Origin of the sequence: Advenella mandrilli, assembly GCF_016595155.1 — a bacterium.
GTDB classification, from domain to species: domain Bacteria; phylum Pseudomonadota; class Gammaproteobacteria; order Burkholderiales; family Burkholderiaceae_B; genus Advenella; species Advenella mandrilli.
This window is the reverse complement of record NZ_JAENGP010000017.1, coordinates 1-56139: the sequence shown is the minus strand read 5'-3', so window position 1 is coordinate 56139 and position 56139 is coordinate 1. Positions and strand designations below refer to the sequence as shown.

Genomic DNA, 56139 nt, shown 5'->3' with positions numbered 1-56139 from the left:
CCAATGGTCCACTGGCACCCGTAGGTGGTTTGGTAAATGGCCTGGTAGGCGATCAGGGCGCACTAACCCCTGTTGTAGGTACTGTTAATAATTTATTAAGTGGCCTGACTGGCGGTTTAGCCGGTGGTGCCCAGGGTGGCCCGCTTGATCCTGTTTTGGGTCTGCTTGGTGGATTAACTGGTGGTCAATCCGGAAATGGGGTCGGTGGTTTGCTTGATCCCGTCCTTGGTCTGGTGGGTGGTTTGACGGGCGGCAATGGCGGTTTGCTGGGGGGTGGCAGTGCTGGTGACGGTGTGGTTACCGATGTGCAGGGAACCGTTGGCCGACTGGTGAATAATACCGCCCTGGCACCAGTAGGTGGCCTGGTAAATGGTCTGGTCGATCCACAAACTGGCGCTTTGGCACCGGTAACCGGTCTGGTTAATGGTTTGACATCTGCCAATGGTCCACTGGCACCCGTAGGTGGTTTGGTAAATGGCCTGGTAGGCGATCAGGGCGCACTAACCCCTGTTGTAGGTACTGTTAATAATTTATTAAGTGGCCTGACTGGCGGTTTAACCGGTGGTGCCCAGGGTGGCCCGCTTGATCCTGTATTGGGTCTGCTTGGTGGATTAACCGGCAATACCGGAACGGGTGGTGCTGGTTCAGGCGGCCTCTTGGGTGGCTTGCTGGGTGGTGGCCAGGGTGGTGGCCTGCTTGGCGGTTTACTGGGTGGCGGTGCCCAAGGTGGCTCAGGCAACGTACTGGACTTGGCTACTGGCATTACCTTGCCCCAAAACCAGCTTGGCAACACACTTGACGGCGTGCTGACACCTCTTCTGAAACCGGTTGAAGGCCTGGTTAACTCCCTGTTAGGTGCCTTGGCGCCAGTTGTTAATCCGGTTGTAGGCGTGGTTAATGGTGTTACCAGTAACCTGGGTATCGAGCTGCCACAAAATCTGCATCTGGATCTGGTTAATGACCTGTCACTGGCATTGCAGGGAAAACAGCCTTTAGACCTGGCATTGCTGCAATCTGACGGTAATATTTTGGGTTTAGTGCAGCCTGCCGCTGCACCTACTCCCGGTAACCCAATCCCTGCCCCTGTTGTTGGTGAAATTGCAATTGGTGGTGGAGAAATAAATGGTTTGGGCACTGGTGCTGTAGCGACAGCGAACGGAGCAGGCGCAATGGCGATTGGTGATGGTGCCAAGGCCAGTGGTGCATTAACGACTGCTTTGGGTACAGCCGCAGCGGCTACGGCTGAAGCTACTGTTGCCTTGGGTGGTGCCGCTTCAGCGGCACAGGCTGGCGCCACTGCTGTGGGGTCAGGGGCTTCTGCGGCCGGAGAAGGTTCTACCGCTATAGGTTTAGGTGCTCTCGCAACTGTAAATAGCTCTGTTGCAGTTGGTGCACTTGCCCAGGCAACGGCGACAAACGCAGTCGCCTTGGGTGCAGGTTCTGTTGCTGACGAAGCCAATACCGTTTCAGTCGGTTCGGTGGGTAATGAGCGTCGTATCACTAATGTTGCAAATGGTACCAAGCTTAGTGATGCTGCTACCGTTGGGCAATTGACACCAGTTATTGCAGCATTGGGTGGTAATGCTAGCATCGCGCTAAACGGTACAGTAACCGGCCCCACTTACAATGGTTTTTCTGATGCCAGTCAGTCATTTACTGATGTGGGAAGTGCCTTGTATTACCTGGATACCCGTGTGACAGACTTGGAAAATAGCGGTGTAGGTGGCAATAACCTGGTTCAGCAAGATGCTGTTTCAAGAGACATTACAGTTGGTAAAGATACTGATGGTGGTGTGGTGAACTTCCAGAATAAGGATAGTGATGCCCGTAAGCTGACTGGTGTGGCAGCCGGTACAGTTAATGCAACAAGTACCGATGCTATCAACGGTGCTCAATTGCATGCAACTAACAAATCCATTGCCGATGCGCTGGGTGGAAATACGGTAGTTAATATTGATGGTTCCATTACAGGCACCACCTACAATATCAATGAAGTTACTCAGGGTGGTATTGTTAATAATAACTACACTAATGTCGGAGATGCTTTTAACAGTGTCAGTAATTCAGTAACCAACTTGTACAATCAGGTTAATGACGGCAAGATTGGTCTGGTTCAACAGGCATCCCCCAATGCAGCCATCACAGTGGGTAAATCAACAGGTGGTAACGAGGTTAATTTCAGAAATGAAAGTGGTGAAACCCGTCGCCTGACCGGTGTGTCCGAAGCTGTTGAAGGAACCGATGCCGTTAACCTGGATCAGGTTACCCGCATGGTTCAGGGTGCAACACCCGCCGATCTGACCGAAGTACGTAATGATATTTCTTCCTTGCGTGGTGATGTTCGTCGTGTTGAAAAACGGGCTGATGCCGGCGCGGCAACAGCCATGGCGGTGGCCGGTTTGCCACAAGCATATCTGCCAGGCAAGAGCATGGTTTCCATGGCCGGTGGTGTTTATGCCTCCGAGTCTGGTTACGCCTTGGGTGCATCCACTGTTACCGAAAATGGCAAGTGGGTGCTTAAAGGCAGCGTGGCTGGTTCTTCACGCGGTCAAATGGGTGCAACCATTGGTGCTGGCTACCAGTGGTAATACCCGCTTAAGGTTTCGGCCTTAAGTCTTGTTGCCAAAGAGCAAAAACCGCTATCCATTAAACGGGATAGCGGTTTTTTTATAAAAACAGTTTCATGTAAATACTCATACCTTTTTGGTATGGATGGTAATAAAATCCGTATTAGACCCGTCGGGATTGTCCTTATATACTCTATGGATATTAATGAAAAGAATTATTTCATCAGAGGATAAGATGGACGCAAAGATTGTTGAAGTTAATACCCAAATTTTGGATATCCCTACCATCAGGCCACACAAAATGTCTGTGGCGACCATGCATTGCCAAAGCATTGTGCTGGTTCGTATTAAAACGTCAGATGGCATCGAAGGAATTGGAGAGGCCACTACCATTGGCGGCTTGAATTATGGTGGAGAAAGCCCTGAAAGCATCAAGACAAATATCGACAGTTATTTTGCGCCCCTGATTATTGGCCAATCAGCCACTAAACTGGCGGCCTTGCGCAAACTGATCAATAAAACTATTAAAGATAACCGTTTTGCCAAGTGCGCGATAGAAACCGCTCTATATGATGCCTATGCAAAACGCCTGGGCGTTCCGCTAAATGCTTTATTTGGGGGCGTAGTCTCCAATGAAGTTAATGTAGCCTGGACGCTGGCCAGTGGCGACACCCAGAAAGATATTGCCGAAGCTGAACAGATGTTGGCCACACGCAGGCATAATATATTCAAGCTTAAAATAGGAATGCGTTCACCCAAAGACGATATCAAGCATATCGCAGCCATCAGGAAGGCGGTGGGGGATGAGATCAGCATTCGCGTTGATATTAACCAGGGTTGGTCTGAAACGCAGACCGTACAAAACCTTAGGGCCTTGGCTGATGTTGGGGTTGAGCTGGTAGAGCAACCCATTCATGAGAAAAACCTGGCAGGCATGCAGCGTTTGACGGCATTGGGTATTGTGCCGATTATGGCTGATGAATCCCTGAAAGGCCCGGAAGACGGCTTCACGCTTGCATCCCAGCACAGTGCCAATGTGTTTGCCATCAAGATTGAGCAGGCGGGTGGCTTGCAGCACGCCCGTGATTTGATTGGCATTGCCCAGGCTGCCGATATCGCCCTGTATGGTGGCACCATGCTTGAAGGTTCTATTGCCACTATCGCTGCGGCTCATTTGTTTTCTACACTCAATAACCTGGAATGGGGTACCGAGTTGTTTGGCCCGCTTTTGCTGAAAGATGAGATTTTGGCAACGCCGCTGGATTACAGCAATTTCACCCTGAAAATTCCAACCGGTCCGGGGCTGGGCGTTAGTCTGGACGATGATAAAGTGAATTTTTACACACGAAAATAACGACTTGATAAGCGTTAAATGTTAATTTGAATTTTTAATCACTTCGCAAAAGGAAGAGACATTATGAGTAAAGAGTCTGTTGCCGCCTTGCTGGCACAAATGCAAAAAACAGAATCCGCTGTTGAGGATGAGCGTATTAAAGCAATTATCAATCGTATTATTAGCGATTTGTTTAATACGATTGAAGATTTTGATATTACGCCCAGTGAGTTCTGGGTAGCATTGAATTTCCTGGGCAATAGTGGACAGGAATATGGCCTGATTGCGGCTGGTTTGGGTTTTGAGCGTTTGCTGGATATTCGCCTGGATGAGGAAGAGGCCGCAGCGGGAATTACCGGTGGTACACCACGTACCATTGAAGGTCCCCTGTATGTTGCCGGTGCGCCAGAATCTGTTGGTTTTGCCCGCCTGGACAAGGATGGTGAGATTGGTGAGGCACTGGTGATGGAAGGTGTGGTAAGTGATGAAGCGGGTAATCCGCTGAAGAATGCTTTGGTTGAAGTATGGCACGCCAACCATTTGGGTAATTATTCTCATTTTGATCCTTCGCAAGAGCCGTTTAATCTGCGTCGCAGCATTCGCACTGATGAAAATGGCCGTTACTGTTTCCGCAGTGTGCTGCCGGTCGGATATAGTGTTCCTCCGGGTGGTGCAACCGATGTTATCCTGCAAAAATTGGGTCGTCATGGTAATCGTCCTGCACACATTCACTTCTTTGTGACCGCTGAAGGCCAGCGCAAGCTGACAACCCAGATCAATATTGATGGTGATCCATACCTGTGGGATGACTTTGCTTTCGCAACCCGTGAGGGACTGGTTCCTGAAATCAAGAAAGAATCTGATCCTGAGTTGATCAAACAATACGGCATGAACGGCCCGTTTTCACATATCAAATTTAATTTTGATCTGCACGCAGAGCGTCCGGCACCGCTGAAAACGACAGAAGTAGAGCGCGCCCGCGCACAAGCCTGATGAACGCACCTTTTCAGCCTGGCTGGGAAGGTTAGGCCATCAAAAGCAAATAACGCCTTATCAGGCAGGGGAATGACCTGCCTGATAAGGCGTTAGCACATAAAAGCCTTAAGAAACTGGATGAGCTTGTAATTTAAAAACAGGCAACTAATAGAATAAATAATAATAATTCTTCATGAAACAGTCGGCCTGCCGTGTTTTTATATTTGATCAAGTGTACGGTAAACCTCGCCCTTCAGAGAATGTCAATGCTGACTTTTACAGCGCAGCATGGCCGTACCTGTATCATGCATGGATTAAGTTTAACTTTTTTGACATCTGATTTTACCGCCTGAAATATTCCATCCTGGAATGTAAATTACAACAAATATAACCAAATAAGAATATAAGCTTGACACGACATGTGACGCCATCTATTATTTAACAACAGTGATATATCACTGTTGTTAAACTAACTTATCATCAAAGGAAAAAACATGTCACAATCTCATCGTGTTCGTATTACTAGCCCCAGTGTTGCCGAAGCAGCTCCTGGTTTGTGGTCAAATTGTTTGCAAGTGGAAGACACATTGTATTTATCCGGTTTCACATCCCGTTCTAACGATGGTGAAACCATTATTGGTAAAGATGGTTACGAGCAGGCCAAAGTTATTTTTCAGAAAATGAAAGATTTGTGTGAAGCTGCGGGTGGCACGATTGATGACGTCGTGACAATGACCATTTTTGTTACCGATATGAAAGAGAATCAAGGCGTATGGAAAGCCCGCCGCGAATTTTTCACGGGTGATTTTCCTGCTTGCGCTTTAATTGAAGTGAAAGGGTTGGCAAAACCTGAAATTCTGGTGGAAATACAAGGTCAGGCAAGATTGGCTAAAAAATAAGAATAAATAATAAAAAAGGCTGCACCTGGTGACAGCCTTTTTTATTCTATTAACAGGAGGATGTCATGAAAAAAATATTATTAGGATTAAGTCTGTCGCTAGGTATCTATGCTTCGGTATCCCAGGCTGAAACGGTCAGGCCTTTAAGTATTGTAGTACCTTATGCCGCTGGCGGACCGTCCGACTCAATTATCCGCTCAATAGGTAAAGTGATTGACGAGGGTACGGGCCAAAGCGCTATTGTAGAAAACCGTCCGGGAGGCAATACGGTTATTGGTGCACAGGCCTTATTAAATAAAGCGGATGATGACAATTCGGTTTTGCTGATCGCTGCCAGTTTTGTGATTACGCCCAGTTTAATGCAGAAGTTGCCATACGATATTAATAAAGATTTTCGCCAGATTAGCGGTCTTGCTTCAAGCCCGCATGTTTTGGTTGTTGCTAATGATGTACCGGTCTCCAATTTGGCAGAATTTATTGATTGGGCTAAAAAAGAAGAAAATAAAGGCACGTATTCATCATTCGGGACTGGTTCTTCAGGCCATTTAGGGTATGAATTGTTTAATCATCAGGTTGGTCTTGATCTGCTTCATGTTCCCTATAAAGGAGCTGCTCCGGCAACGCTGGCGGTATTAAGCTCAGAAGTCCATTCCACTTTGGGTGATGTGGGGGCCATTGTGCCCCATCTTGAGGCGGGTAAACTGAAAGCATTGGCGGTATCGGGTACGGAACGTCATCTCAAGCTGCCAGATGTCCCCACCTTTTCTGAACAGGGGTATCCGGATTTCATCTCGGAAACATGGTTGGGTTTACTGGCCAAATCCAGTGTCAGTGATGAAAGAATTGATCAATTAAACCAGTTATTTATCACCGCTCTGGCTCACCCAGATGTACAGCTAATACTTGAGCAGCAAGGTATGCAGGCAAAACCTAGCGATGCCGCCGGTTTTGCAGATTTTATGACTAAAGAAGCTTTAAAATACAAGAAGGTCATTAATGACGCAAATATCAAAATTGAATAAGCATTTGGTGTTTTGTGTTTTCCCTTTTCTTTGTGCATAGGGTTATCGTGGCGGGCAGATTTTCTGCCTGCTTTTTTGTATGGTGATTACAAAATAATTGTCATTAGATATTGATGCATTGATGACATCCTGTCATGCATAATTAATTTATCCTCTCTACCTGTAAACTCATGATTCAACCTCAGAAGGGTGATAGCCCTGAAAGTTTATTGCTGCCACTTGCTGAAAAAGCGTATATTGCCATTAAGAAAATGATCCTGGAAAACGACTTAAAGCCGGGAGATCAGGTTAACGTTGCACAATTGTGCCATCTTCTTTCAATAGGCCGCAGTCCCATTCACCAGGCCATTCATCGTTTGGACAGAGAAGGGCTGGTGGCTATTTTACCGCGCAAAGGCATATTGATTAAGGCCGAAACCATCGACAGTTTTTTGAACTTGATTGATGCTCGTTTGCTGGTAGAACCATACCTAACGGGAGAGGCCATGCAAAGAATGACCCCTGAATTTTTGGATAAGCTGAAAAAAATTGTACAGATCGGGCGCCAGTGTGCGCAAAACAATGATCACCAAGGCAGCAGTATGGAGGTGGATCGTCTTTTTCACCAGACACTTTATGAAGCAGCCAATAATGAGCTGTTAGCTAATTTTGCCAGTCAGTTACTGGACCGCTCCATGAGACTGTGGTTCAGGACATATACGCCCGGCGCTGAAAACCCGAATATTCATGAGTTGGAGGCTTTGTATGAAACCATCGCTTCAGCAGACCGGGAGGCGGCTGTTGAAATGATGGAACAGCATATTACCTCTATCCGTACAAAGGTATTTCCGTGATTGATATATTGTCAGGATCCTTTTTATATTCAGCGTAAGCTTCGCGAAAGATTTTTATAACTATTTCATGTTCCGGCGTTTTTTCGTGATTGATATGCCAGATTAAGCCTACTTTCCTGACAATATCGGTGATGGTGAGTGGCAAAATTTCCAGTACGCCAATTTTTTTGAAAAAATTAGCCATTTCCAGCGGGATGGTTCCAAAGCAATCGGATTCTTTCAGCATGCCTACATTGGTCAGTGTTGATAATGACTCGACAGTTTGCTTGGGAATGGGGATGTTGTAGCTTAACAGCGTATCCACAATAATTTCCCGGGTGATTGCATCACGGGTGGGTAGAATCATGGGGAAGTTGCTAAGGTCTTTCCATTCCAAATCCGGTTTGTTGGCTAATGGATGCTCTTTCCTGACGGCGATAACAAAGGAGTCCTCATAAAAAACTTCAGAGCAAATATCCGCTGGGAGCGGTTTGTTAGGGATAACGCCTGCAATATATTTCAGTTGTTCTGTTTTCAATTGTGGTAGCAGTGTGCCAAGGTTGCTTTCCCGCACGTTTACAGAGAAATCGATAGAGCTTTTGTCCAGTGCCGTAAGTAGGGTGGGAGCAAAGGTAAGGGCCGCAATAGGCATGACGCCCATTGATATTTGTATCATTGGACCCTCAGTGATTTCCCTAAGTTGCAAGCGGGTGGCTTCCAGTTTGTACAGAATGTCCTTGGCATTTTGAATCATGCACAGGCCATGTTGAGTAGGCTCAAGCCCAGAGGAAGTACGTTTGAAAATTTTAATTCCCAAGCCGGTTTCCATTGACGACAACATCTTGGAAATCGCCGGCTGAGTCAATGCCAGCGCGGATGCCACTCTACTCACGCTCCTCATTTCGTCTAGATAGATTAAAAGTTGCAGGTGCTTGAAACGTAGATTTGCACGTAAATACCAGTCGGCACGAGACATGAAACTCCCCTGTTTATTATCAATACTTTGAAACAGTATAACCAAAATGGAATACTGGTAGTGATTTATTTTCATTTGATCTTATATCGTCATAAACCTATCATTATTTTTAATAAAGCTCAACAGAACACAAATCAGTGAATGTAAGTAAAAAATCAAGCGATAAATTTAAAGGAGCAAGAGGATGACATCTAATTTGTTTTTAAAGTGCGTAGTAACCGCATCTATTACATTAAGCAGTTCAATCGTCAGTGCAGCTGATTGGTTCCCTCTCAAGGTGAATCAGGTAGGTGTTGATGGTGAGGTGGTTCAGATAGATTATGAGGGCCAGAAGAAGGCTAGTCAGAATTGGCCCATCTGTGTATCTTTCCCTCATATGAAAGATCCATTCTGGTTGGCAGCCAATTATGGCGTTGTTGAAGAGGCTAAAAGACTGGGTGTTAGCGTACAGGTACTGGATGCCGGTGGATATACCCAACTTAACAATCAGATTTCCCAAATTGAAAACTGTGTGGCCGGTGGCGCTAAAGCAGTTGTGATGGTTTCCATTGATGCAGAGGGGGTTGGCAATCTGTTAAAACAGCTCAAGGAAAAAAACATTGTCGTGATTGATGCTTTCAATGGTTCCAAATCAACCGATGTGGCAGCACGGGTTCTGACTAATCCGCGTGATGAAGGTTTCCGGGCGGGTGAATATTTGGCTAAAAAACATCCAAAAGGAACGCCTGAGGTTCGTGTGGGTTGGTTGCCAGGCCCTGCTGGCGCAGGTTTTGTGGAAGGGTTTAATGCTGGCTTTAATGATGGCATCAAAGATAGTGCGGTGGTTATTGCTGAAACCAAATATGGTGATGTAGGTAAAGAAATTCAGGCACGTCTTGTTGAAGACATGTTGCAAACACACAAAAATCTGGACTATATCGTGGGTACGGCTGTGATGGTGGAAGGAGCTTTGCCATTATTAAAAGCACGTAAGTTGCTGGATAAAGTCAAACTGGTATCAGTTTACATGACGCCTGGCGTACATCAAGGTCTGAAAAAGGCCGAAATTGAAGCAGCAGGTGTTGCGCCTATCGTTACGACTGCAAAAATGACCATTGACTCCGCTGTTCGAATTCTTGAGCAAGGCGACAAACCTGAAGCGTTAACGAGAGTAGATACCATTGGGACGGTTTATACACCTGCCGATGTCAGCGAATTTGATCCTGCGATCACCTTTGCGCCAGCCGGCTTCAGGCCTGTTTTCAGTTTTGGAAAGTGAGGCAATAGTGCAAAGCGCAGTTCTTGAAAATATCCAGGATATCGCGCCCGAGCAACATGAAGGCAAGTCTCGGGTCGTCCTTGCGATCCGGGGGCTTACCAAAGTATATGGAAACCATGTGGCTCTGGATAATATTCATATGGATATCGAATCTGGAAAGGTCCATGTTCTGTTTGGGGAAAATGGAGCCGGTAAATCAACATTTATCTCAATGCTGGCAGGTGCCAATCTACCAAGCAACGGAGAGATTGAGGTTGGAGGGCATAAAGGCGTATTTCATAGTGTTGCGCAATCGCGTGCTGAAGGGATTCGTGCTGTTTTCCAGGAATTTTCCCTAATACCCCAACTGACGGTTGCGGAAAATATTGTATTAGGTGAGGAGCCGCTTGATTCACTCGGTTTGCTGGCCAGAAGTGAAGCACTTAAATCAGCTGAAGAACTTATCAATACCTTGGGTTTTGATCTTGATGCCAAATCTTATGTAGCCACCTTGCCGCGAGGCAAGCAGCAAATGGTTGAGATTTGCAAGGCCTTAAGAAAAAAACCGAAGATTCTTATTCTGGATGAGCCTACTGCCTCTTTGTCCGAGCATGATGCGCGTTCCTTGTTTGATTTGGTTTTAGAACTAAAAAAACAGGGAACAGCAATTATTTATATCACGCACAGAATGCATGAAATCCCGCTTCTGGGTGATGTGGTGACCGTTTTAAGAGATGGCAAACAGATAGCAACCGTGCCAGCCGCAACCCCAGAGGCTGAATTGATCAAATTGATGACGGGCAGGACACTGGATGCCATTTATCCGGAATTGAATACGGAAATTGGCAAGGCCCGTTTGAAAATATCCAGTTTGTCTTTGGCACATGAATTGGGTGTACCAAATATCGAGAATGTAAACCTTGAAGTAAAGGCAGGTGAGATCGTAGGAATTGCCGGTTTGGTTGGCTGCGGCAAAAGCGAACTGGGGCAAGCCTGTTTTGGGCTTAAGAAAATAACAGGAGGTGAAGTTTCTCTTGATGGTAATAAAACAAACTTCCGGCATCCTGCCGATGCGATTGAGGCTGGTTTATGGTATAGCCCGGCAGACCGCAAGCAGGAAGGTCTGGTGATGTGTCGGCCAGCCAGAGAAAACATGTCCTTGTCGGGACTAATCTGGGGAAGAATTGCCGGCAAAGTATTGAAGCCACAACAGGAAATTAATCTGTTAAGGAATCTGTCGGATAAAGTGGAATTTGCAAAAGAAAGATTGGGTGAGCCAATTAGCAATTTCTCAGGAGGTAATCAGCAAAAAGTAATGCTTGCCAAAGGGTTGGCCCAGGAAATTTCAGTGTTTGTTTTTGATGAGCCGACGGTTGGTGTCGATATGGGAGCACGACCATCAATTTATCGCTATTTGGCAGATTTAAGTAAGGAAGGAGCGGCAATTTTGCTGATTTCTTCAGATTTGCCAGAGTTGTTTGGCCTGTGTCATCGAATTCTGGTGATGAATAATGGCGAAATTACTGCCGAATTCCAGCGTGATGAATTTGATGAGCATCGCATTCTAGAAAACTTTTTTTGAGTAAGAATTCAAATGAACACAACAACAATGACTAATACGTTACCTGTTTCAGATAAGAAACCAGTATCAGGACTGAGTACAAATTTTATTTATAAATACCGTCAAATGATGGTGTTACCAGTTTTGTTTATTGTTTCTTCCATCGTTTTTTATGTTCTGGCTCCTGGGTTTGCAACAGTCGATAACCTGGTTAATGTTGCCAGGCAATCAGTCTACCTGTTGATTGTTTCTTTGGGACAATTGATTGTGCTGGTTGTGGGGGGGCTTGATTTGTCAGTGGGTGCAATTGCCGCGCTTTCATCAGTAGCCGCTTCATTGGTGATGGCAGCCATGCTGGTTGCCATGCCGGAAAGTCCGTGGCTGGCCATTGCGGCTGGCAGTGCTGTCGGTTTTGCGATTGGTGCTGTTTTTGGCTTGATCAATGGTGTTGGTATGGCAGTGATGAAAATTCCTCCTTTTATGATGACATTGGGCATGTCTTCAGTCCTGTTTGGCATTACTTTGTTTATCAGTGGTGGTGTCCCCGTATATGGTTTGCCAGATGTCCTGGGTGAAGTATTTGGATTTGGTGAAGTGATGGGTATACCGATTCCTTCATTGGTTGCCTTGTTATTGATTCTGATTACTTATGCTCTTTTGGAGTGGTCACGTTTTGGACGCCATGTGTATGCCACTGGTGGAAACCAGCGAGCTGCTGATCTTTCAGGTATTCGTACAAAAAAGGTGATTATTAATGCCTTTGTAATTTGTGGTGTATTCGCGTCTTTGACAGGTTTGTTGTTGACTGCGCGCTTGGGAACTGGTGAGGCTAATGTAGGCGTTACCTTGCCGCTTGAATCAATTGCAGCTTGTGTTATTGCAGGCGTGAGTTTGGCGGGTGGAGTAGGACGGGTATTTGCGGTTGTAGTTGGTACGCTTTTAATTATGTTGGTTCAAAACGGTTTAAATCTGATGCAAGTTGGTGCTTATGCATCAACAATGACCATTGGATTGATACTGATATTGGCGATGGCCTTGTCAAGAAAATAACTGATGTTAATTTAAATTTTAAATATATGGAGATATGAGATGAAAGTTGAAACAAACTTGAAAGAGAAAGAAAGCAAAATGAATGAAAAAAACGTACCGTTTACCGGAGAAGAATACCTGAAAAGTCTTGATGACGGTCGTGAGGTCTGGATTTATGGTGAGCGGGTTAAAAATATTGCAGAGCACCCGGCTTTCAGAAACTCGGCCCGCATGATTGCGCGCATGTATGATGCGATGCATGATGAGTCACGTCGTGAGCTGCTGACAGCTCCCAATGACTCGGGTGGTTTTACCCATCGTTATTTTTTGGCTCCCAAAACCGTAGAAGAACAGGTTGCCGCGCGTGATGCGGTTGCTGAAATTCAGCGTGTTGCCTATGGCTGGATGGGACGTTCTCCAGATTACAAGGGGTCTTTCCTGGGTACCTTGGGCGCCAACTCGGCCTTTTATAAAGGCTTCGAAGAAAACGCCTTGCGCTGGTATTCGAAAGCACAGCAGCGCACTTTGTATATCAACCATGCGATCATGAATCCCCCTGTTGACCGTAACAAGCCGACGGCAGATACTTCTGATGTTTTCATCCACGTTGAAAAAGAAACCGATGCGGGTATTTATGTCAGTGGTGCCAAAGTGGTGGCGACCGGTTCAGCCCTGACTCACTACACCTTTGTGGCACATGCTGGCCAGCTTCCGATTAAAGATCCTAAATATACACCTATTTTCATGGTGCCTACCGGTGCGCCTGGCATGAAAATGATTTCCCGTATTTCAAACGAATATCGTGCAGCTGTTGTAGGCAGCCCGTTTGATTATCCGCTGTCAAGCCGTCTGGATGAAAACGATGCGATTCTGGTCATGGATAATGTATTTATTCCATGGGAAGACGTGTTTATGTACGGTAATGCCGATCTGGCAAACGATTTTGCACCCGGCTCCGGCTTTAATAGTCGTGCTGCTATGCATGGTTGTACTCGTCTTGCTGTCAAACTTGATTTTATTTGCGGTTTATTGGCAAAGGCATTGGAAATTACCGGCAGCTCCAGTTTCCATGGCGTGCAGTCGCGTTTTGGCGAAGTTATTGCTTGGCGTAATGCAATGTGGGGCTTGTCTGATGCGATGGCAAAAAGTAATGTGCCATGGAATGGCATGGTTCAGCCTGATGCACGTTTTGCAACGTCTTATCGTGTATTGTCGCAAATTGCCTACCCTGCCATCAAAAATATTATTGAATCCAGCGTGGCAAGTGGCCTGATCTACTTGAATTCACACGCAAATGACTTCAAAGCGCCTGAAATTCGTGGCTACCTGGACAAATATGTCCGTGGTACGGGTGATGTGGATGCCGAGGGACGTGTCAAGACTATGAAGCTGCTGTGGGACACCATTGGTACTGAATTTGGTGCCCGTCATGAATTGTATGAAATCAATTATCTTGGCTCCAACGATGTGACCCGCCTGGCCAACTTGTGGGATGCGCAAGGAACAGGTGATCTGGATAAGATGAAATCATTCGTTGATACATGTATGAGTGAATATGATCTTGACGGATGGACCGTACCTGATTTGATCAATCCTGATGATGTAAGTGTTATCAAACGCAGATAATTAAATCAATATTTTTATTTTAAGGAGAGAGATATGCCATTAGGAAATGAAATTGCCTATGTTGTTTACCAAGTTAATGATTTGGATCTGATGGAGTCTTTTATGCAGGACTTCGGGTTATTAACAGCACATAAAGACGACAAAAGTCTGTTTATGCGCGGGGCAGGTACATCACCCTTTTTGCATGTCACTCTGCTTGGAGAAGAAAATAAATTCATTGGTGCAGCTATTCGGGTAAGCGGCATGGAGGATCTGAATGAGCTGGCGGCTCTGCCAGGTTCCTCACCCGTTACCAAGGTTGAGGATTATCCAGGAGGTGGGTGGCGTGTTCGTATGATGACGCCAGATAACGTACAAATAGATGCTATCTGGGGTCAGGAGCCCGCAGAGGAAATCACCCATCGACTGCCAAATCCATTTAATGCGGGGCAGGCTAAATCCCGGTTCAATGCGTCTTTGCGTCCCAAGCGGGAGCCTGGTCTGGCCTTGCGTATCGGACATTTTGTGTTGCGAGTTAGCGGTCACTCTGAATCCGTCAAATGGTTCCAGGACCGTTTTGGTCTGCTGGCTTCCGATTACATGTGCGTGCCGGGCGACAAGAGTCAGGTAATTGGTACATTCCTGCGCATGGACAAAGCTGAGGAGTTTGTTGATCACCATTCCATGCTTATCGTCCAGGCAGAAGTGACCGGTGTTCATCATTGCTCTTTTGAATTCCAGGATATTGATTCCGTCATGGGTTCTCATGACTACCTGGTGGCTAAAGGACATAGGCTGGATTGTGGTGTTGGCCGCCATTTAATAGGTAGCCAAATTTTTGATTATTGGCGCGATCCATTCGGTTTCCGCGTTGAGCACTATACCGATGGTGATATCGTTAATGAGGATTACGAGCCTTTGTATTACGATGTTTTTGCTGATGATACGACCCAGTGGGGCATGGACCCTACGCGGGACTTTTTTGAGTAAAAACGGTTAAGACAAGACTTTAATCCAATCAACATGAGGCAGATTCAAATGACAGAATTAATCCTTGAAGAACAGCGCACTGAGCGAGCTGTTAATTTTAATCCGCGTGAATTTCGCAATGCCATGGGTGAGTTTGCCACCGGTGTTGTTGTTATTTCCACTGATATGGATGGGGAACCCCATGGCATGACCGCGAATGCTTTCATGTCGGGTTCTCTTGAACCACCGCTGATTATTGTTTCTGTTGCATGTACGGCAAGAATGCATGAGCGCATTCAACGTTCGGGTTATTTTGGTGTGAGCATTTTAAGTGAACATCAGGAGTGGTGCAGTAACCATTTTGCAGGTAAGCCTATAGAAGGAAAATGTCCTCAATTTGAACGTATTGGTAATGTGCCGGTTTTGTCTGGTGCCAATTTACAGATTGCAGCGGATCTGGAACACGCTTATCCCTGTGGTGACCATACCTTGTTTGTTGGACGGGTTCATACTCTGGAGCGCCCAAGGCATCCGGACAGAGGTCTGCTTTTTTATGCAGGTCGTTATGGAAAGATTATTAGTAAGGGTGCCCCGCTGACATTCTCATTGGATGAGAATGTATACGATGCTAGCTCATGCTGGTAGTCGTTGGTTAAGTTTTCGGCATGGGTATTTGTGGAGAAAAGTAAATGAAAGTAGAGTCAATGGTCAAGGTATCCCAAGGAATAGGGGCACCGCTTCCCAGGGTGGAAGATGTACGTCTGTTAACCGGACAGGGAACCTTTGCGGATGATGTCAATTTACCAAGACAGGCCAGAGGTTATGTTTTACGCTCCACAGTCGCCCATGCAAATATTGTCAGTATTGATGTTTCAGGTGCATTGGCAATTCCGGGAATATTAGCGGTTTTGACAGCGGAAGATTATGAGCAGGATGGGCTTGGCAATATTCCATGCGTTAGCATACCACCAACTATTACGGGTAAAAAATATCACCATACCCCGTTTCCGCCGCTGTCTTCAGATCGTGTCCTGGCTATTGGCAGTCCAGTTGCCTTTATTGTGGCAGAAACGCTTCCTGCAGCGATGGATGCCGCTGAACGTATACAGATGGTTTATGACAGTAAACCTGCTGCGCCTACCGTAGAGTCGGCGATGGCAGAAAATGCACCGCTTGTTTGGCCAGAGGCAACGGGTAATATTTGCTTCCGACATGAAATGGGTGATGAGCAGGCAACAAATGCCGCTTTTGAAAAAGCGGACCGTGTCGTCAAGAGCCGTATTCGTAGCCAGCGCCTTGCTGGCAATCCATTGGAACCACGTACTTGTATTGGTGCCTATCAAGAGGCGGACAAACGTTATCACCTGACTTCGTCTACGGCTAATCCAAGTCGTATACGGTTGTTGCTGGCAGAACATATTTTCCGTGTTCCCGCTCATCAAGTTCATGTTGTTGCTGGCGATGTCGGTGGCGGGTTTGGTACCAAAGGCGGTCTTTATCCCGAGGAAGTGCTGGTTTTATGGGCCGCCAAACGCGTGGGTCGGCCGGTTAAGTGGGTGGCCGATCGCAGTGAGTCTTTCCTGTCTGATTTCAACGGGCGTGATCAGGTTGCCGATGCTGAAATCGCACTAAAGAATGATGGTACGGTACTTGGTTTTCGGGTGGATATCCACCACAACCTGGGATGTCAGTTAGGTCCCTCAACCGCGCATCCTCCCTTGGTGGGGTCACGTATGTTGTCGGGAGTTTACGCCTTTCCGGCCATGCATGTCAAAGTAAACGGGGTGTTTACGCACAGCCGTACATTAACCACTTATCGGGGTGCGGGGCGTCCTGAGTCAACCTTGATTGTTGAACGCATGATGGATCTGGCTGCTGCAGAATTGGGCATGGACAAGGTTGAAATCCGTCGCCGTAACCTGATTAGTCCGTCCCTGATGCCTTATCGTACGGGTATTAATGAGACCTATGATTGTGGTGAGTTTGAAGCCCTTATGGATGATGCGCTGAAACTGGCCGATTGGGATGGTTTTGAGGCGCGTCGTAAAGAAAGTGCTTCTCGTGGCTTGTTGCGCGGACGTGGCTTATCCATGTATATCGAAGTGGCCGCCACGATTAACGACCGCATGGAGGTACGGTTTGATGCAACAGGTGGACTGACGATCATTGCCGGTACTTTTTCATATGGCCAGGGCCATGAAACCAGTTATGCACAAATGGTCCATGAATGGCTGGGTGTGCCAATTGAAAAAATCAGGCTCATTCAGGGTGACACCGATAAGGTCGCCAATGGTCGGGGCAGTTTTGGATCACGCAGCATGACGGTAGGCGGTTCTGCCTTGCTGGGTGCATGTAACCAGATTATCGAGCGGGGAAAACGGGTTGCCGCCATCCTGCTGGGATGTGATGAGGATGGCCTTGAGTTTGGTAACGGTGTTTATCGCCATCCCGGCCTGAATAAGGAGATCACCCTGGACACTGTGGCAAAGGCAACGTATGCATGGGGCTCACCCAAGCCATTGCCGCCTGAACTGTGGTCAGGCCTTGAGGGGCGGGGTTATTTTACCGCCCAGCCACAAAACTATCCGAACGGTTGCTATACCTGTGAAGTAGAGGTTGATCCTGAAATAGGCGAGATCAAGCTGGTATCTATTTCAGGCATAGACGATGTTGGTAATGTCATCAATCCCCTGATTCTTGAGGGACAGATAATTGGGGGTATTGCCCAGGCAGTAGGCCAGGCACTATTAGAAGAAATCGTACACGATAAGGACGGTCAGTTGCTGACGGGGTCGTTTACTGATTACGCCATGCCTAAAGCAAAGGATTTTCCACGTATGCATATAGGCTTAAGGCCAGTGCCAACAAAAACCAACCCGCTTGGTGTCAAAGGTGGGGCGGAAACCGGAACGATCGGACTTCCTCCAGCAGTTGTTTCGGCCGTTATGGATGCGTTGGGCACGTATGGCATCAGGCATATTGATATGCCATTGACGGCATTGAAAGTCTGGAATGCCATTCAACAAAGTAAAGCATCAGGAGAAGCATTGCAAGTTGTTGAGTAATAAGCATTGAATTTGAGATGAACGAGTTAAATCAGGAGGGCGAAGGGAAATGAGGATGTTGAAGCAGTTTATTGTATACAGGACTGATCGTACCGATGGAAAAGCGGAAGAAATAAGAAAGACGACGCGTCCCTTGCATGCAGAATACATGAAGCAGTTTCATGAAAAGGTTCATTTTGGTGGACCCATGCAGAATAAGGATGGGGTGTCTATTGGCGGGATGATGGTGATTGATGCTCATGATGAAGCGGAAGTATGGGAGATGATCAATAACGATCCATTTGAGAAGGCGGAGCTGTCATCAAAAATAGAGGTTTATCAATTCAGATGGCAAACCAAGCGTCCGGCAACTTTGCCGCCACTATAATTTTTTTGTGAGACAAAAGTATGATTTTAAATGGTGAGCAACAGCTTCCCGTATCCAGAGAACAGGTGTGGGCTGCCCTGATGAATCCGGAAGTGCTTCGATTGTCAATTCCTGGATGTGAATCAGTGACTGAAGTGGAACCAGGTATTTATGCGGTCAAAGTTGTGATTGAAATTGGTCCGGTCAAGGCTCGTTTTAATGGAAAGCTTAGGCAACTTGACATGAAAGCACCCGAAACCTACACCTTGGCATTTGAAGGAGATGGGGGCGTCGCCGGATTTGCCAAAGGCAGTGCGGTTGTCACACTGGAAGAGGGGGCCAATAAGGGAACGGTGCTGAAATATGAAGCCAAGGCTGAAATAGGCGGGCGTTTGGCGCAGATTGGTTCACGCCTGATTGATGCCACTTCAGCCAAATTGACCAAACAGTTTTTTGAGCGTTTCAGCCAACAATTGCTGGGTCCAGCGCCTGCGGTGGCAGAACCTGCCAAGGTGGCAGCACCGGCAATGGGAACTGCTGTTGCAGCGGCTGGTTCGGCGGTTGCTGCGACACCGGCTTTTGTACCTGCTCCGGTGTATGCGCAAGCGACACCATCCAAATCGGGTGTATCCATTCAAATGCCGGCATGGACCTGGGCTTTCACCGTTTTAGTAATTGCTTTACTGGCTGCTTATCTGGGCTCCAGATAAGGGTGTTTCAGGTCAGGATTTTTACCGAGGTATTCAAAATATGTCAAAAACTACAGTCGCCATTATGGTTAATGGTATTGAGCAGAAACACGAGGTTGAACCCCGTACGCTTTTGGTTCATTTTCTGCGTGAAAATTGTGGCCTGAAAGGGTCTCATGTGGGTTGCGACACGACACAGTGCGGTTGTTGCACTGTGCATTTGGATGGCCGAAGTGTCAAGTCCTGTACCACGCTTGCCGTTATGGCAGATGGAAAAGAAGTGATCACGATTGAAGGGGTGGGAACTCCGGAAAACCTGCATCCGCTGCAGGCCGCCTTTCAGGAACACCATGCCTTACAGTGTGGTTACTGTACACCGGGAATGGTCATGCAGGGGCTGGATATCCTGAATCGTGGCTGTGCTGACAACGAGGCGGTCATTCGTCATGAGCTGGAGGGTAATCTGTGCCGTTGCACCGGTTACCAGGGGATTGTGGATGCCATTCATTCTTGTGCCAGGAAGTGTCAGGGTAGCGTATCGGCAGGGAACGTATAACTATGTATAACTTTGATTATGTGCGTGCGAAAAGTGTTCAGGAAGTCAATGAGCTTTTCAGTAAAAATCCTGAAGCCCGCTTCATTTCCGGGGGTATGACGCTGTTGCCAACCCTGAAACAAAGACTGGCCAATCCGGCATTGCTGATTGACTTACAGGATCTGCCTGAAATGCGTGGCATTACCGTTGATGAAAAGATGGTGTCGGTGGGGGCCATGACCCGGCATACTGACGTGGCGGCTCACAAGGAAATTGCACAGGCCATTCCGGCCCTGGCATTTTTGGCCAGCGGCATTGCAGATCCTCAGGTTAGAAATATGGGCACCATTGGCGGGTCTATTTCCAATAGCGACCCCTCAGCCGATTATCCAGGTGCTGTACTTGGGTTGGGAGCGCAAATCGTGACTAGCAAACGCACCATTAACGCAGATGAGTTTTTTACTGGGTTGTTCAGTACGGCCCTTGAAAAGGGCGAGTTTGTGATGCGTGTGAATTTTCCGCGAGTACTGAAAGCAGGTTATTGCAAGATGCCCAATCCGGCATCCGGGTATGTCATGGCTGGATGTTTTGTTTCGCAAAGTCAGGATAAAAAGGTTCGTGTTGCGGTTAATGGGGCGGGTCCTTGTGTATTCCGTCAACATGAGTTTGAGAAATTGCTTGAGTCCGAGTTTAGTGTGAATGCAGTTAAAACGTGTGTTCAATCGGCAGAAGGTCTGAATGCTGATATGCATGCTTCGGCTGCTTATCGTGCACAACTGGTTATTTATGCGTTGAAGCGGGCTATTGAATTTGCCGAGTCGCATTGATAGGGTTGTAGAAAAAACTTAGTTAATTTTTTATGAAATAAATAAGGATAAATGGGGTTGTAATGAAATTAATGTCATTTGTAAGTCAGAATCGCTCAAGTTTTGGATTGGTTGAAGGCGATTATATATATGATTTGGGCCGACGTTTGGGCGCCTCTTGTCCAGACCTTTTGTCTGTCCTCAAAGGCGGCTGGCTGGATCGACTGGAAAAATTAATTGAAAATTCACAACCTGATTTTCATATTGATGATGTGGTATTCCTGCCGGTTATTCCCAATGCCCCACGAATTTTCTGTGCTGGCCTGAATTATCTGGCACACCGCGTTGAAGGCAATCGTCCGGATACAACTGTACCTGTTATTTTTCTGCGTTTGAATGAATCCCAGGTAGGTCATAATCGTCCTTTGATTTGTCCTGCTGAATCAGATCAATTTGACTTTGAAGGTGAAATTGCGATCGTGATCGGTAAAGGCGGCCGTCGGATTCCTGAAGATCAGGCAATGCAGCATGTCGCCGGCTATTCTTGTTATAACGATGGCAGTGTTCGGGACTGGCAACTGGCGACTAATCAATGGACACCTGGTAAGAACTTCAATGCAACAGGTGGTTTTGGTCCCTGGCTGGTTACTACCGATGAGCTGTCAACTGATCGCGTGTTAAGTCTGGTTACCCGGTTGAACGGCGAAGAAATGCAAAGAACAACCACCGATATGCTGACATTTTCTATCCCCACGCTAATTAATTTTATTTCTACTTTCACTTCTTTAGAGCCTGGTGATGTCATTGTGACGGGTACGCCAGGTGGGGTTGGACTGCGTCGTGATCCCCAGGTCTGGATGAAAGAGGGAGATGTGGTTGAAGTAGAGGTTGAAGGTGTGGGTATTTTGAAAAATACGATAATTAAAGAAACTTTGGCTAAATAGAATAGGTGAGGCTTAACAATGAGTCCAGGAGTAAATATTATGTCTAATAATATAACAGATAATCTGATGAGAAAAAAAAGCGAGTCTACATCATTGTCTGAGGAAACAAGAGCTGCTTTGATGATAAGCAGTACAGCGAATCTGGCTAATGCCTTATTGAAACGCGGCTTTCGTAATACCTTAATGTTAGGGATTAATCCTCTCTCACCAGGACAACCGAAAATGATCGGACCTGCGTTTACATTACGGTTCATTCCATCACGTGAAGATATCGATACGATGGACTCCTATTGCCGTGATGACAACAAGCATCGGGGGGTGATGGAGATCTGTCCGAAAGGATCGGTTTTAGTTATTGATGCTTTCGGTAATACACGAGCTTCCTCAATGGGAGACATGATGGCACTGCGTCTGAAAATGCGTGGTGTTGAAGGAGTGGTGACCGATGGCGGTTTTCGTGACATCCCTGCATTCCTGAAAATAGGGTTACCTGCCTTTCAGCAGAGAAGTGCTGCACCCGCAACGCCGTTGAGCATGCATCCTCTGGAGTGGGATGTACCAATTGGTTGTGCTGGCGTATCCATATACCCGGGCGACATTATTGTAGGTGACGGAGATGGCGTGGTTGTTATTCCCGCTTATCTCGTTGATGAAGTGGCCCAGGAAGCAGCTGAAGCGGAGAAGTATGAGGAATTTGTCGCTTGGCATTTGGAACGTGGGCGCTCATTGATTGGTTTGTTTCCTGCCAATGTTTCAAGCAGGGAAGAATATAACCGTTGGGTTAAAGAAGGACGTCCTGAACTGGAGTTTTACTATGCATGAGCAAAACAAAGCACTTTGTCAGACATTGGAAGTCTTGTTAAATACCAAGGATCTGGATCCTGAACAATGGATTGACTATCCTGAATACGGGTTTCGTCAGTATTTTCTATGGAAAAATGCTGAAACGGGAGCGAGCATTGCCTTGCTTGAATTCCAGAAGGATGGACAGATTCCTGTAAAGCATACGCATGCATCCAATCAGTTCATGTATTGCCTTGAGGGAGACTATGAGTATGTTGATGTTGGTCTGAGACTGCAACCCGGTTCATTTTATATGAATCCCGTTGGGCATCCGCATGGTCCGACGATTGCACATGAGCGTAGTGTGCTGATCGAAATTTATGATGGTCCTCACTATCATGAAAAACCTGTCTTTCATACAGATGAAACGATAGGTGATTTTCTAGCCAAGTCTTAATCAAAGACCTTTAAATAAACGAAGTAAAAAAACACCGTGTAAAACGGAGGGTCTCTTATTGCTTTCTGTTTTGCATAAAACAATCGAAATAAATAAAAAGTTTAATTAAATCAACATAGTATTAATAATCCAAAAAGGAAGACGGTATGGAGAAGAAGTTAGTTGTGGTGGGTCTGGCATGTTGTTTGGCAGGAGGAATAGCCCATGCTGAAACAGAAAAAAAAGATAGTGTACAAATATACGGTTTGTTGGATATAGGGGTATCCTATATTTCAAACCAGGGAGATGACCGTCGTTTCAGAACGGATTCGGGAATTTACACGCCATCTTTTATTGGTTTCAAAGGAACTGAGCATTTAGGTAACGGGACAAAAGTCATCTTCGACTTGCAAAGCCAGTTCAATATTCATAACGGTGAAACCATTCCGGGGCAAGGTATTTTTGGCCGTACCGCACTGGTGGGCCTTGAAAATGATAAATTTGGTCGTTTGACCTTGGGTAACCAATTTGATTTCATGTGGGATTCCCTGACCATTTCAGGGAACTCGGCCAGCCCCGGAGCAGGAGGACTGTATACGTTCAGGCAAGGCCCTTTTTCGGGTTTGGGCATTCCTTTTAATGCGACGGGAAGCTCTGACTGGGATAGGACTTCGGGGCAACAAGTACACAATTCTGTCAAGTATACAACGCCTAACTTGAGCGGATTTTCGGCGGGTGCGCAGTATGGCTTCGGTTCAGGGCCGAATCGCTCAACCAAAGACAGGACCTTGAGTTTTGGCATGAACTATAAGTCAGGAAACTTTGGAGCGGGAGCCGCCTATACCGATGTTAAATACGGGGTAAACGCAGCCATGGAGCCGGTGCAAACTCCTATCAGGACATGGGGGGTTGGCATGCACTATGCGTTTGAGAAAGTGACGGCTATGGCTCTGTTTACCAAAACCACCAACCGCTCCAACAAGGCCTCTGTTTATGGCGCTGAAATTGGCGGCAAGTGGCAAATAGACCCGAAATGGGCACTGGGTGCCAGTTATAATTATTCAAAAGGCAATGCACAATTAAACAAAAATTACGCACATCAAGTTAACTCGACGCTGTCATATTCTTTGTCCAAACGGACACTGGTTTATGCGCAGCAAATTTACCAAAGAACCAATAAAGACGCAAAAGCCAGCATTAATGGTTTATTTGGCCCCAACGATGCTTCCTCCAGCAGGAACCAGTCTATTACCCGTATTGGTATCCAGACGGTGTTTTAAAGAACCGAAACCGGTTTTCACATTGCGGGGACCGGTTTGAATTACTATGTCTTGACAACAAATTAATGTAAGGAGGAGTCATGGAAAATCTGGACGTTATGGTTTTACGTACCTTGCTTGAGTGGCGTCAACAAGGCCTGAAAGCGGTTTTGGTGACTGTCGTCAGGACATGGGGTTCTTCACCCCGCCCAATCGGTTCCATTATGGCCTTGTCTGAAAATGGTTCTACCGTCGGTTCTGTTTCGGGGGGCTGTCTGGAAGATGACCTTATTCTCCGTTTTGGATCATCTTCAGACATTCAGGATGGCCCTCCCGAGCTGATTAAGTATGGTGTAACAGCTGATGAAGCACATCAGTTCGGGCTACCTTGTGGTGGAACCGTTGAGCTTTTTCTGGAGTTCAATCCGGAAATCAGTGCCCTGGCCGAACTGGTGGCTGAATTGGATGCCGGTCATCTGATGCAAAGGAAGGTCAGGCTTGCTGATGGAAAGGTGATGCTGAGGCGCGCAACCGCGCCCACACCGTTGCTGCTTGATAATGATCTTCTTATCAGTTGTTTCGGTCCGGAATATCGCATGCTGATTATAGGTGGAGGTCAGCTATCCGAGTATCTGGCCACAATGGCTTTATTTTGCGGATTTGAAGTCACTGTGTGTGATCCGCGTATCAATGCGGATAAGCGATGGTCGATACCGCAAGCCAAGCTGACAACATTAATGCCCGATGATGCCGTTGATCAATTCAGGCCAGATGCCCGCACCAGCATTGTCGCGCTTACCCATGACCCTAAACTGGATGACCTGGCATTGTTGCAGGCACTGGAAAGCAATGCTTTTTATGTTGGCGGTATTGGTTCGCGCAGAAATAATAAGGCCAGAAAAGAGCGGATGATAGCGCATTTTGATCAAACGGAAGCCTCTCTTGCCCGCTTGCGCGGTCCGATTGGTGTCTATATTGGCAGCAAGACACCCGCTGAAATAGCGGTCAGTGTTATGGCTGAAATTCTTGCGGTTAAAAATAGCGTATTTTTACATCAAACTGCTGATGTTGCTTATGCCAAAAACATTGAAGCGGAAAAAGTGTTTTAACCCAGGATAACGATATGGAAATACCCAAAAAAACAGGGGCTATTATTCTGGCCGCGGGGAAATCGGTACGCTTTGGTTCAGATAAGCGTTTGGTTGATTTGAATGGCGTACCCATGTTTCTTCATACAGCAAAAGTAATCCAGCGAGTCCTTAATGAAGATGTCTGGGTCGTGCTAAGCAATCACTCTGAGCAACATATCGATTGTTTAAAACGTGAAGGCATTAATTTCCTTGAAATGCCATTTTCCTCACCGGGCATGGGAGATTCGATTGCCTACGCCGTCTCCTGTTTGAAACAATATGAGGGCTGGCTTATTTGTCCGGCAGATTTGCCGTTTATTCAGGAATCCACGATCCGGGCCATGATTGCCTCAACGGCATATTCAAGATTGGCGGCTCCTTTTTATGATGGTCAACAGGGCCATCCGGTCTGGTTTTCCAATATTTTTTTTACACAACTTGTGAACCTGGGCGGAGATAAAGGAGCAAAAAAAATCCTGCAGGAAAATGCGGGTTTTTTGATGAAAATCCCGGTCAATGACCGGGGATGCATCATGGATTTCGATACCCCTGAAATACTTGAGCAAGAAAGAAGCTTAGCCCTTTAAAAAGGCTTCCAGGGCACTATTGAATGCGTCACTGGCTTCAATATTGGACAGGTGTGAGGCGTTAAGATCCACACGGCTTGAACCTGTAATTTTTTCTGCCATGGCATCGGCATCGGCCACGGTAGTTACCGGATCATGGCTTCCGGCCACAATCAGGGTGGTGGTTTTGATCAGGGCAATGTTGTCGCGCAAATCGGCGTGGGCCAGTGCTTCACAACAGCCGGCATAGCCTTCGGCATCCGTCTGGCGCAAGCCATTAATCAGTTCGTCAACAATCGCCGGGTTGGCCTGAACAAAGCCTTCGGTAAACCAGCGGCCGGCAGAGCTGTCGGCCACCGGATTCATGCCTTGAGAACGCACCAGGGCGGCGCGCTCATTCCAGCCGGCTTCCTGGCCGATTTTGGCGGCGGTGTTACATACAATCAGTTTTTCCAGTTTTTCAGTTGCGTGAATACCCAGCCATTGGCCAATCAGGCCGCCCATGGAAATACCGCAAAAACTGAATTTTTCAATCTCCAGGGCCTGGGTAATTTGCAACACATCATTGCCCAGTTGTTCAAGCGTGTAGGGACCTTTGTTTTTAACGGATTCGCCATGTCCGCGCGTGTCGTAGCTTAAGACACGATAGTTTTTGCTGAAATAATCCACCTGTTTGGCCCACATGCTGTAAGTGGTGCCCAGGGAGTTTGAAAAAAACAGCACGGGTGCGTTTTCGGGGCCGTTTAACTGGTAGTTAAAGGTTTCATTATTAATCTGGATGGTGCTCATAGTAGGTATCCTGTTGCTGAAAAAGAAAACAGCAAACCAGGTTTGCTGTTACAAGATTGCTTAGACGGCAAGTCTGCGTGTTAGATAGCGGAAGGGTGCCTGCATAGGGCCGTTACCTTGATATCCATGTACGGGAACAGGGGAAGTCCGGACAAAAGGGTATGCAGTTCTTCATTGCTTTCTACATCAAAAATGCTGACGTTTTTATATTCGCCTACCACGCGCCAGATATAAGCCCATTTGCCCGAACGTTGCAGTTCTTGTGAATAGGCTTTTTCTGTTTTCTTGATTTCATTAGCAACTTCCTCGGGCATATCGTGAGGAATATTAACGTCCATTTCAACCATGTAAAGCATATGAGTTCCTTTAAAAAGATGATCCATGAGTATTCTATTTTACTCAGTTTGCGGAAATTCCGGTTTCCTTGATAATTTTTTGCCATTTGGTGGTTTCGTCCTGCAGATAGGACTGCAGTTCTTCGGGCGTACTGCCGATTTTTTCTGCACCAATAGTGGCAAAGGTTGTTTTGACCTTTTCTGAATCCATGGCGTTGAGCATGGCTTTATTCAGGGTCTGGATAATGTCATCGGGCGTGCCGGCCGGTGCAAAGGTGGCAAACCAGGGTGTCAGCTCATAGCCGTCCAGCCCGCTTTCTGCAACGGTGGGCAAGTCTGGCAGGGTGGAAGAGCGTTTGGCGGTTGTAATGGCCAGGGCCTTAAGTTTGCCGGCATCAATATGTGGTTTGGCCGAGGTAATGCTGTCAAACATGTAATCTACTTGTCCGCCCAGTAAATCGGTCACGGCCGGGCCACTGCCACGGTAAGGCACGTGCAGCATGTCCAGATTGCCCAGGTAAGTAAACAGGGCACCTGCCAGATGAATAGAGGTGCCTACTCCGGCCGATGCGTAGGTATATTTGCCCGGATTTTCCCTGGTTTGGTCAATCACGTCTTTGACCGAGTTGATGTCATCGCGGGTAACCTGGGTGACCAGGATGTTGGGCACCGCCGCCAACAGGGAAATGGGCGTAAAGTCTTTAATGGGGTCGTAAGTAAGTTGCTTGTATAAAGACGGGTTGACCGCCATGCCATTGGCAACAATCATGATGGTGTAACCATCGGGTTTGGCGTTGGCAACCTGGGCAGCGCCAATATTGCCACCGGCACCGGGTTTGTTTTCAACCACAATAGATTGGCCCAGCTCTTTGCTCATGGTTTCACCCAGTGTTCGTGCTATCACGTCCATGGCGCCACCAGGCGGAAAGGGAACAATCCAGGAGATCGGGCGTTCCGGGTAGGCTGCCAGTGCAGTATTGGAAAGGGCAAGCAAACTGCCGGCTGTGGCAAGCGTTATTATTTTTTTAACCACAAATGAAGGGGTGAGGTTTGGGATCAAGGAAATCTCCTGTTTTTCGGCATGGAATATATCAATGCAGTTTGAATGCGGGTTTTGGATATAGCCATATGTTTTAATATAGGTAAATTAATTATCCTTGTAGTTTTTTCTGCTGTCTAAGACTATATTTGTAGGTGTCGATACTTTAAAGGTATGGGTTATGGAATTAAGGCAAATTCGCTATTTTCACTGTGTTGCGCGCGAGCTTAGTTTTACGCGTGCAGCCAGGTTGTTGCATATCGCCCAGCCTCCGCTAAGCAGGCAGATCAAGCTGCTTGAAGAAGAGTTAGGGGTTAAGGTGTTTGAACGCCAGGGGCGCGGAATTCACCTTACTGATGCGGGTAAGTATTTCATGGATCATACCCAGAAAATGACGCAGCAGCTCGAAGAGACCATTAAGGCCACACAACGGATTGGTAAAAAAGACCGGGTGTGGTTTGGCGTGGGGTTTGTGCCCTCTACACTTTATGGCTACATGCCCGATTTTATCCGCGAGTTAAGGGAGTTGAATGAGAAGGTGGAAATCGGTCTGGTTGAAATGACCACCTTGCAGCAGTTTGAGGCCTTGAAAATGGGGCGGATAGATATTGGCATGGGACGTATCAAGTTAAGTGATCCTGAAATTGCGCGTCTGGTTCTGCTTGATGAACCCTTAGTGGTTGCCATGCCTCGGGATCATCCACTGGCCAGCGTGTCGGGGATTGGCGTTAATGAAATTTTGCAGGAACCCTTAATTGTGTATCCGGCTGCCCCACGCCCCAGTTATGCTGATCATGTGCTGGATCTGTTCAGTCAACATGGATATGTGCCCAATGTCGTGCAGGAAGTTAATGAATTGCAAACCGCGATTGGTTTGGTGGCCGCTGGTATTGGTGTGTCGCTGGTGCCCGAGTCGGTGAAGCGATTATTGCGTGATGACGTGGTCTATATTGATTTCAATGCCGCGGGATTTACCTCTCCAGTCATGATGAGTTGGCGAAAAACGGATGAATCCGAGTTCCTGAAGGAAGTGTTGGGGCTGGCAAAAAAAATGGCAATGGGATATAAGTGAAAAGTGAAGCGGTCATCAACAGGAAATGCCAACGGTATTTTCAAAGGAGGTTGATATGCAGCACGATCAAAGTTCAGATAACCAGGTAGTGGGGTTGCAAAATTATAATGTTTTTGACAGTGACCCCGCCCTGAAAGAGGCCCTTAAATCTCTGGGTGCTTCGTGGGCGATTGATGATTGCCATGAATATGGCTCCCTCATGGGGTCCGCCTCTTTATTGCAGCATGCCGTCAATGCGAACAAGTATCCTCCCCGGTTTAACGAGTCTCATCGCACCAACGCGCAAACCGCCCCGGTCTCTTTTCATGACAGCTGGCATGTGCTGTTGCGCAGCCTGTTCCAGCAAGGAGTCCATTCTGATGCCTGGCAAAGCAATGCCCATGTCAGGCGGGCAGCCCTGTTTTATTTGCATGGGCAAACCGAAGCGGGCAGCCTGTGTCCGGTTACCATGACCTTTGCTTCCATTCCTGCCCTGAAATATGAACCCTGGTTTGATGAATTGGCGCCTCATTTATATAGTCGGGAATATGATTCGTCCGATCAGCCCCTGGAGGGTAAGAAAGGCATCATGATTGGCATGGGCATGACCGAAAAACAGGGGGGGTCTGACGTACGTGCCAATACTACGATGGCAGAGCCATCCGGCCAGTACCAACAAACCAAAACCTATTGCCTGAACGGGCATAAATGGTTCTTTTCCTCGCCACTGTCTGATGCCCATTTGGTATTGGCACAATTGAAGGGTGAGTTAAGTTGTTTTTTTGTGCCGCGTTGGTGTCTTGATGGCAGCCTGAACGGAGTGCAAATACAGCATCTTAAAGACAAAATGGGGAACCGTTCCAATGCTAGTGCCGAAGTCTTGTTACATAATGCCTGGGCCTTACCGGTGGGTGAGCCTGGGCAGGGCATACAGGCCATTATCAAAATGGTGGCACAAACCCGGCTTGATTGTGTGCTGGGTAGTGCTGCCTTGTTGCGCCAGGCGGTTGTGCAGGCCGTGCATCATGCCAGCCACAGGAAGGTATTTGGCAAGAGGCTGATTGAGCAGCCCTTAATGCAAATGGTGCTGTGTGACCTTGTGCTGGAAAGTGAGGCGGCCATGTGGTTGTCCATGTGTCTTGCGCATGCGGTGGAAAACCGGCATTCAAGCTTGTCCCGGGCCTATGCCCGAATTGTGACGCCTGCCGCCAAGTTTTGGGTGTGCAAGCGGGCGGTTGAAACAGTTGCCGAATGCATGGAGGTGTGGGGGGGTAACGGTTATGTCGAAGAAGGTCCCATGCCGCGTCTGCTACGTGAAGCACCGGTCAATTCAATTTGGGAAGGTTCGGGTAATGTAATGTGCCTGGATGTATTGCGGGCCTTGCGGAATGAACCCGAGCTGGGAGAAGTGTTGCTGGGAAACCTTTCAACCGAGGCAGGTATGCATTCATTGTTAAGCGGGGCGGTAAATACGCTTAAGATGCGCTTGCGTAATAATGCGACTGAACTGGAATACAGCGCGCGGCAGGTGGCGCAAGAGCTGGTTTTGCTGGTGCAGGCCACTTTGATGTGTCATTATGCGCCTTCTTACATTGCTGAAGCGTTTATTCAGAGTCGTTTTTCGCATGGTGGGCGTATTGTTGGGTCTTATGTTTATGCCGATCCACAGGAAATCCTGAATAGGGCAGTGGTTTTTTGAAGGATGTGTTTCATGAAGTACCAACTGGAGGATAAGCCCCGTGCTTTTCCCATGCTGATGTATGGGGTGCAGTGGTTTAGTATTGCGGTACCTTCTTTACTTATTATTGGCAGTGTGGTGGCGGTTTTGCAGGGGCGGGATATTCCCGCCCAGATCATGTATATGCAAAAACTGTTTGCCGTTTGCGGTCTTGTTATGTTTGTGCAGGTATTGTGGGGGCATAAATTACCCCTGATTATTGGTCCTGCATCCGTATTATTGTTAGGCATTGTCGCGGGTACCGGCTCTGATGCGGCCATTTATTCTTCTATTGGAATAGGTGGGGCCTGCGTCGCTCTCTTGGCGTTTAGCGGTGGGCTGGGCAAAATACAGAAGATTTTTACCACCCGGGTAGTGGTGGTCATTCTGGTTCTGGTGGCCGTTACCCTGTCACCGCTTATTTTGCGCTTATCCATGGGGGAAACCGGTAATTCTGCGGGCAATTTGGTATTTTCCCTGTTGCTGGCGCTCATGATGTTGCTGGGTAACAAGTGGCTGCCCGGGGTCTGGAAATCCATGGTGGTATTGCTGGGCCTGGTATTGGGCTCTTTGGCTTATTTTAGCTTTGCTGGCTGGCCCGGCAGCTTGCCTGCGCTTCTACCCTGGCTACAAACGGGGCCCCTTTTTCTTTCTTCACTGCTATGGCACCCAGAATTTGACCTGCCAACGTTGTTGGCATTTTTCTTCAGTTTTATTGCTCTCATGATTAATGAGCTGGGTTCTATACAGGGGGTGGGTGCCATGCTGGGCGCCAGTAACATGCCCGAACGTAGTAAAAAGGGAATGGGCATTACCGGGCTGGGTAATGTAATGGCCGGTTTTTTTGGTGTGATTGGCCCGATTGATTACTCTATGAGTCCTGGCGTCATTGCCGCTACCCAGTGTGCCTCCCGTTACCCGCTGGTATTGACCGGATTGCTGCTGGTGCTGTGTTCCTGGGTGCCGGGTATTATTGGTTTTATGTCGTTGATACCGGCGGTTGTCATGGGGGCGGCCCTGTTATATGTCATGACGGCTCAACTGGCGGCATCATTGCAAATGCTGGTCAGGGATAAGGGCATCATTGATTTTTACAGTGGTGTAACCGTTGCTTTTCCGGTCATGCTTTCTATTCTGATTGCTTTTTTGCCACCCGGGGTGGTAGCGCAGATTCCGGCTATGGCAAGGCCAATAGTGGGTAATGGTTTTATCATGGGCTGCATGGCGGTGCTGTTCCTTGAGCATACCCTGAACCGTCGGCATTAGTTTTTGCCGGTAGTTTGCTGTGGCAGATACCGGTGCTTTGTCATGACCGCTGTTGCGGCAATGACAAAGCATGTTGGCATTAAATTTTCTTCAGGAATTCAGATTTCAGCATCATGTTGCTGCCATCAATTTTGCAGGCAATATCATGATCGCCGTCGACAATACGGATGCTTTTTACCTTGGTTCCCTGTTTGATGACCTGCGAGGAACCTTTGATTTTCAGGTCTTTGATCAGGGTAACGCTATCACCATCTTGTAAAACGGTGCCATTGCTGTCTTTGACAACACGGCCTTCTTCGGACTGGGCCTCTTCGCCCTCAAGCCATTCGTGCCCGCATTCGGGGCACACAAATTGAATGCCATCGTTATAGGCAAGTTCAGAGGCACATTGTGGACAGGGGGGAAAACTCATCAATTGTTTCCTTTGTTTTGCTAAGCGTTAAAATCGTTTAAGTGTAGCAATTTAACCGGGATAAGTCCTCTAAGTGCATTAACTGCCAGAATAATCCGGGCGTTTGCCAGCATCTGACGGGTGATTTTTGTTTCTGTGATTTTCCATTCTCCGTTGCCTGGGTGTTCATTTTTTGGTGTATGGGTGGCCAGCCAATAGGCCGGGTTTTGTATTATTTGCGCCCGCATCACGCTGCGTAAAATATCCAGTTCCAGCGCAGGCGTCAGCCATTGGCCCTGGTGGTAAATGAAAATGCTGCTGCGTGCACCTTCCAGTAAAAAACCATCCTGGTTAAAACACAGGCTGTCAAAGGCACGACGTTGTAAGGCCCGGTGCATTTGTTCATCGTATTGCTGGCGATGGCTGGTTTTGTAACGACGCAAAATGTCATGATTGGGAAGTAGGGCTGGGGAAATAATCACGCTTTGCTTTTCTTGTGCCAGGGATTCTAGTGCGGCATGCTGAATCGCCAGGGTGCCATTGCCGTGCAGGCTGGCCTTGACCCGGTATGCCTGATGGTGCCCGGCTTTTTTATCCTGTTCAAGCAGTTGGTTGAAGTGACTTGTCAGCGCTTGACGGATATTATCTTCATTAAAGGTAAATCCCAGTTCCAACGCCGAACGCTTCAGGCGCGACACATGCGCTTCAAGCAGGCGGCATGTCCCCTGGCTATACAGCATGGTTTCAAACAGGGTGAAATCAATGGGCAGGTTTTGTAAAAAGCGGTATTTCCAGTGGCACTCTTCATATTCACTGTCGGCTGTGCTGTCATAGACAATACCCGAGCCAACCCCCATGATGCCGCTAAATTGAAGGGGTGAATGGTTGACGTTTGCCGCGTTCGGCCAATCAGGTGTTGTCTCAGTCAGCACTAAGGTCCTGATGACAACATTCAGTTTGCCACAGAAACCCAGGCCGCCCTGGCAGGGCTCCAGATAGCCGATGCTGCCGGTATACAGGCCACGGTCACGTTGTTCATATTTTTCAATCAGCTGCATGCTTCTTTTTTTAGGGGCACCGGTAATGGAGCCGCAGGGGAAAAGCGCCTGAAAAATCTCGCCTGCACGGGTATTGGGTTTTGACTGGGCATAAATAGGGGTGGTCATTTGCAGTACCGTGCCAAAGGGTGTAACGGTAAAAAGCTCGGGTACTTTCACGCCATTTGGTACGGCAATTTTACTCAGGTCATTGCGCAGCAAATCAACAATCATGACGTTTTCGGCCCGATTCTTGGTGTCGGCCCGCAGCGCCTTTGCCCGGGCTTCGTTTTGGCCGTCATCATGGGCGGGCACCGTGCCTTTCATGGGCTCGGTATGAATGCAGCCATCGTGGCGGATGTCCAGAAACAGCTCTGGCGAGAAGCACAGGGTCCAGTGTGCATTACTTGCCATTTCTTGGTCTGGACTAGCCGCAGAAACAGGAAGACAGGCCAGGGCACCGTAGGGTACGGGTTGTTTTTTCCGTAATTTCTGATAAAGCCTGAAGGGGGAGCCATAAGCCTGAAAGTGTAGCTCGGTGGTGTAGTTGATCTGGTAAACCTCGCCAGCGGCAATGTCTTGCCGGATCTGTTCAATGCTTTTAATGTAATCAGTCCGGTTTTGTCCAAGGGCAGGCTGCAATAAGCCAGCAGGCTCTTCGGGCTTGAACTGTGCCTTGAGCCAGTTTTGGATAGTTTTTTTATTGTTTAAGACAGTTTTTTGTGCAAACCAATAAATGAGCAAGGTATCTTGCGTGGGGGGCAAAGTACCGGTGTTGGGCAGGCCTGCTTTTTCAAGCCCCATCATATTCCGCCCCAAACCATAGGGCGCCCACACAATGGCATGCCAGTTATTTTGCCAGCCTCGTTGCAACAAGGGTTGCAAACGGTCAAGGGCAGCGGTATTTATACTGTCAGTGTGTACCAGCTGTTCGTGTAGCATGCCCGTTTGGGCGACAGCATCATCAAGAAGAACGAAAAAAGGGGCTTGCATAAGAAAATCACTGCCACAAAAAAAGTCATTATATATTGTGGCAGTGTATGCGCTTAAGTTTGTGATCGTAAATGCAAATGGCTTACCTTACTGGTAACCCATATAACAGGCCACCCTGGTTCCATTGGGCATTCAGGCCGCGATCAATTTTCAGCGGGCTGTCCTGGCCTACGTTACGTTCGAAGCTTTCGCCATAGTTGCCCACCTGTTTAATAATGTTATAAGCCCATTTCTCATCCAGTCCCAGGTTTTTACCAGACCCTGGTGTGGTGCCTAGTAAACGCTGTACATTGGGGTTGGTGCTTTCCAGCTGTTCATCAACATTGGCAGAAGTCAGGCCAAGCTCTTCGGCATTGATCTGAGCTTGCAGGGTCCATTTGACGATATTCAGCCACTGGTCATCGCCTTGGCGTACAAAGGGGCCCAAGGGCTCTTTGGAGATGATTTCCGGCAGTACCTGATAGTCATCGGGGTTGCCCAGTCTTGAAATGCGGATAGAGGCCAGACCGGAGGCATCGGTGGTGAAAACATCACAACGGCCGGCGGCAAAAGCATTGACAACCTCATTGAATTGGTCGAAGACAACGGGGGTGTACTTAATATTGTTGGCCCGCGCCCAGTCGGCCATGGTGTTTTCATTGGAGGTGCCGGTTTGCATGCAAACGGTTGCGCCATCCAGTTCTTTGGCACTGTTGACCCCCAGTTTTTTGGGTACTAAAAAGCCCTGGCCATCATAAAAGTTGATGCCCGCACCCAAAATACCCAGTGCGGTGTCACGCTGTTGGGTAACGGTCGTGTTGCGGGTTAAGACATCTATCTCGCCCGATTGTAGGGCGGTAAAACGCTGCTGGGAATTCAGGGGGACAGCCTTGAATTTATTGGCATCACCCAAAACGGCGGCGGCAATTGATTTGCACAGATCCACATCCAGTCCTTCCCATTCGCCTTTGGCATTGGGGGCTGAAAAACCGGCAAATCCGGTGGTGGTGCCACATAGTACCTCACCGCGTTTTTTTACCGTATCCAGGGTGGATGCCTGGACCGTTTGTGCTCCGGCAGCCAGTGCGAAAGCGGCTAGCGTATAGCTCAATGTCTTCATTTTTCAGGAACTCCTTTATTCACTTTGTTGATCAGATAGTCAAACCATACCCAAGAATTCACGGTTTTGGAAGTGTTTAGTTGGGATGCAAGGGGGTGGCCTGGCCGTTTTTATGCAGTATGTAGGTGCTTTGTGCCATGCTGCTGTTGGTTTTTACCTTGGGATTTGGGCCTTCCCGGTTGGGATTGACCAATCCGATAATATCGGGCTGGGCCTGTAGCAGGTCTATGATATCCAGAACAGGAACTGGTCCTTCAAGGGCGTAAGGCCCTGCCTGGGCCGTTTGACAAGAAGCCAGTTCATCAGGAATGCCAAGCTGCCGGCGATAGGTAGTGGTGTCTGGGACCGTATGAATATTTAGCAGAAAACCGTGGTTTTGCATCTCGCTGGCCCACTGTTTGCAGCAGTTGCAACTTTCGGTTTGCCAGATGTTAATGGGGGGGACAGGTTGGGCGGATGCTACAATTGGCGTTAGCATGGTTAGGCCTAGCAAGGCTTTGGCCAGTTTTTGCATACCTAACAGGATGGGCATGGCGGTTTTTGGTTTCATCTTGTTCCTCACAGGTAATGGTTACTTTCATGAAAGGCCAGATTTGGATGTTACTCCTGGTTATCTATTGATTTGCATCAAATTTCATTAACATAACATGGCAATTTGAATGCATTTGTAACTATTAGAGTCTATTACCGATTATAAAGTGAAGTGTGCATTTTTTATGCATTATTTTCTATTGTACGCAGTATTGCGTTTTTTTCGTGAAGTAAAAATATGTCAACTAATTCAAGAATAAAATGTGAGGCATTGCAAAACCGTGTGATGAGTGCGGACGAGGCAGCCAAACTAATTCCATCAGGCGTCAATGTCGGCATGAGCGGTTTTACCGGTGCCGGTTACCCCAAGGCCATTCCCGTGGCGTTGGCCAAGCATATCAAATCGGTTCATGATCAGGGTAAGCCGTTTCGCATCAGTGTCTGGACAGGCGCTTCAACCGCGCCAGAACTGGATGGTGTTTTGGCAGAGGTTGATGGTATTGAAATGCGCTTACCCTATCAGTCTGATCCGGTCTGTCGTCAGAAAATCAATTCAGGCCAAATGCATTATATGGATATTCACCTGTCGCATGTGGCTCAGTTTGCCTGGTTTGGTTTTTTTGGCAAACTGGATATTGCGGTGATTGAAGTAGCCGGTATCCTGGAAGATGGGCGTTTGATTCCAGCCGCTTCCGTAGGTAACAATAAAACCTGGATTGACCAGGCAGACAAAGTTATTATTGAAGTCAATCATAAATTAAGTGAAAAGCTTGAAGGCATGCACGATATTTACTATGGTACTGCCTTGCCGCCCAATCGCAAGCCCATCATGATGACCGAGCCCGATGAGCGCATTGGCGAACCCTATCTGCGTTGTCCATTAGATAAGATCATTGCGATTGTTGAAACCAATGAAACAGACCGGGTTAACAAGTTTACCGAGCCCGATGAAACCTCCAAGCGTATTGCCAAACATATTCTGGATTTTTTTAGCAAGGAAGTGGCCGAAGGTCGTTTGCCCAAGAACCTGTTACCTTTGCAGTCCGGTGTGGGAAATATTGCCAACGCCGTGATGGCTGGCCTTAACGAGGGCGAGTTTGAAAATCTGAAGTCTTATACCGAAGTCATCCAGGACGGCATGCTGGACATGATCAAATCCGGAAAGCTCGTTAGCGCGTCTGCAACTTCCCTGTCTTTAAGCCCCGACGGACTTAAAGAGTTGAACGATAATATCGACTTTTACCGTGAACGTATCATTTTGCGTACCCAGGAAATCAGCAACCACCCTGAGATTGTGCGGCGTCTTGGCATTATTGCCATTAATGGCATGATAGAGGCCGATATTTACGGTAATGTGAATTCAACCCATATTATGGGAAGCAGTATTATGAACGGCATTGGCGGTTCGGGTGACTTTGCCCGTAATGGCTATCTGTCATTCTTTGTGACGCCTTCAACGGCTAAAAATGGTGCCATTTCCGCTATTGTGCCTATGGTTTCTCACGTTGACCATACTGAGCACGATGTCCAGATCATTGTGACCGAGCAAGGGCTGGCCGATTTGCGCGGCCTGTCACCACGCCAGCGTGCAATTTGCGTCATAGAAAACTGTGCGCATCCCAGCTATAAGGCAGCTTTGCTGGATTACTTTGATCGTGCCAATAATTCAGGACGTCCAGTCCATACCCCGCATATCCTGACAGAAGCGTTAGGCTGGCACGATCGCTATGAAAAAACCGGTCATATGTAAACCGGTATATCAAAAAAGACATGGTCTAATCAACCATGTCTTTTTTTATCCCTGAAGGAAAGAGAGCGGACTAGGCAGACTCAAGTGATAACGCAGATCAATGTCATTTGATCTGACACATGATAGTATGCTTAAAACGGAATAAACAGTGTTGTTTCCTTTTTGATTTTGAACCATTTGTTTTCATGAAGGCGGGTTATGAAAAAATCATTAATTGCAGTGTCTGTAGGGTTGTTGGCAATGTTTATGTCGGGGGCACATGCCCAGCACGGCCATGGTCACGGTCATGCCATGAGTACCGAAGTCACCGCTGAAAAGGGGAGCAATAATGTCTCCATTGATAAATGCTGGATACGTCTGATGCCATCGGTCACCCCTTCGGGTGGTTTTTTTGATATCAAGAATAATGACGCCACACAAATTGCGGTCATCAAGGCCATTGAAACAGATGCGTTTGAAGAGACCATGCTGCATCGTTCGTATATGAAAAATGGCTTATCGGGTATGGAAATGGTGCCCGAAGTGATCGTCAAGGCGGGTGAAACCTTGAGTTTTGCGCCAGGCGGGTTTCATGCCATGCTGGAAAAACCGGCTTCGGGCCTGAAAGCCGGCGATAAAATACAAACCCGTTTTGTGCTTGGTACCGGAGATAAAATTCCGGTTACTTGTGAGTTGAAAGCGGCCAATGCCAGGTCATTTGACAGCTAATTATTGGTTTTTTTGGATTGGACGCTATATGAGCTACAGTATTGCGCATATCGTACACCTGTTCTGCGCAATTGTTTTTGTAGGCGGGGTGTTTTTCGAGGTGTTGGTTCTGTCTGCCGTTCATGGCAGTCAGGTTTCAAGGCAGGCCCGACGGGAAGTCATGCCCGTCATTGGTAACCGGGTAAAAAGTTTCATGCCCTGGGTAGTCATTGTGCTTTTTCTTTCGGGCACGCTAATGGCCATGCGTTACGGAACAGTGCTGGCCAACCCCTTCGCATCGGCTTTTGCCTGGCAGCTAAGCCTTAAAATTTTGTTGGCGTTAAGTGTATTTGTGCATTTTTTAATTGCTATTGTCAAAATGAAACACAAAACCCTAACCAAGGCATGGTCACGCTATATTCATATAAGCGTCTTTGTTCATATGATTTTTATTGTTTTTTTGGCCAAGTCCATGTTTTATTTTAACTGGTGACGTTCGACGTGGGTAATAACTATACGATTGAATTCATGGGGTAATGCCAGGTTCATGCCGTGGGAAGCCGGCGTGATGAAATGGCTCTGGGCCTGCGGTAAAATATTTTCAAGGCGTGAAATGATAGCGGGAAACGGGGCAGGGCTATCTGATCCACCCAGTAAAGTGACAGGTAGCGTCAAGCCTGAAAAAGCCGTGTCATCAAAATAAAAAGCCGGTTCATTTTGTTGTAGTACCAGTGTACTTGCATTGTCCCGAACCATTTGCCTGAACCATCTGACCATCCGTTTCCAGGTGTTTGGACCACTTACTGCATCAATAAACAGGGCCAGGCCTTCGTCAATGTTACCTTCCTGTATGGCCAATAATGCTTCATGTTTGAAGTTGGCGTGGTTTTCCTGTTGGCGGGTTCTAATGCCGGGGTCGGCCAGAATAAGCGAACGTACTTTGTTGGCGTGTTTGAGCGCCATCTGTATGGCAATTGAACCACCGCGCGAATGGCCCAGTACATGGGCAGACTCAATGTTTAAGGCGTCCAGCAAGTGATGCATGTCGCGGGCATGCTGGTAAACTGAAAAACCGGTTTGCGTATTTTCATAGGGCCAATAGTGGGGCAAACTGGGTACAATGACCCGGCAATGCTTGGCAAGCTCGGGTAATTGCCAGCGCCAGTAGCGCCAGTCACATAATGAACCATGAATTAATAATAGTGCTTGGCCTATGCCCTCATCCTGGTAGTGAAAACAGCCGTTTTCGGTCTGGAGTGTTTTGATGGGTGAAGAGGGAATCATAACGGTGCGGGTAAAGGAGGTATAAAAGTAAAGGCATCATGATCACGCTTAATGGCGCGTGATGCAATGATGCCTGTGTTTTTAAAGCAAAAACAACTTATCTGAACAGTTCCAGGCGTTGTTTGGCCGTATCGGCAGATGGCGTGTCGGGATATTGGTTGATAATGCTTTGCAGGGTTGATTTGGCACCGGCAATGTTATTAAGCTCAACCTGGCTGCCGGCAATCACCAACAAGGCATCTCCGGCCTTGGGGTCAGACGGGTAGGCAGAAACCATGGATTGCAGTCTTTGTATGGCACCCCTGAAATCTTTGCTGGCGTAAAGGCTGCTACCTTCGTAAAAACGGGCCCCGGGTGTTAAGGGGCTGTTTGGATAGGCAGTGGCAAAATTACCCAGTGCTATACTTGATTGTGAGTAATTTCCCTGTCGGAACAGGTCCAGGGCCTCGTCATAGGCCCGCTGTTCGTTTGGATCACCTACCTGGGGGGTAGGGTCATAGCCGGCCTCAGTGCGCGCCGATTGACGGGAAAGCATGTCTGAACTGCTGATTTTTTCTATCTCACCACGCAATTGGCTAACCTGGCTTTGAAGACTTTGGATTTTATTGGAAAGCTCAAGCCTTGCCTGTGCGCTTTGTCTTAACTGGGCACGCAGATCAAGAATGGCACGACGTGCATCTTCATCTTCAAATGCATAGGCATTGGTATTCAAGATGCTACAAAACAAAGCGGAAGTGAGTAGTAAAAGTGTGTGTTTTTTCTTAACGATCATGTTTACTCCAGTAAAACAGCAACGCCGCACAGCCAAACCGTGCGGCGCCTAGCAATGCAAATTAGTCGAACGTGAGATTAACGGAGGTAGTTAATATCTGCACGACGGTTTTCTGCATAGGCTGCTTCGGTGTTGCCAGATGCTTTAGGACGCTCTTTACCAAAGCTGACTGCTTCGATTTGATTGCCATTTACACCTTGTTGTACCAATTGATTGCCAACAGCAACCGAACGGCGCTGACCCAAGGCCAGGTTATATTCGGCACTGCCACGGGCATCGGTATTGCCTTCAATACGGACACGCTGTTGTGAGTTGGCAGCCAAATACTGAGCGTGCATTTGAACTAAAGGCTGATATTGCGGTTCTACAGCGTAGCTGTCAAAAGCGAAATAAACAGAACGCTGTTGAGCTAATGGGCTGTTAGGGTTGAATGGATCCATGGTGGCACCTGATGCAGAAGCGTCGCCTGCACCAGCACTGCCGTCCAGTGGTGTTGAACTACATGCTGCCAGTGAAGCTGCGATGGCTGCGATTGCCAAAGTTTTCGCGATGCGAGAACTCATAGTATTTCCTTTATAAATATACACGATTAATCAGTAAACGGGCCCCAAGCAGCGCTTGATACGTTTCCGACTGATGGAATACTTGCTTGGAAAGAGCCGTCAGTGTTAACAATGCTTAAGCCTCCGCTTGAAACATAAAGTATTTGCATTCCGTTTGGTGCAAAGCTTGGAGAAAGATCATTTGGCCCGGAAGTAAGGATTTTATCAGAGCCACTTCCAAGGCCTTGCTGGGCAATGGAATATGAACCTCCTCTTAGACTAGAATATACCAGTTTTGTGCCATCGGGTGAAATTTTTCCAGAGACGTTTTGTGAGCCGTTAAAGGTGATTCGACTTGCACCGCCACCGCCAAGGCCTGTACGGTAAATCTGTGCGCTGCCTCCGCGGTCACTGGTAAAGATGATGCCACTGCCATTCGGAAAGTAAAAAGGCTCGGTGTCGATCTCAGCAGAATCGGTAATTCTACGGGGGTTGGAACCACCCGAAGCACTGATTTGGTAGATGTTGGAAAGTGCGTTCATACTAAGCGCTACGGCAAGCTGGCTGCCATCGGGAGACCATGCGGGAGCACTGTTGTTACCCTTGAAATTAGCGACAACCTGGCGTGAACCGGTGGCCAGGTTTTGCACATAAACAACGGGTTTGCCGGTTTCAAAACTAACATAAGCCAGCTTTGAACCATCTGGAGACCAGGCAGGGGAAATGATGGAACTTGGTGAGTTAACGATGACTTTTCTGTTTTCACCATCGGCATCAGCTACCACTAATTGCTGCCCTGTTGCATAGGCGACTCTTGTTGCAAAAATGCCACGAACACCCGTCATTTTTTCATAGATGGCATCGGCAACTTTATGAGCCAGGCGACGCATTTGGGGTTCAGTAATATTTTTGGCCTCCAAAGGTGCTTTCAGGGCGGTGTCGGTAAGCTGGTAATTGGCCGTTGAACCACTAATCGAACCATAGGCAACGGTAGTTGCGCCCAGGTTAGAAAGGGCTGCCCAGTTTGGTGTGCCATTTGAATCAATCGTAAGGGCCTGGGTACGGGTAACTTCAAATTGACCCGAGCGGATCAGGTCGGCGCTGATGATGTCGGCAATTTCCTTGCCATTGGGGCCGGCAAAATCGGCAATGACGACGGGGAATTTATTGGAAGTGCCTGAGCCTTGCAGGGCGACCTGAACCTGTGCCTGGGCAAAATTGCCCAGTTGCAGGAAAAACACAAAAGCCAGGAACAGAAAAAAACGGTGCATGAATGCGAGCCGGTCTTGGCCGGTATTCAGCATGCTGCGATTATCAAGGGTTGCAGTCATAGCACATCTCCTTAGTCAGACAAAAAAGGGGTAAGGGTTATTGTGGTGTGTAGGTATAAGGGCCTGCCACATAGGTATTTCCTGATGGTGGTTTTGGAAATGGATTGCAGGCCATCAGGGCTTTTTGTACTGCCGCATCAAACGCGGGGTTACCTGAGCGCTTTGTTATTTTGGCAGATTTTGGTTTGAATGAGGTATCAAAATCAACACGATAGTTCAAACTTAATTTGGTGTTTCCATTAAAACGCAGTCGGGGCTGTACACATTGTTGTACTTGCCTGGCGTAGGCTGAGTTGCCACCACCGCCACCCACCTGGTTTCGATTGCTTGCGCCACCCTTGATACCGGCCGCGCTGGCGATGTCACCGCGCATGGCGGCACGCAAAGCGTCACCTTGGGATTCGGCTTTCAGTTTAGCTTGTGCGGCCTTTTTTGCATCGGCTTTTGCCTTGGCAAGGGTTTTTTCCTTTTCCTGCTTGGCTTTGGCTTCTGCCAGCGCCTTGGTTTTTTTGTCAGCTTCTTCTTTGGCCTTGGCTTCAGCCAGTGTTTTGGCTTTTTTCTCGGCTTCTGCTTTTGCCTTGGCCTCAGCCAGTGCCTTGGTCTTTGCTTCAGCTTCCTGTTTTGCCTTGGCCTCAGCCAGTGCCTTGGCTTTTTGTTCCGCCTCTTGTTTGGCCGCTTTTGCTTCGGCTAATGCTTTCTTGCGGGCGTCCTCAAGGGCGCGTGTTTCAGCCAGTGCTTTTTCGCGGGCTTCTTTGGCCGCCTTGGCGTCGGCCAGTGCTTTTTGGCGTTGTTCTTCCTGGGCTTGCTGGCGTTTCTTTTCTATGGCAATTTCAGGGTCTTCCTGTTGCTGGGCGTTAGCTGCCGACTGCTGGGGAGCAGGAGGTGGTTCAGGTGCCGTTGCCGCTGCTTCGGGTTCGGTCTGTGGTTCCTGGGCTTCCGGCTCTTCAGCAGGGGGGTCAACATCCTCATCGCTTGTGGTGTCTTCTTCAGCCAGTTCGGGAGATTGTGTTTGCGCCGGAGCCTTAAGCACCTGCTCTGTGCCTTCTGTCCATAACTCCAGCTGTATGGGGCCGGTAGGCGCCTCGGGAGAGGCCAGTAGACTGACAATAAGCGCGATCACTAACAGGCTATGAAGCGTCAGGGCACCGATAAGCCCTTTGCGGTCATCGGACTGCTCATAGAACTCGTTAGGATTTTCAGTGTGTTTCATGAAAATAGGGTCGTGTTAATCAGGCAATTTTAATTTGAGGAGCTTTCGCCGTTTTGGTTCACCAACAGACCAAGGCGGGTCAGGCCATTGCTACGCAGGGTATCCATGACTTTGACGACTTCTTCATAGGGCACCTTCCCGTCGGCGGCAATAATGACCGGCGTGTCGGCCTGAACTAGTGCCTGTACTTCGGAGAGTAAATTGTCTTTTTCAATTTTCTGGAAGGTATTGCCGGACTCACGCAAGCGAATCGACACTTCACCGTTTTCGGCAAGCTCGATTTCAACGGGGGTTGATGGAACGGTGGCCGCCTGGCCAACCGAAGGCAGGTTGATCAGGCCAGGCGTGATCATGGGGGCGGTTACCATAAAAATAACCAGTAATACCAGCATGACGTCGATATAGGGAACCACGTTCATCTCATTTTTCATTCGACGCCCGCGTCGATGGCTATTTCTTCTGGAAGACATGATTAGCGTACCTGACGTTGCAAAATGTTCAGAAACTCATCAATAAAGCTGTCAAAACGGCTGGCGAGTTTGTCGATGTCATTTGAAAAATGGTTATAGGCAATCACGGCGGGAATGGCGGCAAACAGGCCGATTGCCGTGGCAATAAGCGCTTCGGCAATGCCGGGTGCCACAGCGGCTAGGGTTGCCTGCTGGGCCGTTGAAAGCCCGATAAAGGAGTGCATGATTCCCCAAACGGTGCCTAACAGGCCGATATAAGGGCTGACCGAACCCGCAGAAGCCAGAAAATTGAGGCGGGAATCCAGCAGGTCAAGTTCACGCTGGTAGGTGGCCCGCATGGCGCGGTTGGGGCCGTCCATAAGTGCATTGACGTCGGTGTTCCCGGTGCGGCGGGCTTTCATGAATTCGCTCATGCCGGCCTCAAAAATACGGGCCAACGCACCATGTTCTTCGGTGTTGCGGCTGATGGACTGGTGTAATGAAGACAGGTCACCGCCTTTCCAGAAGGCATTTTCAAATTCGCGGGTTTGTGATTGTGTGCGTTTTAACGTTAGCCGTTTGCTAATGATGTACGTCCAGGAGACCACTGAAATGGCCAGCAGGATAAGCATAACGATTTGTACGGGGACGCTCGCATTGACTATCAGCGAGAAAATTGACATCTCATCTTGAACGGGTTGCATAATAAAGTATTAGTCCTGCACGGAAATTAATAAGGTTCTTACAGATGGCGGTATGGCCGCCGGCCGGAAAGTTTGATTGTTGACGCAGCATATTTTAATGGTGCTTTCAACGAGTAGCTGGGAGCCCCGTTCTGCCCGTTGTTCGAAGGTGGCAGAGGCGTCGCCGACTTTGGTGATCTTGCTTTTGATAAGAATCATATCATCAAGCCGGGCGGGTCTTTTGTAGTTCAGCTGGGTGCCAACAACCACAAAAATGCGGTTGTCGCTGCTGGCCAGCGCTGATTGATTAACACCAAGGTGACGTAGCCATTCAGTGCGGGCCCGCTCAAAAAATTTCAAATAATTGGCGTAAAAAACCACCCCCCCAGCATCCGTGTCTTCGTAGTAGACCCGGATAGGGAGCGTGAATTGCTTGTTGTCTTGTGTGTCAGACATGTAAAGCCCTGATAAATCAGTGAATTATAGCGTATTTTTAAGGCCTTGATACAAGGACGAAACGTAAGCGTTTACTTCTGCGACAGGAACTTTGACCGCTTCTGTTTTGCTGCGTTCCTGCACTTCGATAATGCCATCCTTAAGTCCACGATCGCCAATGGTTATCCTGATTGGCACACCAATCAGCTCCCATTCCGAGAACATAACACCAGGGCGGGCATCCCGATCATCAAGTATAACGTCTATCTTGTTTTGTTTCAGTGTTTCGTAAAGTGCCGTGGCTTCATTGCGAATTGTTTCGCTTTTGCCCCAGCCAACCGGGCAAATCACAACCTCGAAGGGAGCCATGGCGATTGGCCAGATAATACCTTTTTCATCATGATTTTGTTCAATCGCGGCGGCCGTGATGCGGCTGATACCAATGCCATAGCAGCCCATTTGCAAGGTTTCTGGCTTGCCGTTTTCGTTCAGGAAGGTGGCTTTCAGTTCGGACGAATATTTGTCACCCAGGAAAAACACATGACCCACCTCGATGCCTCGCTGGATCGCCAGCGTACCGGATTCGCCAATGGCAGGGTCTCCGGCAATCACATTGCGCAAATCGGCCACTTCGGGTTCGGGCAGGTCACGACCCCAGTTGATACCGCTAATGTGATAGGGCGCTTTATTGGCGCCACAAATAAAGTCTGACATATTGGCAACCGTGGTATCAACAATAATATTGACGGGTTTGACGGTATTGAGCGGGCCAAGATAGCCGGGCTCAGAGCCAAAGTACTCAAGAATTTCTTCTTCGGTAGCCAGGCGGAAACCGTTTTTGAAGGCGGGCAGTTTGCTGACCTTGACTTCATTAACCTCATGGTCGCCACGTACCATGAGCAGCCATAATTTGGCAGGACCTTCTTCAGGCGTGGTTACAAATACAACCGATTTGACGGTTTTGTCCAGGCCTGTGCCCAGTTGCTGTGCAACCAGTTCGCATTTGTTGGCGTTGGGGGTTTCAACTTCCTGCAGTTCTTGGGTTGGTTCGTCACGTTTTGCAATCAGGCAAGGCGCTTCGGCCAACTCTATGTTGGCGGCATATTCGGAATCGGGGTTGTACACAATAAGATCTTCGCCAGTATCGGCAATGACCTGAAACTCATGGCTGCGTGAGCCGCCAATTGAGCCGGTATCTGCGGCCACCGCACGGAAAATCAGGCCAAGGCGCTTGAAGATACGCATATAGGCGTTATACATAATGTCGTAACTGGCCAAGGCACTGGCTTCATCACGATCGAAAGAATAGGCGTCTTTCATGGTGAATTCACGCCCACGCATCAGACCAAAACGAGGGCGTCGTTCGTCACGAAATTTGGTTTGGATGTGATAAAAATTAACGGGTAGTTGCCGGTAACTGTGGATTTCATTACGGGCAATATCGGTAATGACTTCTTCAGAAGTGGGTTGCAACACGAAATCGCGCTGATGGCGGTCCTTGATGCGCAGCAGTTCGGGGCCATACTCTTCCCAACGGCCCGATTCAACCCAGAGCTCGGCGGGTTGTACCACAGGCATAAGCAGTTCAATAGCATCAGCATTATTCATTTCTTCACGAACAATGGCTTCTACTTTACGCATGACTTTCAGGCCTAATGGCATGTAGGTATAAATGCCGCCTGCGTGTTTTCGAATCATGCCGGCACGGGTCATTAGTTGATGACTGGCTATTTCGGCTTCTGCAGGTGCTTCTTTTAAGGTATTTAAGTGAAATTTGGAGGCTAACATGGTTACGGACTCAATAGAAACGTATAATCAAGTAAATTGTATTTGAAAATGGGGGTGGCCGCATGCTAGATCGCGAAGGCTACCGTCCTAATGTTGGTATTATCCTTGTTAATCACAAGAATGAGGTGTTCTGGGGTAAAAGAATTCGAGAGCATTCGTGGCAGTTTCCGCAAGGTGGCATTAATCATGGTGAAAGCCCTGTGCAGGCCATGTTCCGGGAACTTCATGAAGAAGTTGGTCTGAAACCGGAGCATGTACGAATATTGGGACGAACACGTAATTGGTTACGGTACAACGTACCGGATAATTTTGTGCGACGCGAGTCGCGAGGATATTATAAGGGGCAAAAGCAAATTTGGTTTTTATTACGGTTGGTGGGTAAAGATTCTGATGTCAGTCTACGGGCAACCAATCATCCGGAATTTGATGCCTGGCGCTGGAACCGGTATTGGGTACCCCTTGATGCGGTAATAGAATTCAAGCGTGACGTATATTTACAGGCGCTCAATGAATTGTCGAAAATTATTTTTCGTAATCCGTCAGAGCCCCGCTATTCAAGACCGCGTCAGTTTTATGGACGTAAATCCCAGGCCGGTCGTGGAAAAAAAACAGAGGCAGGCAATATTCAGAATACGGAGGAAACCAAAATTCCGTTGAATGTTGATTAGTTTGCAATTTGCGTTTTAAAAAGAGGGGCAATGCTGTTTTTTAAATGGCATTGCCCATTTTTGTCGGAATAGGTGAAACTGTTGTTTTTTGTGTGAAAAACAACATATATAAAAAAATATACAAAACTTTCTTAAATAGCTTGTGTTTTTTTATAATGGTATTATAATTTCATCTTCATCGCGAAATGCACTAAAAAAGCAAATCGCATGTAAGTGCCCAGGTGGCGGAATTGGTAGACGCACTAGGTTCAGGTCCTAGCGGGAGCAATCCTGTGGAAGTTCGAGTCTTCTCCTGGGCACCATTAATTGTATTTAAATAAAAAACAAAATACGCAATTAATGTAAATTTAATCTAATCTTATCTCATTTCATCTCCCTTTCATTTTTTCAAATTTTACTTGATGTTGGTATTGTCAGGTGCTTTATGTGTTCCAGGCGTTTGCCACCAGTTCACTGTAATGAACCGGCGTGTGACCAATCAAGTCCTGAAACTCAGCGCAGCTGTCTTCATTATTTGTCGCCAGCATCGTCATGGTTTCTGTGCACCATGGAACGCCTGGGACCAGATCTCCCATGCGGGCACTTAGGGTGCTCAGGCTATCCGGCAGGGGCAGAATGCTGGCTGGACGTTTGCCACATTGTTGTCGCAGGCTGGCAATAAAATCACTCATTAACACCGATTCTGCGCCAGTGCAGCTAATCACTCCCTGTTGAACAAAAGAAGGGCCCAGTAAAGCGACGATGGCTTCAGCCAGATTAAGCACGGAAACCGGCTGGACCCGTGCGCGTAATACCGGTTTGGGTAAAATCAGAAAAGGCAGTTTGGCTAAATTCATGAATAGTGCGCTGCTGGCGCCGCCTTTGCCAAAAACAATGCTGGGACGCAATATGGTGTAGCTTATTTTTCCACCGTCAGCCAGAGCCATAAGGTGATGGTCGGCTGCCCGTTTGGTGCTTGCATATAGCGTGTTGCCGGTCTCGGCACCCAGCGCGGAAATTTGGATGACTTTTTTGATATTGGCCTGAGCGCAGGCATCCCATAAGGCAATAGGGGTGTGTTGATGTACAGCCTCAATAGGACGAGCCCGAGATGTGCGCAATACGCCCACCGCATTGATGACGGCGTCGATTTGCTCAAGCCGGGGCAACCAGGCCTGGGGGCTGGTATCTTTGGAATAATCAACAACCACGCTGTTTGGCACGGTCCCTGCATGCCGTGATGAGACACCGGCAATGACCTCATGCCCCGCCTGTTCCAGTGCCCGGGAAATGTTTCCGCCAATAAAGCCTTTTGCACCACATACAAGTACTTTCATGATGATTCTCCTGTGGGTTTGTTATTGATTGTTCCTGAAACCAATGTCAATAATGGGGATTTCAGTGTGGTTTTCGTTTTATATTTCCATTAATGGAAATATGTTTGCAGCAATCGCTATTTTTCTATCATGTGTACCACTTCATAATAGACCCATCAAATCAACTTTCCCAAGGTTCTGTAAACCGGCGTGAAACTTGATTTTTATTGAAAGATATTAATATTTTGGAGTTTATTATGAAAAGCATTGTTAAAGTCGCCTTTATTGCCACCGTTATTACCGCTGGTGCAGCACATGCTGCAGTCTTGAGTGAGTCCGATTATCCGTTTGTGCCAAATGCCGCAAGCATCGATGCAGGACAAAAAGCCGAGCAGCGCATGACTAAAGAGTCTTCCTCTCCGGTGGTGGTGGTAAACAGCACAAAAACCCATGAGATGGTCATGCAAGAGTTGGTTGACTACCAACAGACTCATGGTGATGAGTTTATTTCAAACTAACCAGTTTTACACTAATCAGGCGTTAACGTCATTTTATGCTAAGGTCTTGAATATATTGTAAAAAAGTCGTGTCATTTTCGGGTGGCACGATTTTTTTGTAAAAACAGTGCTTATTAAGGTTTCAGGCGAGAAATAAGGCTGGAGGTATCCCAGCGGCTTCCCCCTTTTTGCTGTACTTCGGCATAAAACTGGTCGACTAAAGCCGTTACCGGTAGTAGCGCGCCATTGTGTTTAGCCTCATCCAGCACCAGTCCAAGGTCTTTGCGCATCCAGTCTACGGCAAAGCCAAAATCAAATTTATTTTCAATCATGGTTTTGCCACGGTTATCCATTTGCCAGCTTTGAGCGGCACCTTTGCCAATCACATCCAGTACGGCATGCATATCAAGACCGGCCCGCTCTCCAAAAGCAATGGCTTCCGATAGGCCCTGAACCAGGCCGGCAATGCAAATCTGGTTGACCATTTTGGCCAGTTGGCCTGCGCCCGGGTCACCCAAAAGGGTAATGGCGCGTGAATAGGGCTTGGCAGTTGCCTGGATTTTGTCAAAAACGGCCGTTTCGCCACCGCACATAACGGTAAGTACGCCATTGACGGCGCCCGCTTGTCCGCCAGAGACGGGGGCGTCAATGAACCCAAGCTGTTTTTCTTTAGCCAACTGGTACAGTTCGCGGGCCACATCGGCAGAGGCAGTGGTGTGATCAACAAAAATAGCACCCGGTTTCATGCCGCTAAAAGCACCCGTTTCGCCCAGAATAACGCTTTGCAGGTCATTATCATTACCCACGCAACAAAAAACAATATCCGCATCTTTGCTTGCCTGTGCCGGAGTAAGCGCCCAGGATCCACCAAATTCGGCCACCCAGCTTTCGGCTTTGGCAGTGGTGCGGTTGTAGACGCAAACGTTGTGACCGGCTTTGGCCAGGTGGCCTGCCATGGGAAAGCCCATAACGCCCAAACCAATAAAAGCGACATTGATGGAAGGGGTTGTCTCGTAAGATTTTTCGGTAATTGATGGCATGGCAATCCTATTGATGTCAAAATGGGAAAAAGCACTTGAAAGATTAATATACCTTAATATTAAAAAATCCGGTTTGTGGTTTTGAATACAGGGTAAAATCAAGTTCACCTTATTTTTAATTCAGTGCGTTTACCTGTAAATGCGCCTTTTGTATTGAATACGATATCACTATGTTGCAAGACTTAGATCAAGTTGCTGCTCGTATTGGGCAAGTGGTTCAATTATCACGTAGTTTAATGGCTGAACGTGATTCTATTTCCGCACGTCTGTTACTGGCTGAAAAGGCTCGAGACTCATTTCGCGATCAATTTCTGGCTCGCGAAGACGAGTTCAACAGTATTGTTCAGCGCCTGGATAATCATGAGCAGGAAGTCGGTGAAATCCGGGCTAAGGCACAACATGAAAATGTTCAGTTAAAGTCAGAGCTCGACAGCGCGCAGCAGGAAATTACCCGGCTCCAGGCTGATTTGGCCAAGGCGCAAAATGAGTTGCTTGCGTTCCGCGAGAGCGCAAAAAAAGCGCGTGACCGTGTTGAACACGTACTTGCCAATTTGCCTGGTGGTGTTGTTGAAGGAGCTGAATAATGGAACGGATTGACGTATCAATTTTGGGTCGTGAGCTTTCACTGGCCTGTGCTTCTGAAGAAAGGCAGAAGTTGGTAGAGGCCGTTAAGCATGCAGACCAACTCATGCTTAAAATAAAAGGTGCTGGCAATGCTTCGGTCAGCAATGAACGCATCGCGATCATGGCATGTATTCAAATGGCATCCGACCTTTTATCTGTCAAGGCTGTTGATGGGCCATTCGCTGGTGTACAATACGGTGACTTCAAGCAAAAAATCAAAGAGCTCAATGCTTTGCTTGATGACGGAATTAATGAGTTAAAAGGCCTGTAAAATTCAGGCTTCAAATCAGGTTTTAGTGTATTATAAATTTACACGAAAGGTTGTCCCTGCGGTATTCGTGACTTGGCTTATCATCTCTTACCTATGCTTATGGCATCAGGTTATCGGATTATAAAGTAGGAGTGAGCGTCTCTTGCCAGACGAGCCCGAAGCTTTATTGATGGTGACCAATCTTTGGACCTTAGGGTTCGAGGTGCCGGCCTAGACGGTACATGCGGGGCATTTAATAAAAAAGCGGATCTTGAAAAAGATCCGCTTTTTTTGCTACTGCCTTATGGTGTTTATAAGCTAATCTGTTTTTTTGTGCTGTCTATATACAACCAGATGCCTGCCAGAATCATGGGAATTGACAGCCATTGCCCCATGCTAAAACCTAGCGCCAGGAAACCCAGGTAACTGTCGGGCTCACGGGTGTATTCGGCAATAAAACGGAAAACACCGTATCCCATCAGGAAAACGGCACTGACTTGCCCAACTGGCCTTTTTTTGCCTGAAAAAATCCACAGTATGATAAATAGCAAAATACCTTCAAGCAGCATTTGGTAAAGCTGTGACGGGTGGCGGGGGATATTGCCGGCACCCGGAAAAATCATGGCCCAGGGGACATCAGCTGGGCGTCCCCATAGTTCGCCGTTAATGAAATTGCCCAGGCGTCCGCTGGCCAGTCCAAGCGGTACCAGTGGGGCAATGAAGTCGGCCACTTCGAAAAAGGTTTTGCCTTCTTTTCGTCCAAACAGATACATGGCCAGTAAAACACCAATAAGTCCGCCATGAAAAGACATGCCACCGTCCCAGATTGAAAATATTTCCAATGGGTGTGACAGATAGAAAGAAGGCTGGTAAAAAAGGATGTAGCCCAGTCGGCCACCTACAATAACACCCAGTACGCCATAAAAAATCAGGTCTTCAAAGCGTTGCTGGGTAAGGTCAATCATGCCTTTTTTAATGCGGTATCTGCCCAGTATCCATACCAGGGCAAAGGCAAGTAAGTACATTAGGCCATACCAGTGGACTTTTAACGGGCCAATTTCTATGGCAACAGGATTGATTTCAGGAAATGGGATCATGCGTTTTATTCTGCTTTATATAAAATGATAAATAAGAGAGTCAGCAATTTTCTGGATACAATAGGATTATTGTCAGTGTGACAATCAGTGTAGCCGGAAGTGTCAGGCAGTTTTGTGGCAATGATAGCAAAATCATTAAATTTTTAATAACGCTTGGATTTGAGTATGTTGCGTTCAGTGGGTATAGGCGGTTTGTGCTTGTCTGTGTTTTTGGCTTCAGCCGTTTATGCTGAGCCTAAGCTTGATGGAGAAAAGCTGGTACAGGAAAAAATTTGTCTGGGCTGTCATCAGCTGGAGGCCGCCAGGGTCGGGCCTCCCTTCAGGGCGATTGCCGAACGCTATAAAGATGCCAGCGATGAAATTGTCACTTATCTTGCGCAGTCCATACGCACAGGAGGGCGAGGACGCTGGGGGGTCATTCCCATGCCGGTCCAGCCACAGGTTAATGAAGAGCAGGCCGAGGCGATTGCCCGCTGGATACGCAGTCTTAATTAAAAGGGCTTATATTATGACAGATGCATCAAATGAAATTACGGTGTTGGGTGGTGGCTGTTTCTGGTGCACCGAGGCGGTTTTTTTGCGCTTGCGCGGTGTGATTGGGGTGCAGTCCGGTTATTGTGGTGGCCATGTCAATAATCCCACTTATGAACAGGTGTGTGAACAAAATACCGGGCACATAGAAGTGGTGAAGGTGGCGTTTGATCCGGCCCAAATCAGTTTTGACGATATATTAACGGTGTTTTTTGAAACCCACGACCCTACAACGCCAGACCGGCAGGGTAATGATGTGGGGCCGCAATATGCGTCAGCCATTTTCTTCCAGAAGCCCGAACAGGAAACCATAGCCCGTTTACATATAGAGCGGTTGCAAGAGCACCTTGTTTCGTCGGTGGTCACCAAGTTGTTGCCCAAGGCGCAGTTCTGGCCAGCCGAAATCTATCATGATAATTATTTTGAGCGTAATCCCAATCAGCCTTATTGCGCTTTTGTGGTGTCTGAAAAAGTAAACAAGTTCATAAAACGTTTTCCCGATAAATTGAAAACGTCTTGATGCGTCAGGTGTGCAAAATTGTCTTGTAAAAAACAGGTTTTATGCTTAACAGCATAATAGCTGCGTGATTGTGTTTTATAAAGGCTTTATATTAATGAAATGGTATTAGAGACAGCATAAACCAGGCATATCCAGAATACATGTTCTGCCTTAAGGCTCTGGCAGCGAAGAAGTCGCCAGTAGTGCCAAGTATATTTTGCTTCCATGAAAGAGGGCTGCTGCTCACTAAGATAGTTTTTTTGACGGGTTGCAGCCCCCTTGTTGTTCCAACAGTGTTATTCAACCGTTTTCAATACCCCGCGGCGCATCTGGTCCAGTTCAATAGATTCAAACAGGGCCTTGAAGTTACCTTCACCAAAACCTTCATTGCCTTTACGCTGGATAATCTCAAAGAAAATGGGGCCAATCTGGTTTTCGGTAAAAATCTGCAGTAGTAAATCGTTATTCGGGCCGCCATCCAGAAGAATCCGGTTCTTTTTCAAGCGTGCCACATCTTCGTTGTGGTTGGGCAGGCGTTGGCTTAACAATTCATAATAGGTGTCAGGCGTATCCAGAAATTTCAGTTTGTTTTGCTGTAGTGCTTCTACCGTCTCATAAATATTGTGGGTGCCCAGGGCAATATGCTGGATGCCCTCTCCATGATATAAGTCTAGATATTCCTGGATTTGCCCTTTTTCTTCGGTGCCTTCCTCATTAATCGGGATGCGGATTTTTCCACAAGGAGAAGTCATGGCCTTAGACTTGACACCGGTGACTTTACCTTCAATATCAAAATAACGGATTTCTCTGAAGTTGAACAGGCGCTCATAAAACTCGGCCCATTCCTGCATGCGGCCTTTATGGACGTTATGGGTAAGGTGGTCAATAATTTGCAGGCCGGCGCCCTGGTGATTCAGATCTTGGCTGGCGGTTTCGCAATTGATGGGTTCAAAGTCAACATCATAAATACTGATGTCACCAATACCACAGTGTCCGTCTTTTCCTTTCCAGCGGTCAACCAGATAAATCAGGGAGTCACCAATACCTTTGATGGCAGGGATATTCAACTCCATTGGACCGCTTTGTGAATCAAAACCCCAGGCGCCCAGCTCCAGCGCGCGTTGATAGGCTTTGGCAGCATCCTGAACCCGGAAGGCAATGGCGCATATGGAAGGGCCGTGCTGGCGGGAAAATCGCTGGGCAAAAGAATCTGTCTCGGCATTAATAAGAAAATTAATTTCGCCCTGGCGGTATAGGGTGACGTTTTTGGTGCGGTGTCTGGCAATGGCTTTAAAGCCTAAAGAGGTAAACACCTTGCCCAGTGCTTCCGGGTCGGGGGCGGTGTATTCAATAAATTCAAAGCCAGCAGTACCCATTGGGTTTTCCCAGGGGGTGAAGGTATCAGTGTTCATGTTTATCTCCTGTAGTTATTCATTCATAGTTAGCGATTACTCAAAAGATATTTTAATGAAAAATGAATAAATAAAAATTGCGAATAAGTCTTAAAAAAATAGATTTTTAAATTATTATGCTAATAAATTAAATGGAAGAGAAATTAAATGCCAACAAATGAACTGGATAGGATAGACAAACAAATTATTAATGAGTTGCAGCAAGATGGAAAGCTTAGCAACCTTGAATTGGCCGATAGGGTGGCGTTGTCCCCCAGCCCCTGCTTGCGTCGGGTAAAGCGCCTGGAAGATGAGGGATACATAACAGGCTACACCGCAACGGTTGATCCGGATAAGATTGGTTGCGGCTTGATTGCTTATGTATCCATTCATTTGAATAAAGTTAGTGGCAGCAGTCACGCGCCCATGGAGTCATTTGCCCGTGATGTACAACAATGGCCAGAAGTCGTAGAGTGTTATGCTCTGTCTGGTGAAATGGATTACATTTTAAGAGTGCAGGTAAAAGACTTGGCGGCTTTTTCGGCATTCTCCATGAATGTATTAATGAAGCATCCTTCTGTTATAGACATGCGTTCAAGTTTTGCGTTGCAAAAAATAAAAGAAAGCAAAATGCTTTATGTTAAATAAATGAGATGAGATTTACTTATGTTGTAAAAAAAGAACGGGAGATGCCTATAGGCATAAGAATATGAATAAGGGTACCTGTAGTCATAAGCAGGAGCGGTTTAGCGGGGCTTGGGCAGGGATTCAGATAAATATTTTAGGATTCGCTTACCTGTGGCCGCGGCAAAAAACAGACCATGTTGCATTGTTGCAATAAAAACACAAAACTTGAAAAAGCAACAATTCTTAAATAAAACAATGGCTTGCGGTATTTGGTGTAAAATACCTACAGAGATTGCAAGAAAAAGCTTGCCAAGTCGGGCTTTGGTCCGCTATAGTTACATTCTTTCGCAGCAACAGCGCTAGGGTTTACCCCAAAACGCCAAGCGGTGAAAAAGAAACGAAGTCCGGATTTAAATGATTTAATGTTTACGTTATTGAATGTTAAGTGCGGGCAACGTGAAGTGGGTAGTCTGGTTCAGTTGGTTTTATCAAATTGGTCCGGTGGTTTAAAAAGAACGGTTTTAAAATCTTTTAAAAAAGTTCTTGACAAACAAAACCCAATGCTTCATAATCTCGTTTCTCTGCTGCTGACACAGCAACGCAGTCAAGTCAGTCTGGTGTAGTAAGCCTTCGGGTTTCAAGCCGGGTTGAGCTGAGTGCAACAAGATCTACTGTAAAGCAGATTTATGTCAGCCTCATGACCGTTGGGTCATGTTGTATGCTCTTTAACAATATAACAGCCGATAAGTGTGGGCGCTTGGAATGTAAGAGGCCACATCAGCGAAAGCTGGTGATGCTAAATTTTATACTTTAAGCGCTCACTTGAAATGAAGAAGTAAGGTTTATACATATAAACGTTATTTTCTTTTGAGTGAAGCAGCGACCATTTACCTTTAA

General features: G+C 47.4%; 58 protein-coding genes, 1 tRNA gene and 1 other RNA gene. 39 read left to right on the top strand and 21 right to left on the bottom strand.

The window, feature by feature from the left end; all coding sequences use genetic code 11:
- The 6 genes from JHL22_RS14050 to JHL22_RS14025 all read left to right on the top strand — a co-directional run.
- Positions 1-2588: YadA family autotransporter adhesin (locus JHL22_RS14050; RefSeq protein WP_200238795.1), on the top strand; the 2588-nt coding region annotated here is incomplete at its 5' end.
- Between the two features lie 214 nt (positions 2589-2802).
- The gene (locus JHL22_RS14045) at positions 2803-3921 is read left to right on the top strand and encodes a muconate/chloromuconate family cycloisomerase (RefSeq protein ID WP_200238793.1); all 1119 of its coding nucleotides are present in this window, start codon (positions 2803-2805) and stop codon (positions 3919-3921) included.
- A 63-nt stretch (positions 3922-3984) separates the two neighbouring features.
- Complete coding sequence (gene catA / locus JHL22_RS14040) at positions 3985-4893, top strand: catechol 1,2-dioxygenase (RefSeq protein ID WP_200238791.1); 909 nt, start codon at positions 3985-3987, stop codon at positions 4891-4893.
- A gap of 476 nt (positions 4894-5369) precedes the next feature.
- Positions 5370-5774 carry a RidA family protein gene (locus JHL22_RS14035; protein WP_200238789.1) on the top strand — a complete coding sequence of 135 codons (405 nt, stop codon included), beginning with the start codon at positions 5370-5372 and terminating at the stop codon, positions 5772-5774.
- Positions 5775-5839: 65 nt separating this feature from the next.
- Complete coding sequence (locus JHL22_RS14030; RefSeq protein WP_200238786.1) at positions 5840-6796, top strand: Bug family tripartite tricarboxylate transporter substrate binding protein; 957 nt, start codon at positions 5840-5842, stop codon at positions 6794-6796.
- Between the two features lie 170 nt (positions 6797-6966).
- The gene (locus JHL22_RS14025) at positions 6967-7629 is read left to right on the top strand and encodes a GntR family transcriptional regulator (protein WP_200238783.1); all 663 of its coding nucleotides are present in this window, start codon (positions 6967-6969) and stop codon (positions 7627-7629) included.
- On the opposite strand, the gene JHL22_RS14020 is transcribed toward JHL22_RS14025, so the two are convergent.
- A complete protein-coding gene (locus tag JHL22_RS14020) occupies positions 7604-8584 on the bottom strand; it encodes a LysR substrate-binding domain-containing protein (protein ID WP_200238779.1) in 981 nt (326 codons plus the stop codon). The genes JHL22_RS14025 and JHL22_RS14020 overlap by 26 nt on opposite strands.
- A gap of 184 nt (positions 8585-8768) precedes the next feature.
- On the opposite strand from JHL22_RS14020, the gene torT reads away from it, so the two are divergent.
- The 17 genes from torT (at position 8769) to JHL22_RS13935 (ending at position 25565) form a co-directional block, all read left to right on the top strand.
- A complete protein-coding gene (torT, locus tag JHL22_RS14015; RefSeq protein ID WP_200238776.1) occupies positions 8769-9842 on the top strand; it encodes a TMAO reductase system periplasmic protein TorT in 1074 nt (357 codons plus the stop codon).
- 7 nt (positions 9843-9849) lie between these two features.
- Complete coding sequence (locus JHL22_RS14010; protein WP_200238773.1) at positions 9850-11403, top strand: sugar ABC transporter ATP-binding protein; 1554 nt, start codon at positions 9850-9852, stop codon at positions 11401-11403.
- Between the two features lie 12 nt (positions 11404-11415).
- Positions 11416-12432 (top strand): ABC transporter permease, encoded by a 1017-nt coding sequence (locus tag JHL22_RS14005; protein ID WP_234041306.1) that lies wholly within the window; start codon positions 11416-11418, stop codon positions 12430-12432.
- A gap of 39 nt (positions 12433-12471) precedes the next feature.
- Entirely contained in the window at positions 12472-14037 is a 1566-nt protein-coding gene (locus JHL22_RS14000) for a 4-hydroxyphenylacetate 3-hydroxylase N-terminal domain-containing protein (RefSeq protein ID WP_234041305.1), read from the top strand.
- Between the two features lie 33 nt (positions 14038-14070).
- Complete coding sequence (locus tag JHL22_RS13995) at positions 14071-15006, top strand: VOC family protein (protein ID WP_200238771.1); 936 nt, start codon at positions 14071-14073, stop codon at positions 15004-15006.
- Positions 15007-15054: 48 nt separating this feature from the next.
- Positions 15055-15630, top strand: a complete 576-nt coding sequence (locus JHL22_RS13990; protein WP_200238768.1) for a flavin reductase family protein — start codon at positions 15055-15057, stop codon at positions 15628-15630.
- Between the two features lie 44 nt (positions 15631-15674).
- Positions 15675-18050 carry a xanthine dehydrogenase family protein molybdopterin-binding subunit gene (locus JHL22_RS13985; RefSeq protein ID WP_200238766.1) on the top strand — a complete coding sequence of 792 codons (2376 nt, stop codon included), beginning with the start codon at positions 15675-15677 and terminating at the stop codon, positions 18048-18050.
- A 55-nt stretch (positions 18051-18105) separates the two neighbouring features.
- Entirely contained in the window at positions 18106-18417 is a 312-nt protein-coding gene (locus JHL22_RS13980) for a YciI family protein (protein WP_200238763.1), read from the top strand.
- Between the two features lie 20 nt (positions 18418-18437).
- On the top strand, positions 18438-19106 hold the full coding sequence (locus JHL22_RS13975; RefSeq protein WP_200238760.1) for an SRPBCC family protein: 669 nt from the start codon (positions 18438-18440) through the stop codon (positions 19104-19106).
- A 40-nt stretch (positions 19107-19146) separates the two neighbouring features.
- Entirely contained in the window at positions 19147-19641 is a 495-nt protein-coding gene (locus tag JHL22_RS13970; protein ID WP_169294255.1) for a (2Fe-2S)-binding protein, read from the top strand.
- A 2-nt stretch (positions 19642-19643) separates the two neighbouring features.
- Positions 19644-20447, top strand: coding sequence for an FAD binding domain-containing protein (locus tag JHL22_RS13965; RefSeq protein ID WP_200238758.1), 804 nt, complete (start codon positions 19644-19646; stop codon positions 20445-20447).
- Positions 20448-20509: 62 nt separating this feature from the next.
- Positions 20510-21370 carry a fumarylacetoacetate hydrolase family protein gene (locus JHL22_RS13960; protein ID WP_200238755.1) on the top strand — a complete coding sequence of 287 codons (861 nt, stop codon included), beginning with the start codon at positions 20510-20512 and terminating at the stop codon, positions 21368-21370.
- A gap of 39 nt (positions 21371-21409) precedes the next feature.
- A complete protein-coding gene (locus JHL22_RS13955) occupies positions 21410-22192 on the top strand; it encodes a ribonuclease activity regulator RraA (RefSeq protein WP_200238753.1) in 783 nt (260 codons plus the stop codon).
- On the top strand, positions 22185-22610 hold the full coding sequence (locus JHL22_RS13950) for a cupin domain-containing protein (protein WP_200238750.1): 426 nt from the start codon (positions 22185-22187) through the stop codon (positions 22608-22610). The genes JHL22_RS13955 and JHL22_RS13950 overlap by 8 nt, the downstream gene beginning before the upstream one ends.
- A 146-nt stretch (positions 22611-22756) precedes the next feature.
- Positions 22757-23869, top strand: coding sequence for a porin (locus JHL22_RS13945; protein ID WP_200238747.1), 1113 nt, complete (start codon positions 22757-22759; stop codon positions 23867-23869).
- A gap of 80 nt (positions 23870-23949) precedes the next feature.
- On the top strand, positions 23950-24957 hold the full coding sequence (locus JHL22_RS13940; RefSeq protein ID WP_200238745.1) for an XdhC family protein: 1008 nt from the start codon (positions 23950-23952) through the stop codon (positions 24955-24957).
- 14 nt (positions 24958-24971) lie between these two features.
- Entirely contained in the window at positions 24972-25565 is a 594-nt protein-coding gene (locus JHL22_RS13935) for a nucleotidyltransferase family protein (RefSeq protein WP_200238743.1), read from the top strand.
- Here JHL22_RS13935 and pcaD read toward each other — a convergent pair.
- From pcaD to JHL22_RS13920, 3 genes are all read right to left on the bottom strand, one after another.
- The gene (pcaD, locus tag JHL22_RS13930) at positions 25554-26333 is read right to left on the bottom strand and encodes a 3-oxoadipate enol-lactonase (protein ID WP_200238740.1); all 780 of its coding nucleotides are present in this window, start codon (positions 26331-26333) and stop codon (positions 25554-25556) included. The genes JHL22_RS13935 and pcaD overlap by 12 nt on opposite strands.
- Before the next feature lie 80 nt (positions 26334-26413).
- Entirely contained in the window at positions 26414-26689 is a 276-nt protein-coding gene (gene catC / locus JHL22_RS13925) for a muconolactone Delta-isomerase (RefSeq protein WP_200238738.1), read from the bottom strand.
- A gap of 43 nt (positions 26690-26732) precedes the next feature.
- A complete protein-coding gene (locus tag JHL22_RS13920) occupies positions 26733-27725 on the bottom strand; it encodes a Bug family tripartite tricarboxylate transporter substrate binding protein (RefSeq protein ID WP_407926780.1) in 993 nt (330 codons plus the stop codon).
- 163 nt (positions 27726-27888) lie between these two features.
- On the opposite strand from JHL22_RS13920, the gene JHL22_RS13915 reads away from it, so the two are divergent.
- The 3 genes from JHL22_RS13915 to JHL22_RS13905 are packed head-to-tail and all read left to right on the top strand — an operon-like array spanning position 27889 to position 31741.
- Positions 27889-28779 carry a LysR family transcriptional regulator gene (locus JHL22_RS13915; RefSeq protein ID WP_200238735.1) on the top strand — a complete coding sequence of 297 codons (891 nt, stop codon included), beginning with the start codon at positions 27889-27891 and terminating at the stop codon, positions 28777-28779.
- A 55-nt stretch (positions 28780-28834) separates the two neighbouring features.
- On the top strand, positions 28835-30457 hold the full coding sequence (locus JHL22_RS13910; RefSeq protein ID WP_200238732.1) for an acyl-CoA dehydrogenase family protein: 1623 nt from the start codon (positions 28835-28837) through the stop codon (positions 30455-30457).
- A gap of 12 nt (positions 30458-30469) precedes the next feature.
- The gene (locus JHL22_RS13905) at positions 30470-31741 is read left to right on the top strand and encodes a solute carrier family 23 protein (protein WP_200238730.1); all 1272 of its coding nucleotides are present in this window, start codon (positions 30470-30472) and stop codon (positions 31739-31741) included.
- A 79-nt stretch (positions 31742-31820) separates the two neighbouring features.
- Here the strand turns inward: JHL22_RS13905 and JHL22_RS13900 are convergent, their stop codons facing one another.
- The 4 genes from JHL22_RS13900 to JHL22_RS13885 all read right to left on the bottom strand — a co-directional run bounded on the left by JHL22_RS13900 (position 31821) and on the right by JHL22_RS13885 (position 35811).
- Positions 31821-32156, bottom strand: a complete 336-nt coding sequence (locus JHL22_RS13900; RefSeq protein WP_268918932.1) for a zinc ribbon domain-containing protein YjdM — start codon at positions 32154-32156, stop codon at positions 31821-31823.
- Positions 32157-32173: 17 nt separating this feature from the next.
- A complete protein-coding gene (locus JHL22_RS13895; protein WP_200238725.1) occupies positions 32174-34162 on the bottom strand; it encodes a bifunctional chorismate-binding protein/class IV aminotransferase in 1989 nt (662 codons plus the stop codon).
- Between the two features lie 82 nt (positions 34163-34244).
- Positions 34245-35261 carry an amino acid ABC transporter substrate-binding protein gene (locus JHL22_RS13890; protein WP_200238722.1) on the bottom strand — a complete coding sequence of 339 codons (1017 nt, stop codon included), beginning with the start codon at positions 35259-35261 and terminating at the stop codon, positions 34245-34247.
- A 76-nt stretch (positions 35262-35337) separates the two neighbouring features.
- Positions 35338-35811, bottom strand: a complete 474-nt coding sequence (locus JHL22_RS13885) for a DUF411 domain-containing protein (RefSeq protein WP_200238719.1) — start codon at positions 35809-35811, stop codon at positions 35338-35340.
- Between the two features lie 219 nt (positions 35812-36030).
- Between JHL22_RS13885 and scpC the strand changes: the two genes are divergently transcribed.
- The 3 genes from scpC (at position 36031) to JHL22_RS13870 (ending at position 38722) form a co-directional block, all read left to right on the top strand.
- A complete protein-coding gene (gene scpC / locus JHL22_RS13880; RefSeq protein WP_200238717.1) occupies positions 36031-37542 on the top strand; it encodes a succinyl-CoA:acetate CoA-transferase ScpC in 1512 nt (503 codons plus the stop codon).
- Positions 37543-37740: 198 nt separating this feature from the next.
- On the top strand, positions 37741-38250 hold the full coding sequence (locus tag JHL22_RS13875) for a copper chaperone PCu(A)C (protein ID WP_200238714.1): 510 nt from the start codon (positions 37741-37743) through the stop codon (positions 38248-38250).
- A gap of 28 nt (positions 38251-38278) precedes the next feature.
- The gene (locus JHL22_RS13870) at positions 38279-38722 is read left to right on the top strand and encodes a CopD family copper resistance protein (protein ID WP_200238711.1); all 444 of its coding nucleotides are present in this window, start codon (positions 38279-38281) and stop codon (positions 38720-38722) included.
- Here JHL22_RS13870 and JHL22_RS13865 read toward each other — a convergent pair.
- The 9 genes from JHL22_RS13865 to JHL22_RS13825 all read right to left on the bottom strand — a co-directional run bounded on the left by JHL22_RS13865 (position 38707) and on the right by JHL22_RS13825 (position 46723).
- The gene (locus JHL22_RS13865) at positions 38707-39513 is read right to left on the bottom strand and encodes an alpha/beta fold hydrolase (RefSeq protein ID WP_200238709.1); all 807 of its coding nucleotides are present in this window, start codon (positions 39511-39513) and stop codon (positions 38707-38709) included. The two genes, JHL22_RS13870 and JHL22_RS13865, sit on opposite strands and share 16 nt — an antisense overlap.
- A 97-nt stretch (positions 39514-39610) precedes the next feature.
- A complete protein-coding gene (gene ybgF, locus JHL22_RS13860; RefSeq protein ID WP_200238706.1) occupies positions 39611-40285 on the bottom strand; it encodes a tol-pal system protein YbgF in 675 nt (224 codons plus the stop codon).
- Positions 40286-40362: 77 nt separating this feature from the next.
- Positions 40363-40848: a peptidoglycan-associated lipoprotein Pal gene (gene pal, locus JHL22_RS13855; protein ID WP_200238704.1), complete on the bottom strand. Its 486-nt coding sequence runs from the start codon at positions 40846-40848 to the stop codon at positions 40363-40365.
- Between the two features lie 26 nt (positions 40849-40874).
- Positions 40875-42158 (bottom strand): Tol-Pal system beta propeller repeat protein TolB, encoded by a 1284-nt coding sequence (tolB, locus tag JHL22_RS13850; protein ID WP_234041304.1) that lies wholly within the window; start codon positions 42156-42158, stop codon positions 40875-40877.
- Positions 42159-42195: 37 nt separating this feature from the next.
- Positions 42196-43368, bottom strand: a complete 1173-nt coding sequence (gene tolA, locus JHL22_RS13845; protein WP_200238701.1) for a cell envelope integrity protein TolA — start codon at positions 43366-43368, stop codon at positions 42196-42198.
- 29 nt (positions 43369-43397) lie between these two features.
- A complete protein-coding gene (locus tag JHL22_RS13840; RefSeq protein ID WP_200238698.1) occupies positions 43398-43838 on the bottom strand; it encodes an ExbD/TolR family protein in 441 nt (146 codons plus the stop codon).
- Between the two features lie 2 nt (positions 43839-43840).
- On the bottom strand, positions 43841-44521 hold the full coding sequence (tolQ, locus tag JHL22_RS13835) for a protein TolQ (RefSeq protein WP_200238695.1): 681 nt from the start codon (positions 44519-44521) through the stop codon (positions 43841-43843).
- 9 nt (positions 44522-44530) lie between these two features.
- The gene (gene ybgC, locus JHL22_RS13830; RefSeq protein ID WP_200238691.1) at positions 44531-44956 is read right to left on the bottom strand and encodes a tol-pal system-associated acyl-CoA thioesterase; all 426 of its coding nucleotides are present in this window, start codon (positions 44954-44956) and stop codon (positions 44531-44533) included.
- Positions 44957-44980: 24 nt separating this feature from the next.
- The gene (locus JHL22_RS13825; RefSeq protein WP_200238688.1) at positions 44981-46723 is read right to left on the bottom strand and encodes a proline--tRNA ligase; all 1743 of its coding nucleotides are present in this window, start codon (positions 46721-46723) and stop codon (positions 44981-44983) included.
- A 62-nt stretch (positions 46724-46785) separates the two neighbouring features.
- On the opposite strand from JHL22_RS13825, the gene JHL22_RS13820 reads away from it, so the two are divergent.
- Together JHL22_RS13820 and JHL22_RS13815 are read left to right on the top strand one after the other, a co-directional pair.
- Positions 46786-47391, top strand: coding sequence for an RNA pyrophosphohydrolase (locus tag JHL22_RS13820; protein ID WP_200238685.1), 606 nt, complete (start codon positions 46786-46788; stop codon positions 47389-47391).
- 215 nt (positions 47392-47606) lie between these two features.
- A tRNA-Leu gene (locus tag JHL22_RS13815) sits at positions 47607-47693 on the top strand.
- A gap of 120 nt (positions 47694-47813) precedes the next feature.
- Here JHL22_RS13815 and JHL22_RS13810 read toward each other — a convergent pair.
- Positions 47814-48707: an NAD-dependent epimerase/dehydratase family protein gene (locus JHL22_RS13810; RefSeq protein WP_200238682.1), complete on the bottom strand. Its 894-nt coding sequence runs from the start codon at positions 48705-48707 to the stop codon at positions 47814-47816.
- Between the two features lie 236 nt (positions 48708-48943).
- On the opposite strand from JHL22_RS13810, the gene JHL22_RS13805 reads away from it, so the two are divergent.
- Positions 48944-49204: a hypothetical protein gene (locus JHL22_RS13805; RefSeq protein ID WP_200238680.1), complete on the top strand. Its 261-nt coding sequence runs from the start codon at positions 48944-48946 to the stop codon at positions 49202-49204.
- 113 nt (positions 49205-49317) lie between these two features.
- Here JHL22_RS13805 and JHL22_RS13800 read toward each other — a convergent pair whose 3' ends face one another.
- Positions 49318-50223 carry an NAD(P)-dependent oxidoreductase gene (locus JHL22_RS13800; RefSeq protein ID WP_200238678.1) on the bottom strand — a complete coding sequence of 302 codons (906 nt, stop codon included), beginning with the start codon at positions 50221-50223 and terminating at the stop codon, positions 49318-49320.
- 170 nt (positions 50224-50393) lie between these two features.
- On the opposite strand from JHL22_RS13800, the gene JHL22_RS13795 reads away from it, so the two are divergent.
- The 3 genes from JHL22_RS13795 to ssrS all read left to right on the top strand — a co-directional run bounded on the left by JHL22_RS13795 (position 50394) and on the right by ssrS (position 51352).
- Positions 50394-50807: a hypothetical protein gene (locus JHL22_RS13795; protein WP_200238676.1), complete on the top strand. Its 414-nt coding sequence runs from the start codon at positions 50394-50396 to the stop codon at positions 50805-50807.
- On the top strand, positions 50807-51118 hold the full coding sequence (locus JHL22_RS13790) for a cell division protein ZapA (protein WP_200238674.1): 312 nt from the start codon (positions 50807-50809) through the stop codon (positions 51116-51118). The genes JHL22_RS13795 and JHL22_RS13790 overlap by 1 nt, the downstream gene beginning before the upstream one ends.
- 50 nt (positions 51119-51168) lie before the next feature.
- A non-coding RNA gene (gene ssrS, locus JHL22_RS13785) (6S RNA) lies at positions 51169-51352 on the top strand.
- Between the two features lie 56 nt (positions 51353-51408).
- Here ssrS and lgt read toward each other — a convergent pair.
- On the bottom strand, positions 51409-52194 hold the full coding sequence (lgt, locus tag JHL22_RS13780; RefSeq protein ID WP_200238672.1) for a prolipoprotein diacylglyceryl transferase: 786 nt from the start codon (positions 52192-52194) through the stop codon (positions 51409-51411).
- 165 nt (positions 52195-52359) lie between these two features.
- Between lgt and JHL22_RS13775 the strand changes: the two genes are divergently transcribed.
- Positions 52360-52689, top strand: a complete 330-nt coding sequence (locus JHL22_RS13775; RefSeq protein ID WP_200238670.1) for a c-type cytochrome — start codon at positions 52360-52362, stop codon at positions 52687-52689.
- A gap of 13 nt (positions 52690-52702) precedes the next feature.
- Entirely contained in the window at positions 52703-53245 is a 543-nt protein-coding gene (msrA, locus tag JHL22_RS13770; protein ID WP_200238668.1) for a peptide-methionine (S)-S-oxide reductase MsrA, read from the top strand.
- Positions 53246-53520: 275 nt separating this feature from the next.
- Here msrA and hppD read toward each other — a convergent pair whose 3' ends face one another.
- Positions 53521-54636, bottom strand: a complete 1116-nt coding sequence (gene hppD / locus JHL22_RS13765; protein ID WP_200238665.1) for a 4-hydroxyphenylpyruvate dioxygenase — start codon at positions 54634-54636, stop codon at positions 53521-53523.
- Between the two features lie 147 nt (positions 54637-54783).
- Here hppD and JHL22_RS13760 point away from each other — a divergent pair, with 147 nt between their 5' ends.
- Together JHL22_RS13760 and JHL22_RS13755 are read left to right on the top strand one after the other, a co-directional pair.
- Positions 54784-55263 (top strand): Lrp/AsnC family transcriptional regulator, encoded by a 480-nt coding sequence (locus JHL22_RS13760; protein WP_200238662.1) that lies wholly within the window; start codon positions 54784-54786, stop codon positions 55261-55263.
- Between the two features lie 365 nt (positions 55264-55628).
- Complete coding sequence (locus JHL22_RS13755; RefSeq protein WP_200238659.1) at positions 55629-55865, top strand: hypothetical protein; 237 nt, start codon at positions 55629-55631, stop codon at positions 55863-55865.
- Positions 55866-56139 lie beyond the last annotated feature (274 nt).

What these genes read in the sequence shown, in the direction of transcription:
- JHL22_RS14045 (WP_200238793.1), top strand. Translation starts at nt 2,803, where the DNA reads ATGGACGCAAAGATTGTTGAAGTTAATACCCAAATTTTGGATATCCCT.
- catA (WP_200238791.1), top strand. Translation starts at nt 3,985, where the DNA reads ATGAGTAAAGAGTCTGTTGCCGCCTTGCTGGCACAAATGCAAAAAACA.
- JHL22_RS14035 (WP_200238789.1), top strand. Translation starts at nt 5,370, where the DNA reads ATGTCACAATCTCATCGTGTTCGTATTACTAGCCCCAGTGTTGCCGAA.
- JHL22_RS14030 (WP_200238786.1), top strand. Translation starts at nt 5,840, where the DNA reads ATGAAAAAAATATTATTAGGATTAAGTCTGTCGCTAGGTATCTATGCT.
- JHL22_RS14025 (WP_200238783.1), top strand. Translation starts at nt 6,967, where the DNA reads ATGATTCAACCTCAGAAGGGTGATAGCCCTGAAAGTTTATTGCTGCCA.
- JHL22_RS14020 (WP_200238779.1), bottom strand. Translation starts at nt 8,584, where the DNA reads ATGTCTCGTGCCGACTGGTATTTACGTGCAAATCTACGTTTCAAGCAC.
- torT (WP_200238776.1), top strand. Translation starts at nt 8,769, where the DNA reads ATGACATCTAATTTGTTTTTAAAGTGCGTAGTAACCGCATCTATTACA.
- JHL22_RS14005 (WP_234041306.1), top strand. Translation starts at nt 11,416, where the DNA reads ATGAACACAACAACAATGACTAATACGTTACCTGTTTCAGATAAGAAA.
- JHL22_RS14000 (WP_234041305.1), top strand. Translation starts at nt 12,472, where the DNA reads ATGAAAGTTGAAACAAACTTGAAAGAGAAAGAAAGCAAAATGAATGAA.
- JHL22_RS13995 (WP_200238771.1), top strand. Translation starts at nt 14,071, where the DNA reads ATGCCATTAGGAAATGAAATTGCCTATGTTGTTTACCAAGTTAATGAT.
- JHL22_RS13990 (WP_200238768.1), top strand. Translation starts at nt 15,055, where the DNA reads ATGACAGAATTAATCCTTGAAGAACAGCGCACTGAGCGAGCTGTTAAT.
- JHL22_RS13985 (WP_200238766.1), top strand. Translation starts at nt 15,675, where the DNA reads ATGAAAGTAGAGTCAATGGTCAAGGTATCCCAAGGAATAGGGGCACCG.
- JHL22_RS13980 (WP_200238763.1), top strand. Translation starts at nt 18,106, where the DNA reads ATGTTGAAGCAGTTTATTGTATACAGGACTGATCGTACCGATGGAAAA.
- JHL22_RS13975 (WP_200238760.1), top strand. Translation starts at nt 18,438, where the DNA reads ATGATTTTAAATGGTGAGCAACAGCTTCCCGTATCCAGAGAACAGGTG.
- JHL22_RS13970 (WP_169294255.1), top strand. Translation starts at nt 19,147, where the DNA reads ATGTCAAAAACTACAGTCGCCATTATGGTTAATGGTATTGAGCAGAAA.
- JHL22_RS13965 (WP_200238758.1), top strand. Translation starts at nt 19,644, where the DNA reads ATGTATAACTTTGATTATGTGCGTGCGAAAAGTGTTCAGGAAGTCAAT.
- JHL22_RS13960 (WP_200238755.1), top strand. Translation starts at nt 20,510, where the DNA reads ATGAAATTAATGTCATTTGTAAGTCAGAATCGCTCAAGTTTTGGATTG.
- JHL22_RS13955 (WP_200238753.1), top strand. Translation starts at nt 21,410, where the DNA reads ATGTCTAATAATATAACAGATAATCTGATGAGAAAAAAAAGCGAGTCT.
- JHL22_RS13950 (WP_200238750.1), top strand. Translation starts at nt 22,185, where the DNA reads ATGCATGAGCAAAACAAAGCACTTTGTCAGACATTGGAAGTCTTGTTA.
- JHL22_RS13945 (WP_200238747.1), top strand. Translation starts at nt 22,757, where the DNA reads ATGGAGAAGAAGTTAGTTGTGGTGGGTCTGGCATGTTGTTTGGCAGGA.
- JHL22_RS13940 (WP_200238745.1), top strand. Translation starts at nt 23,950, where the DNA reads ATGGAAAATCTGGACGTTATGGTTTTACGTACCTTGCTTGAGTGGCGT.
- JHL22_RS13935 (WP_200238743.1), top strand. Translation starts at nt 24,972, where the DNA reads ATGGAAATACCCAAAAAAACAGGGGCTATTATTCTGGCCGCGGGGAAA.
- pcaD (WP_200238740.1), bottom strand. Translation starts at nt 26,333, where the DNA reads ATGAGCACCATCCAGATTAATAATGAAACCTTTAACTACCAGTTAAAC.
- catC (WP_200238738.1), bottom strand. Translation starts at nt 26,689, where the DNA reads ATGCTTTACATGGTTGAAATGGACGTTAATATTCCTCACGATATGCCC.
- JHL22_RS13915 (WP_200238735.1), top strand. Translation starts at nt 27,889, where the DNA reads ATGGAATTAAGGCAAATTCGCTATTTTCACTGTGTTGCGCGCGAGCTT.
- JHL22_RS13910 (WP_200238732.1), top strand. Translation starts at nt 28,835, where the DNA reads ATGCAGCACGATCAAAGTTCAGATAACCAGGTAGTGGGGTTGCAAAAT.
- JHL22_RS13905 (WP_200238730.1), top strand. Translation starts at nt 30,470, where the DNA reads ATGAAGTACCAACTGGAGGATAAGCCCCGTGCTTTTCCCATGCTGATG.
- JHL22_RS13895 (WP_200238725.1), bottom strand. Translation starts at nt 34,162, where the DNA reads ATGCAAGCCCCTTTTTTCGTTCTTCTTGATGATGCTGTCGCCCAAACG.
- JHL22_RS13890 (WP_200238722.1), bottom strand. Translation starts at nt 35,261, where the DNA reads ATGAAGACATTGAGCTATACGCTAGCCGCTTTCGCACTGGCTGCCGGA.
- JHL22_RS13885 (WP_200238719.1), bottom strand. Translation starts at nt 35,811, where the DNA reads ATGAAACCAAAAACCGCCATGCCCATCCTGTTAGGTATGCAAAAACTG.
- scpC (WP_200238717.1), top strand. Translation starts at nt 36,031, where the DNA reads ATGTCAACTAATTCAAGAATAAAATGTGAGGCATTGCAAAACCGTGTG.
- JHL22_RS13875 (WP_200238714.1), top strand. Translation starts at nt 37,741, where the DNA reads ATGAAAAAATCATTAATTGCAGTGTCTGTAGGGTTGTTGGCAATGTTT.
- JHL22_RS13870 (WP_200238711.1), top strand. Translation starts at nt 38,279, where the DNA reads ATGAGCTACAGTATTGCGCATATCGTACACCTGTTCTGCGCAATTGTT.
- JHL22_RS13865 (WP_200238709.1), bottom strand. Translation starts at nt 39,513, where the DNA reads ATGATTCCCTCTTCACCCATCAAAACACTCCAGACCGAAAACGGCTGT.
- ybgF (WP_200238706.1), bottom strand. Translation starts at nt 40,285, where the DNA reads ATGATCGTTAAGAAAAAACACACACTTTTACTACTCACTTCCGCTTTG.
- pal (WP_200238704.1), bottom strand. Translation starts at nt 40,848, where the DNA reads ATGAGTTCTCGCATCGCGAAAACTTTGGCAATCGCAGCCATCGCAGCT.
- tolB (WP_234041304.1), bottom strand. Translation starts at nt 42,158, where the DNA reads ATGACTGCAACCCTTGATAATCGCAGCATGCTGAATACCGGCCAAGAC.
- tolA (WP_200238701.1), bottom strand. Translation starts at nt 43,368, where the DNA reads ATGAAACACACTGAAAATCCTAACGAGTTCTATGAGCAGTCCGATGAC.
- JHL22_RS13840 (WP_200238698.1), bottom strand. Translation starts at nt 43,838, where the DNA reads ATGTCTTCCAGAAGAAATAGCCATCGACGCGGGCGTCGAATGAAAAAT.
- tolQ (WP_200238695.1), bottom strand. Translation starts at nt 44,521, where the DNA reads ATGCAACCCGTTCAAGATGAGATGTCAATTTTCTCGCTGATAGTCAAT.
- ybgC (WP_200238691.1), bottom strand. Translation starts at nt 44,956, where the DNA reads ATGTCTGACACACAAGACAACAAGCAATTCACGCTCCCTATCCGGGTC.
- JHL22_RS13825 (WP_200238688.1), bottom strand. Translation starts at nt 46,723, where the DNA reads ATGTTAGCCTCCAAATTTCACTTAAATACCTTAAAAGAAGCACCTGCA.
- JHL22_RS13820 (WP_200238685.1), top strand. Translation starts at nt 46,786, where the DNA reads ATGCTAGATCGCGAAGGCTACCGTCCTAATGTTGGTATTATCCTTGTT.
- JHL22_RS13810 (WP_200238682.1), bottom strand. Translation starts at nt 48,707, where the DNA reads ATGAAAGTACTTGTATGTGGTGCAAAAGGCTTTATTGGCGGAAACATT.
- JHL22_RS13805 (WP_200238680.1), top strand. Translation starts at nt 48,944, where the DNA reads ATGAAAAGCATTGTTAAAGTCGCCTTTATTGCCACCGTTATTACCGCT.
- JHL22_RS13800 (WP_200238678.1), bottom strand. Translation starts at nt 50,223, where the DNA reads ATGCCATCAATTACCGAAAAATCTTACGAGACAACCCCTTCCATCAAT.
- JHL22_RS13795 (WP_200238676.1), top strand. Translation starts at nt 50,394, where the DNA reads ATGTTGCAAGACTTAGATCAAGTTGCTGCTCGTATTGGGCAAGTGGTT.
- JHL22_RS13790 (WP_200238674.1), top strand. Translation starts at nt 50,807, where the DNA reads ATGGAACGGATTGACGTATCAATTTTGGGTCGTGAGCTTTCACTGGCC.
- lgt (WP_200238672.1), bottom strand. Translation starts at nt 52,194, where the DNA reads ATGATCCCATTTCCTGAAATCAATCCTGTTGCCATAGAAATTGGCCCG.
- JHL22_RS13775 (WP_200238670.1), top strand. Translation starts at nt 52,360, where the DNA reads ATGTTGCGTTCAGTGGGTATAGGCGGTTTGTGCTTGTCTGTGTTTTTG.
- msrA (WP_200238668.1), top strand. Translation starts at nt 52,703, where the DNA reads ATGACAGATGCATCAAATGAAATTACGGTGTTGGGTGGTGGCTGTTTC.
- hppD (WP_200238665.1), bottom strand. Translation starts at nt 54,636, where the DNA reads ATGAACACTGATACCTTCACCCCCTGGGAAAACCCAATGGGTACTGCT.
- JHL22_RS13760 (WP_200238662.1), top strand. Translation starts at nt 54,784, where the DNA reads ATGCCAACAAATGAACTGGATAGGATAGACAAACAAATTATTAATGAG.